General features: G+C 69.2%; 46 protein-coding genes. 14 read left to right on the top strand and 32 right to left on the bottom strand.

Annotated features, from left to right (window positions below; genetic code table 11):
* Positions 1 to 164 precede the first annotated feature (164 nt).
* Positions 165 to 743, top strand: coding sequence for an LOG family protein (locus BM430_RS28180; RefSeq protein WP_093570547.1), 579 nt, complete (start codon positions 165 to 167; stop codon positions 741 to 743).
* 328 nt (positions 744 to 1,071) lie between these two features.
* Here BM430_RS28180 and BM430_RS28175 read toward each other — a convergent pair whose 3' ends face one another.
* Complete coding sequence (locus BM430_RS28175) at positions 1,072 to 1,485, bottom strand: hypothetical protein (protein ID WP_093570546.1); 414 nt, start codon at positions 1,483 to 1,485, stop codon at positions 1,072 to 1,074.
* 97 nt (positions 1,486 to 1,582) lie between these two features.
* Entirely contained in the window at positions 1,583 to 2,497 is a 915-nt protein-coding gene (locus tag BM430_RS28170; RefSeq protein ID WP_093570545.1) for a hypothetical protein, read from the bottom strand.
* A gap of 428 nt (positions 2,498 to 2,925) precedes the next feature.
* On the opposite strand from BM430_RS28170, the gene BM430_RS28165 reads away from it, so the two are divergent.
* The 3 genes from BM430_RS28165 (at position 2,926) to BM430_RS28155 (ending at position 7,051) form a co-directional block, all read left to right on the top strand.
* A complete protein-coding gene (locus BM430_RS28165) occupies positions 2,926 to 3,960 on the top strand; it encodes an aspartate-semialdehyde dehydrogenase (protein WP_093570544.1) in 1,035 nt (344 codons plus the stop codon).
* A gap of 166 nt (positions 3,961 to 4,126) precedes the next feature.
* Complete coding sequence (locus BM430_RS28160; RefSeq protein WP_093570543.1) at positions 4,127 to 5,449, top strand: SLC13 family permease; 1,323 nt, start codon at positions 4,127 to 4,129, stop codon at positions 5,447 to 5,449.
* Positions 5,450 to 5,521: 72 nt separating this feature from the next.
* Positions 5,522 to 7,051, top strand: coding sequence for an L-piperidine-6-carboxylate dehydrogenase (locus tag BM430_RS28155; protein WP_093570542.1), 1,530 nt, complete (start codon positions 5,522 to 5,524; stop codon positions 7,049 to 7,051).
* A 36-nt stretch (positions 7,052 to 7,087) separates the two neighbouring features.
* Here the strand turns inward: BM430_RS28155 and BM430_RS28150 are convergent, their stop codons facing one another.
* Both BM430_RS28150 and BM430_RS28145 read right to left on the bottom strand, forming a co-directional pair.
* On the bottom strand, positions 7,088 to 8,392 hold the full coding sequence (locus tag BM430_RS28150) for a hypothetical protein (protein ID WP_093570541.1): 1,305 nt from the start codon (positions 8,390 to 8,392) through the stop codon (positions 7,088 to 7,090).
* Positions 8,393 to 8,633: 241 nt separating this feature from the next.
* The gene (locus BM430_RS28145) at positions 8,634 to 9,803 is read right to left on the bottom strand and encodes a M20 aminoacylase family protein (RefSeq protein ID WP_093570540.1); all 1,170 of its coding nucleotides are present in this window, start codon (positions 9,801 to 9,803) and stop codon (positions 8,634 to 8,636) included.
* Between the two features lie 290 nt (positions 9,804 to 10,093).
* On the opposite strand from BM430_RS28145, the gene BM430_RS28140 reads away from it, so the two are divergent.
* From BM430_RS28140 to BM430_RS28120, 5 genes are all read left to right on the top strand, one after another.
* Complete coding sequence (locus BM430_RS28140) at positions 10,094 to 11,701, top strand: ABC transporter substrate-binding protein (protein ID WP_093570539.1); 1,608 nt, start codon at positions 10,094 to 10,096, stop codon at positions 11,699 to 11,701.
* Between the two features lie 270 nt (positions 11,702 to 11,971).
* Complete coding sequence (locus BM430_RS28135; protein ID WP_093570538.1) at positions 11,972 to 12,952, top strand: ABC transporter permease; 981 nt, start codon at positions 11,972 to 11,974, stop codon at positions 12,950 to 12,952.
* 15 nt (positions 12,953 to 12,967) lie between these two features.
* Complete coding sequence (locus BM430_RS28130) at positions 12,968 to 13,927, top strand: ABC transporter permease (protein WP_093570537.1); 960 nt, start codon at positions 12,968 to 12,970, stop codon at positions 13,925 to 13,927.
* Between the two features lie 5 nt (positions 13,928 to 13,932).
* The gene (locus BM430_RS28125) at positions 13,933 to 14,916 is read left to right on the top strand and encodes an ABC transporter ATP-binding protein (protein WP_093570552.1); all 984 of its coding nucleotides are present in this window, start codon (positions 13,933 to 13,935) and stop codon (positions 14,914 to 14,916) included.
* Complete coding sequence (locus BM430_RS28120) at positions 14,913 to 15,959, top strand: ABC transporter ATP-binding protein (RefSeq protein ID WP_093570536.1); 1,047 nt, start codon at positions 14,913 to 14,915, stop codon at positions 15,957 to 15,959. The genes BM430_RS28125 and BM430_RS28120 overlap by 4 nt, the downstream gene beginning before the upstream one ends.
* 71 nt (positions 15,960 to 16,030) lie before the next feature.
* Here BM430_RS28120 and BM430_RS34275 read toward each other — a convergent pair whose 3' ends face one another.
* The 5 genes from BM430_RS34275 to BM430_RS28100 form a co-directional block, all read right to left on the bottom strand.
* Positions 16,031 to 17,233 carry a hypothetical protein gene (locus tag BM430_RS34275; RefSeq protein WP_143132148.1) on the bottom strand — a complete coding sequence of 401 codons (1,203 nt, stop codon included), beginning with the start codon at positions 17,231 to 17,233 and terminating at the stop codon, positions 16,031 to 16,033.
* Positions 17,211 to 17,954: an ATP-binding protein gene (locus BM430_RS28115; RefSeq protein ID WP_177303193.1), complete on the bottom strand. Its 744-nt coding sequence runs from the start codon at positions 17,952 to 17,954 to the stop codon at positions 17,211 to 17,213. The genes BM430_RS34275 and BM430_RS28115 overlap by 23 nt, the downstream gene beginning before the upstream one ends.
* Positions 17,955 to 18,275: 321 nt before the next feature.
* Positions 18,276 to 19,181 (bottom strand): carbohydrate ABC transporter permease, encoded by a 906-nt coding sequence (locus BM430_RS28110; RefSeq protein ID WP_244539692.1) that lies wholly within the window; start codon positions 19,179 to 19,181, stop codon positions 18,276 to 18,278.
* Positions 19,178 to 20,047 (bottom strand): carbohydrate ABC transporter permease, encoded by an 870-nt coding sequence (locus BM430_RS28105; protein WP_093570534.1) that lies wholly within the window; start codon positions 20,045 to 20,047, stop codon positions 19,178 to 19,180. The genes BM430_RS28110 and BM430_RS28105 overlap by 4 nt, the downstream gene beginning before the upstream one ends.
* A gap of 360 nt (positions 20,048 to 20,407) precedes the next feature.
* On the bottom strand, positions 20,408 to 21,787 hold the full coding sequence (locus BM430_RS28100; RefSeq protein ID WP_093570533.1) for an ABC transporter substrate-binding protein: 1,380 nt from the start codon (positions 21,785 to 21,787) through the stop codon (positions 20,408 to 20,410).
* Positions 21,788 to 22,103: 316 nt separating this feature from the next.
* Between BM430_RS28100 and BM430_RS28095 the strand changes: the two genes are divergently transcribed.
* A complete protein-coding gene (locus BM430_RS28095; RefSeq protein ID WP_093570532.1) occupies positions 22,104 to 23,192 on the top strand; it encodes a mandelate racemase/muconate lactonizing enzyme family protein in 1,089 nt (362 codons plus the stop codon).
* A gap of 39 nt (positions 23,193 to 23,231) precedes the next feature.
* On the opposite strand, the gene BM430_RS28090 is transcribed toward BM430_RS28095, so the two are convergent.
* The gene (locus tag BM430_RS28090; protein ID WP_093570531.1) at positions 23,232 to 24,383 is read right to left on the bottom strand and encodes an alpha-hydroxy acid oxidase; all 1,152 of its coding nucleotides are present in this window, start codon (positions 24,381 to 24,383) and stop codon (positions 23,232 to 23,234) included.
* 279 nt (positions 24,384 to 24,662) lie between these two features.
* Between BM430_RS28090 and BM430_RS28085 the strand changes: the two genes are divergently transcribed.
* Complete coding sequence (locus BM430_RS28085; protein WP_093570530.1) at positions 24,663 to 25,457, top strand: FCD domain-containing protein; 795 nt, start codon at positions 24,663 to 24,665, stop codon at positions 25,455 to 25,457.
* Positions 25,458 to 25,700: 243 nt separating this feature from the next.
* On the opposite strand, the gene BM430_RS28080 is transcribed toward BM430_RS28085, so the two are convergent.
* Positions 25,701 to 28,112 carry a heavy metal translocating P-type ATPase gene (locus BM430_RS28080; protein WP_093570529.1) on the bottom strand — a complete coding sequence of 804 codons (2,412 nt, stop codon included), beginning with the start codon at positions 28,110 to 28,112 and terminating at the stop codon, positions 25,701 to 25,703.
* Positions 28,113 to 28,482: 370 nt separating this feature from the next.
* On the opposite strand from BM430_RS28080, the gene BM430_RS28075 reads away from it, so the two are divergent.
* Positions 28,483 to 29,121, top strand: coding sequence for a DUF1007 family protein (locus BM430_RS28075; protein WP_093570528.1), 639 nt, complete (start codon positions 28,483 to 28,485; stop codon positions 29,119 to 29,121).
* On the opposite strand, the gene BM430_RS28070 is transcribed toward BM430_RS28075, so the two are convergent.
* The 11 genes from BM430_RS28070 to BM430_RS28020 form a co-directional block, all read right to left on the bottom strand.
* The gene (locus BM430_RS28070) at positions 29,088 to 30,446 is read right to left on the bottom strand and encodes an ATP-binding protein (protein ID WP_093570550.1); all 1,359 of its coding nucleotides are present in this window, start codon (positions 30,444 to 30,446) and stop codon (positions 29,088 to 29,090) included. The two genes, BM430_RS28075 and BM430_RS28070, sit on opposite strands and share 34 nt — an antisense overlap.
* Positions 30,447 to 30,489: 43 nt before the next feature.
* On the bottom strand, positions 30,490 to 31,638 hold the full coding sequence (locus tag BM430_RS28065) for a lysylphosphatidylglycerol synthase domain-containing protein (RefSeq protein ID WP_093570527.1): 1,149 nt from the start codon (positions 31,636 to 31,638) through the stop codon (positions 30,490 to 30,492).
* 168 nt (positions 31,639 to 31,806) lie between these two features.
* Positions 31,807 to 32,436, bottom strand: coding sequence for a uracil-DNA glycosylase (locus BM430_RS28060; protein ID WP_093570526.1), 630 nt, complete (start codon positions 32,434 to 32,436; stop codon positions 31,807 to 31,809).
* Positions 32,433 to 33,182, bottom strand: a complete 750-nt coding sequence (locus BM430_RS28055; RefSeq protein WP_093570525.1) for a PIG-L deacetylase family protein — start codon at positions 33,180 to 33,182, stop codon at positions 32,433 to 32,435. The genes BM430_RS28060 and BM430_RS28055 overlap by 4 nt, the downstream gene beginning before the upstream one ends.
* Before the next feature lie 311 nt (positions 33,183 to 33,493).
* Entirely contained in the window at positions 33,494 to 34,729 is a 1,236-nt protein-coding gene (locus tag BM430_RS28050; RefSeq protein WP_093570549.1) for a glycosyltransferase family 4 protein, read from the bottom strand.
* Positions 34,726 to 35,550 carry a sugar phosphate isomerase/epimerase family protein gene (locus tag BM430_RS28045; RefSeq protein ID WP_093570524.1) on the bottom strand — a complete coding sequence of 275 codons (825 nt, stop codon included), beginning with the start codon at positions 35,548 to 35,550 and terminating at the stop codon, positions 34,726 to 34,728. Before BM430_RS28045 ends, BM430_RS28050 begins: the two co-directional genes overlap by 4 nt.
* A complete protein-coding gene (locus tag BM430_RS28040) occupies positions 35,547 to 37,103 on the bottom strand; it encodes a YcaO-like family protein (protein ID WP_244539691.1) in 1,557 nt (518 codons plus the stop codon). Before BM430_RS28040 ends, BM430_RS28045 begins: the two co-directional genes overlap by 4 nt.
* 24 nt (positions 37,104 to 37,127) lie before the next feature.
* Complete coding sequence (locus BM430_RS28035) at positions 37,128 to 38,171, bottom strand: Gfo/Idh/MocA family protein (protein WP_093570522.1); 1,044 nt, start codon at positions 38,169 to 38,171, stop codon at positions 37,128 to 37,130.
* Entirely contained in the window at positions 38,171 to 39,343 is a 1,173-nt protein-coding gene (locus tag BM430_RS28030) for a class I SAM-dependent methyltransferase (RefSeq protein WP_093570521.1), read from the bottom strand. The genes BM430_RS28035 and BM430_RS28030 overlap by 1 nt, the downstream gene beginning before the upstream one ends.
* A gap of 109 nt (positions 39,344 to 39,452) precedes the next feature.
* Positions 39,453 to 40,394, bottom strand: coding sequence for an HD domain-containing protein (locus tag BM430_RS28025; protein WP_093570520.1), 942 nt, complete (start codon positions 40,392 to 40,394; stop codon positions 39,453 to 39,455).
* 2 nt (positions 40,395 to 40,396) lie between these two features.
* Positions 40,397 to 41,587 carry an inositol-3-phosphate synthase gene (locus BM430_RS28020; protein WP_093570519.1) on the bottom strand — a complete coding sequence of 397 codons (1,191 nt, stop codon included), beginning with the start codon at positions 41,585 to 41,587 and terminating at the stop codon, positions 40,397 to 40,399.
* Between the two features lie 340 nt (positions 41,588 to 41,927).
* Between BM430_RS28020 and BM430_RS34880 the strand changes: the two genes are divergently transcribed.
* Positions 41,928 to 43,244 (top strand): transglycosylase SLT domain-containing protein, encoded by a 1,317-nt coding sequence (locus BM430_RS34880; protein WP_177303192.1) that lies wholly within the window; start codon positions 41,928 to 41,930, stop codon positions 43,242 to 43,244.
* Positions 43,245 to 43,371: 127 nt separating this feature from the next.
* Here BM430_RS34880 and BM430_RS28010 read toward each other — a convergent pair whose 3' ends face one another.
* From BM430_RS28010 to BM430_RS28000, 3 genes are all read right to left on the bottom strand, one after another.
* The gene (locus BM430_RS28010) at positions 43,372 to 44,304 is read right to left on the bottom strand and encodes a cation diffusion facilitator family transporter (protein ID WP_093570518.1); all 933 of its coding nucleotides are present in this window, start codon (positions 44,302 to 44,304) and stop codon (positions 43,372 to 43,374) included.
* A gap of 238 nt (positions 44,305 to 44,542) precedes the next feature.
* Entirely contained in the window at positions 44,543 to 46,078 is a 1,536-nt protein-coding gene (locus BM430_RS28005) for a DHA2 family efflux MFS transporter permease subunit (RefSeq protein ID WP_093570548.1), read from the bottom strand.
* Between the two features lie 135 nt (positions 46,079 to 46,213).
* Positions 46,214 to 47,524: an HlyD family secretion protein gene (locus BM430_RS28000; RefSeq protein ID WP_093570517.1), complete on the bottom strand. Its 1,311-nt coding sequence runs from the start codon at positions 47,522 to 47,524 to the stop codon at positions 46,214 to 46,216.
* A 347-nt stretch (positions 47,525 to 47,871) separates the two neighbouring features.
* On the opposite strand from BM430_RS28000, the gene BM430_RS27995 reads away from it, so the two are divergent.
* Positions 47,872 to 48,441 (top strand): HdeD family acid-resistance protein, encoded by a 570-nt coding sequence (locus BM430_RS27995; RefSeq protein WP_244539693.1) that lies wholly within the window; start codon positions 47,872 to 47,874, stop codon positions 48,439 to 48,441.
* A gap of 213 nt (positions 48,442 to 48,654) precedes the next feature.
* Here BM430_RS27995 and BM430_RS27990 read toward each other — a convergent pair whose 3' ends face one another.
* From BM430_RS27990 to BM430_RS27960, 7 genes are all read right to left on the bottom strand, one after another.
* On the bottom strand, positions 48,655 to 50,790 hold the full coding sequence (locus tag BM430_RS27990) for a S9 family peptidase (protein WP_093570515.1): 2,136 nt from the start codon (positions 50,788 to 50,790) through the stop codon (positions 48,655 to 48,657).
* A gap of 68 nt (positions 50,791 to 50,858) precedes the next feature.
* Complete coding sequence (locus tag BM430_RS27985; RefSeq protein ID WP_093570514.1) at positions 50,859 to 51,287, bottom strand: SufE family protein; 429 nt, start codon at positions 51,285 to 51,287, stop codon at positions 50,859 to 50,861.
* Between the two features lie 70 nt (positions 51,288 to 51,357).
* Positions 51,358 to 52,350: a sensor histidine kinase gene (locus BM430_RS27980; RefSeq protein WP_093570513.1), complete on the bottom strand. Its 993-nt coding sequence runs from the start codon at positions 52,348 to 52,350 to the stop codon at positions 51,358 to 51,360.
* Between the two features lie 107 nt (positions 52,351 to 52,457).
* Positions 52,458 to 52,847, bottom strand: a complete 390-nt coding sequence (locus BM430_RS27975) for a DoxX family protein (RefSeq protein WP_093570512.1) — start codon at positions 52,845 to 52,847, stop codon at positions 52,458 to 52,460.
* A 63-nt stretch (positions 52,848 to 52,910) separates the two neighbouring features.
* Positions 52,911 to 53,780, bottom strand: coding sequence for a S1 family peptidase (locus BM430_RS27970; protein WP_093570511.1), 870 nt, complete (start codon positions 53,778 to 53,780; stop codon positions 52,911 to 52,913).
* A 119-nt stretch (positions 53,781 to 53,899) separates the two neighbouring features.
* Positions 53,900 to 54,652, bottom strand: coding sequence for a S1 family peptidase (locus tag BM430_RS27965; RefSeq protein ID WP_093570510.1), 753 nt, complete (start codon positions 54,650 to 54,652; stop codon positions 53,900 to 53,902).
* A 175-nt stretch (positions 54,653 to 54,827) separates the two neighbouring features.
* Positions 54,828 to 55,594 (bottom strand): IS5 family transposase gene (locus tag BM430_RS27960; RefSeq protein ID WP_093569542.1). Its coding sequence is split into 2 segments (ribosomal slippage): positions 54,828 to 55,246 and positions 55,246 to 55,594, totalling 768 coding nucleotides; the frame shifts between segments, so codons are not numbered across the junction.
* Between the last annotated feature and the right edge of the window lie 79 nt (positions 55,595 to 55,673).

Genomic DNA, 55,673 nt, shown 5'->3' with positions numbered 1-55,673 from the left:
GAGGCCGGATACATGACTGCTCCTGAACCGACTGGCTCAAACCGATGCTCACAAACCCTTGCGAAACGGGGGCCGTCCATACATGACGCGGAGGGGTCAGGAAGGCAGGCGCGAATTCGGATCGCCTCTACGATCGAACAGGCCGCGAGGCCGGGAGAACCACCATGCGCCTGTGCGTGTTCTGCGGCTCCAGCGACGGGGCCCGTCCGCTCTACCGCGAGGCGGCGACCGCGCTCGGGCGTCACTTCGCCGAGGCCGGGATCGAGCTGGTCTATGGCGGCGGCAAGGTCGGGCTGATGGGAGCGGTCGCCGACGGCGCGCTCGCCGCCGGCGGCCGGGTGACCGGGATCATCCCGAAATCCCTCGTCGAAAAGGAGACTGCGCATCTCGGGCTGACCGAGCAGCACGTCGTCGCCTCGATGCACGAGCGCAAGGCCATGATGGCCGACCTCGCCGACGGCTTCGTGGCGCTGCCCGGCGGCTTGGGCACCTTCGAGGAGATGTTCGAGGTCTGGACCTGGGGGCAGCTCGGCTATCACGCAAAGCCGCTCGCGGTGTTCAATGCCGGCGGCTTCTACGATGGCTTGCTCGGCTTCCTCGATTCCGTCGTGGCCGAGGGCTTCGTGCGCGCGCCGCACCGGGCGATGCTGATCGTCGGCACCGAGCCGGCGGACCTCGTGGCGCGGATTCGGGCGTATGAGCCGCCGCGCGTGATCAAGTGGGTCAAGGCGGAGGAGCGGTAGGGGCCAAGGAGAGGCTAGATCAGCGCGGGCTTCGCCCGACAGACGGTGCCAAATGCCCTGCGGCGAATCGAATGATCGCCTGCTTCGACACCCCCTCCACGTCATCCCGGGGCTCGACGAAGTCGAGAACCCGGGATCCATAACCGCCAACGGTCCAGAACCCGGCTCGACGCCCTCCGCTTCATCTTGAACCGTCAGCGGTTATGGATCCCGGGTTCCGCTACGCGGCCCCGGGATGACACGGAGGGTGAAACCAGCGAGAGAGTACCCCCCGAACGGAAACGGTCCCCTTCCGGGGCCCGTCGCACATCCGTCTATGCGCGTCGGCTCAGTACCCGTAGCGCGCCCGCGACAGCGGCGAGGTCGGGTCGAGGTAGTCGATCGCCGACAGGTCGACCGTGACGGCGCTGCGCCGTGCGCCGATGAACGGACCGTTGGTGATCGGGTCGGGCAGGATGCCGGCGCCGCCGAAGCGCTCGCGGTTGGCGATGTAGGGCGGCGAGTTCAGGTAGGACGCGGTGATGAAGTGCGGGTTGGTGGCCGGGTTGCCGGTCGCGCCCGAATTGGCCTCGACCACGTTGCCGGCGTCGAGCCAGCTGCGCGGGCGCACGCGGATCGCGAGGCCCTGGCCGTCCCGGGAGCTGCGGATGACGTAGCTATCCTGCGCCTGCGAGGCGGCGGTGCCGGCGCCCAGGGCCGCGAGGGAGAGGAGCCCGGTCAGGGCGAGAGTCTGGAAGCGCATGACGCACCTTTGATGAACATCGCCAGGGTAGCGCCGCACTCGTTAAGAAACGACGCCGTTGTGGAAAGAGACGTGCGAGCGCGGCCGAGGTTCCCGCTCACGGCAAAGCTGGTCGCGAATGCCGCACTCTCGCCGCATTCGTTCGAACCGTCCTGCGGGGCGCCGGCACCGCGGCGGTGGTGGCGGGATCCTCCGGCGGGCAGGCCGCCATCCGGGCTTGCGCCAGCATCGCGGCGACCGGCGCGGCGAGCTGAGCCCCCGGCAGGGCGCCGAGCCGGTCGACCGTGCAGGCGACCGCCTGCGGCTCGGGCAATTGTCCGAGCGGCGCGCAGAGCCAGCCCTCGATCCGCAGGGCGGCGTTGAGGCGGAACGCCGTGCAGGCGCGCCGGCCCTCCGCATTGACCAGGGTCGCGTCGACGGTGTCGAGCGCGCCGAACCGCGTCGCGAGCTGACCGCGCTCGCCGGTGCGCGCCACCGAGAGGCCGCCGGCCTCCGCGGCCCGGCGCGCCAGGGTGACGAACAGGCTCCCCTCCCCGTCCGGCTCCGCCGTCTCGATCGCGACGAGGCGCAGGAACGGCGCCTCCTGCACCGCGAAGGCGCCGGCGGTCAGCGTGTCCTCCCGCAGGCCGGTCATCGTCCGGGCACGGCCGGTCGCCTCGCCGAGGCGGTAGCGGTCGGCCGCCACCTCGGTCCAGACGGGCGGAGCCACCGCGGGGGCGGCGTAGCGAGGCACGAAGGCGACCTGATCACGAAGCGGCGGGTCGGCGAGGCGCCGCTCGCTCGCGAGCACGCTCAGGAGCGCGATCACCGCCGCGGCACCGAAAGTCCGCCCGGCGACGCGCCGGCGCCAGGACCGGCGCGGGGTCGCGCGGGGCAAGGGCCGCGGCACCAGCGGCTCGACCGGGCCAAGATCCCGGCCAAGATCCCGGCCAAGATCCCACGAAAAATCCCGCCTGAGGGCGTCAGCCGCCTGCGCCAGGGCAGCGTCGTCGAAGTCCGGCCTGTGCCGCACGGGGTCGCTCCTCCGGTCGCGCGTGGACGTCGTCCCCGGAGTCGCATCGCATTTTAGCGATTTCGTTGATCCGCGCCGACTTGTCCCCGGGTGGGCCGGGTCAGGGTGAACGAGGCGCTAACGAATGACGGGACGCGAAATCTGTCGCCGGCGCCCCAATCCGGCCCTTGACAGAGCGGCAGGTTCGGGCTGTTGCTTCCCGCGCTCGCGCACCCCATCTCGGGTGTCGCCATTTCCGAGGACTGACCGCGCCATGCGGCCTGTGTCGACCACGACGAAACGCAAAGCCACGACGGCGATTACCGCCGCCGGCTGAAGCCTCGCGTCGTCCTCGGATCCCTCCCCGTCCGTGGCGGGCGGAGGCCGGGCTCCTGAGAGCCCGCCTGAGATCGTCCGGGGAGGGTCAAGTCCGAACTGGAGCGATTGAGATGGGTTACAAGGTTGCCGTCGTCGGAGCCACCGGCAATGTGGGCCGCGAGATGCTCGACATCCTGGCCGAGCGCGCCTTCCCGGCCGACACCGTGGTGGCGCTCGCCTCCCGCCGCAGCCTCGGCCAGGAGGTCTCCTTCGGCGACAAGACCCTGAAGGTCCAGGCCCTCGACCAGTACGACTTCTCGGACACCGACATCTGCCTGATGTCGGCCGGCGGCGAGACCTCGAAGGAGTGGTCGCCCCGCATCGGCCAGCAGGGTTGCGTCGTCATCGATAACTCGTCGGCCTTCCGCTACGATTCCGACGTGCCGCTGATCGTGCCCGAGGTGAATGCCGACGCCGTCGCGGGCTTCACCAAGAAGAACATCATCGCCAACCCGAACTGCTCGACCGCGCAGCTCGTCGTGGCCCTGAAGCCCCTGCACGAGGCCGCCACCATCAAGCGCGTCGTCGTCGCGACCTACCAGTCGGTCTCCGGCGCCGGCAAGGACGCGATGGACGAGCTGTTCAACCAGACCCGCGCGGTGTTCACCGCCGGCGAGGTCAAGGTGCAGAAGTTTCCTAAGCGCATCGCCTTCAATGTCATCCCGCACATCGACGTCTTCATGGAGGACGGCTCCACCAAGGAAGAGTGGAAGATGGTGGCCGAGACGAAGAAGATGCTCGACCCCAAGATCAAGCTGACGGCGACCTGCGTGCGCGTGCCGGTGTTCATCGGCCACTCGGAGGCGGTGAACGTCGAGTTCGAGCGCCCGCTCTCGGCCGAGGAAGCGACCCAGATCCTGCGCTCGGCGCCCGGCATCCTGGTCGACGACAAGCGCGAGCCCGGCGGCTACATCACCCCCCACGAGGCGGCGGGCGAGGACGCGACCTACATCTCGCGCATCCGCGAGGACATCACGGTCGAGAACGGCCTGTCGTTCTGGTGCGTGTCGGACAACCTGCGCAAGGGCGCGGCGCTGAACACGGTCCAGATCGCCGAGGTGCTGGTCAACCGCAAGCTGATCTCGCCGAAGCAGAAGGCGGCGTGAGGGCCCGAGCCCTCCCCTAGGGGAGTGCCGCGCTCCACTTGAGGAGAGCCGGGCTCGTCGAGTGGAGCCTTCGTCCGGCGCGAAGCCCGCCTCGCGAAGCCGCGTCTTTTCTCGAACGCGTCCAATCTGAAAATCTTCCCCTGCGAGATCAAGGGGAGGATCCACGATGACCATGACGTTGGCGGGCGGCCTCGCGCTGCCCGCCCTGCTGGCGGCCGCGACGATCGGGCTATGGGCCTTCGCCCTCCTGCCCGAATTCCTCACCGCCCTGCTGTTCTTCGCCGCCGCCACCACGTTGCGGCTCGCGCCGCCCGAGGTGGTCTTCTCCGGCTTTTCCTCCTCGGCGTTCTGGCTGGTGCTGAGCGGCTTCGTCATCGGGACGGCGATCCGCAAGGTCGGCCTCGCCGACCGGGTCGCCGGCCTCGCCGCGCCGCACCTCGCCGGCTCCTGGCCTGCGCTCGTCGCCGGCACGGTCGGGCTCACCTACGCGCTGGCCTTCGTCATGCCCTCCAACATGGGCCGCATCGCCGTGCTGATGCCGGTGGTGATGGCGCTGGCCGACCGGGCCGGGCTGGCCACGCAAGGGGACGGCAAGGAAGGACGCGGCCGGGCCGGCCTTGCCCTGGCGGTGGGCTTCGGCACGTTCCAGCTCTCGGCCAGCATCCTGCCGGCCAACGTGCCGAACCTCGTCATGGCCGGCGCCGCCGAGAGCGCCTACGGGATCCACCTCTCCTACCTGCCCTACCTCGCCCTGCACGCGCCGGTGCTGGGGCTGCTGAAGGGCGCGGTGCTCGCCGGCTGCATCATCCGGCTCTTCGCCCCCGGTCCCCTCGTGCCCGCCACGGCCGGCCCGGCGCCCGGCCCGATGAGCGCGGCGGAGAAGCGGCTGGCGATCCTCCTCGTCGCCACCCTGGCCCTGTGGATGACCGATTCCGTGCACGGCGTCCCGGCGGCCTGGATCGGCCTCGCCTCCGCCTGCCTGTGCCTCATGCCGCGGGTCGGCTTCCTGACCGGCGACGAGTTCGCCACCGGGGTCAACGTCCGCACCTGCCTCACCATCGCCGGCATCCTGGGCTTTGCCGCCTTCGTCACCCGCACCGGCCTCGGCGACCAGGTCGGCGAGGCGGTGCTCCCGTGGCTGCCCCTCGATCCGGCGCGGCCGGCCGCGAGCTTCGCGGGGCTCGTCGGCCTGACCACCCTGCTCAACTTCGTCGTGACGGCGAACGGGATCCCGGCCCTGTTCACGCCCCTCGCCCGCCTGCTGGCCGAGGGCAGCGGCCTCTCCCTCGCCACGGTGCTGATGGTGCAGGTGATCGGCTACGCGACCCCGCTCCTGCCCTACCAAGCCTCGCCGATCGTCGTGGCGATGGGGATGGGCCGCGTGCCGGCCCGGGACGGCGCCCTCCTCTGCCTCGCCGTCGCCGCCGTCACCTTCGTCGTGCTGGTGCCCCTCGATTACCTCTGGTTCCGCGCCCTCGGCCGGCTGTGAGCGCGGCTTGCCCTGCGGGCGGCGCTGTCGCAGTGTCCGCGCCGATTTGGAGTTCCGCCGGAGCACGCCCGCATGGCCCCCACCATCCTGTCCGTCCGCGACGACACCCTGGCGGTGCTGGAGCGCCTCGGCGTCCCGGCCGCGGCCTTCGCGGAGGACGGGCTCCCGGCGCGCTCGCCGATCGACGGCGGCGTGGTGGCGACCTTGCGCCAGACCACGGCCGAGGAGGCCGAGGCGGCGCTGGCGGGCGCGGCCCGAGCCTTCCTCGCCTGGCGCCGGGTTCCGGGCCCGCGCCGGGGCGAGCTGGTGCGGCTGCTGGCCGAGGAACTGCGCGCCCACAAGGACGATCTCGGCCGTCTGGTGACGCTCGAGGCGGGAAAAATCCTCTCGGAGGGCCTCGGCGAGGTCCAGGAGATGATCGACATCTGCGACTTCGCCGTCGGCCTGTCGCGGCAATTGCACGGGCTCACCATCGCCACCGAGCGGCCGGACCACCGGATGATGGAGGTCTGGCACCCGCTCGGGGTGTGCGGCGTCATCACGGCGTTCAACTTCCCCGTCGCGGTGTGGTCGTGGAATGCGGCTTTGGCGCTGGTCTGCGGCGATCCGGTGATCTGGAAGCCGTCGGAGAAAACCCCGCTCACCGCGCTCGCCGTCCACGCACTGGCCACGAAGGCGGTGAAGCGCTTCGGCGCGGACGCCCCCGAGGGTCTGCTCGGGCTCCTGATCGGCGGCCGGGAGCTCGGCGAGCGCCTGGTCGAGGACGAGCGGGTGGCGCTCGTCTCCGCCACCGGCTCGACCGCGATGGGCCGGCAGGTGGCGCCGAAGCTCGCCGCCCGCTTCGCCCGGGCGATCCTGGAGCTCGGCGGCAACAACGCCGCTATCGTGGCGCCGTCGGCCGATCTCGACCTGAGCTTACGCGCCATCGCCTTCGCGGCGATGGGCACCGCCGGCCAGCGCTGCACCACCCTGCGGCGGCTGTTCGTGCACGACTCGGTCTACGACACGCTCGTGCCACGGCTGAAGGCGGCCTACGGCTCGGTGCGGATCGGCGATCCGCGCGACCCCGCCACCCTGATCGGCCCGCTGATCGACGGCGCTGCCGCCGACGGCATGGCGCGCGCCCTCGACGAGGCCCGCGCCATCGGCGGCACCGTCCATGGCGGCGAGCGCCTGCGCGACATCCGCGGCGAGGCCGCGGCCTACGTCCGCCCGGCCCTCGTCGAGATGCCCGAGCAGGCCGGCCCGATGCGCCGCGAGACCTTCGCGCCGATCCTCTACGTGACCCGCTACAGCGAGCTGGAGGAAGCGATCCACGCCCAGAACGCGGTCGCGGCCGGCCTCTCCTCCTCGATCTTCACGAAAGACCTCTCGGAGGCCGAGATCTTCCTGTCGGCCTCGGGCTCGGATTGCGGCATCGCCAACGTCAATATCGGCCCGTCCGGCGCCGAGATCGGCGGGGCCTTCGGCGGCGAGAAGGAGACCGGCGGCGGCCGCGAGGCGGGCTCGGATTCCTGGAAGGCCTACATGCGGCGGGCCACCAACACGATCAATTACGGCAAGACCCTGCCGCTGGCGCAGGGGGTGACGTTCGAGGTGTAGCGCGCGAGGTGTAGCGCATTCGAGCGCGCCGCCGCCTCACCAGGACGAGAGGGCGGCGCGTTTCCAGGTATTGGCGGCGACGCAGGTGTAGACGAAGTCGGTGTCGTGCGCCCAGTCGCCGGTCTGGCAAGGGGCCTTGGACGAGGCCGGCGTCGCGAGGGGCGAGTTCAGGCGTGCGGCGGTGAGGATGCCGGCCGGGTTGACGCTCCAGGCTACACCCTCAACCTGGAACTCGCTGTAACGGCCCTCGATCTTCAAGCCGACCGCCTTCTGGCCGGCCGAGCGGAACGCCACCGGGGCGCCGCCGTAGCTGTTGAACGAGATCGCGCTTCCGCTGCCGTCAGTGAAGGCTGAACCGGCATGCGTCCCGAGATTGGCGATGCCGTTGTGGCTGCCGGTATTGTCGAGGATGGTGTTGTCCGAGGCGAGGGTCGCGCAGCATAGGGTCATCGCGTTGACGAGCGAGGCCGCATCGGTTGGCTGGGTGTACTGCCCTACGGCGATCGCGGCTGAGGCCCGGTGGGGCCCGCCGGTGAAGATCTGCAGCGCGGTCGCGTTCGGCCCGGCCGGGCCGAACGCGTAATCGCCCCAGTAGTTGTTCATGTCGAGTTCCAGGGTGAATGCGGTTTTCTTGTTGCCACCTTGTGCGATCTGGTGCGCAAAGGCCCCCGTCCAGGCTCCCCCGGCGTCGGCGTCCTGGTAGGTCATGACGGTAAGGTTCGCCTTGCCGCCATTGCCGGGGGCGTAGTTGGGCTCGTAGCGCCATGTGACGCCGCCGTCGACGATCGCCGACCCCGTTCCCAGCGGGCCCGTCCCGCTCGTGGCGGTCGTGCCGTAATATGTTTTGGCGCCGGACCGCTCCTTGACCCTGTACATCTTGCCGTCGTCGTTGAGGCAGGCGCCGCCCTCGGGGTAGAAGCGCCGGCGGGCACATGCGGTCGGAAACCCGGCCTTGGCAACCATGTTGAGCAGCGTGCCGTACTCGCCCTTGTTACTGTCGCCGCGCGCCGTAAAGTAGCGCACGCTCTGCGCCCGGGTGAGATCCTGTGCCATTCCGTGGAAAGGCCCCAGCGCCGGCTCGGCCTGGAGGCTCGCGGTCGGGCTCGTATAGGTGCCGTTCGCCGGTGGGGCAGTGATGAGATCGAGCGGGGACGGCGCGGCAACGGGGCCCGGGTCGATCACCTGCACGACGCCCCGAGCCACAATCGGCCCGCCGACATCGAGCCGCTCGAGACTGCCCGCGGCCGGTCGCTCCGCCCTGGAATCATCCAGGGCGTATGCCGGCACGAGCGGCGATCCGAGCGCGGCGGATAAGGCGAGCAACGGCGGCAGGCGTGACATCGGGACCCTCGAGCTCTCACGGCGGCACCAGGTGTCTCTCACAAAACTCCCGACCACCATCGTCACTCGCCGTGGCGACGTCAGCGCGGCGGGAGTTTTGCGAGATGCACCAAGGCAATCGTGCCTGCGCTATATGATGCCGCGCGAGCCCGTGGCGAGCGGAGACGGCCGCGAAGCGCCGCGGCCGGAGGTCGTGTCCGGCCTCGAGCCTACGAACCTCGCGCCGACGGCGCGATCCCGTTCACGCCGCCGGCATCGCCCGCTCGATCACCCGGGCGAACAGCGACACGCCGTAGGGCGCCGCCTCGTCGTTGAAGTCGTAGGCCGGGTGGTGCAGGCCGGCGCCGGGGCCGGTGCCGAGGAAGATGTAGGCGCCGGGGCGCGCGTTCAGCATGTACGAAAAGTCCTCCGCGCCCATCATCGGCTGGACCGCGCGCTCGACCGCGCCCTCACCCGAGACCTCCGCGGCGATGTCGGCCATGAACATCGCCTTCGCCGGATCATTGGCGGTCACCGGATAGCCGCGGCCGTAATCGACGGTGGCGGTGGCGCCGAAGGCGGCGGCGACGTTCGAGGCCACTTGGGCGATGCGCGCCTCGCAGGTGTCGCGGACGCTCTCGGACAGCGTGCGCACGGTGCCGTTGAGGATCGCGAATTCCGGGATCACGTTGAAGGCGTCGCCGGCCTTCACCTGCGTGATCGAGATCACCGCCGATTGCACCGGGTCGATGGTGCGGGACGCGATCGATTGCAGGGCGGTGACGATGTGGGAGGCGACCAGCACCGGGTCGATGCACTCGTGGGGCGCGGCCGCGTGGCCGCCCTTGCCGTCGACCCGGATGGTGATCCGGTCGGCCGCCGCCATGATCGCGCCGGGGCGGATCGCGAAGCTGCCGAGCGGCAGCCCCGGCTTGTTGTGCAGGCCGTAGACCTCCTGGATGCCGAAGCGCTCCATCAGGCCCTCCTTCAGCATCACGTCGGCGCCGCCGCCGCCCTCCTCCGCCGGCTGGAAGATGACGATCGCCGTGCCGTCGAAGTTGCGGGTCTCGGCCAGGTACTTGGCCGCGCCGAGCAGCATCGCGGTGTGGCCGTCATGGCCGCAGGCATGCATCTTCCCCGGCACGGTCGAGCGGTGGGGCACGCCGCTCGTCTCCTCGATCGGCAGGGCGTCCATGTCGGCGCGCAGGCCGATCACCTTGCCCGAGCCGGTGTTCTTGCCGCGGATGACGCCGACGACGCCGGTTTGGCCCAACCCCGTCACCACCTCGTCGCAGCCGAAGGCCCGCAGCCGCTCGGCCACCAGGCCGGAGGTGCGGTCGAGGGCGAACAGCAGCTCGGGATGCTGGTGGAAGTCGCGGCGCCAGGCCGTGATCTCGTCAGCGAGGGCGGCGACGCGGTTGATGACGGGCATGTGACAATACGCTCATATCGAGGCGGGAACTTGCGCGCAGGATGCAACAGGCAGAGAGGCGCCCGGTCAACTCCTTTCCACGGCTCGCGAATGTCGCGGACCCGCACGGGGCGCATGGCCCGTGGCCGGTTGGCCCGGGACTTGTTAGGGCTGCGCGATCGCCTCGCCTCCCTCCCGTCGCCTGGCGGGATGGGACGGGATGGTGCATCATTTTTCATCATTCCGGCGTCGCCTGCGGCGCCGGAAGGCTCTAGTAAGAGCCTCGTTCCCCCCGCGGAGTGTGCCCGTCGATGTCGTTCTTGAAGTCCCGTCCGCTGCTGGCCTGCCTCGCCGCCGCCACCGCCCTCGTGGGCTTGAGCGCTGCGCCGGCCTTGGCCGCCAACACGTTCCGGTTCGCCTTCCAGGGCGACCTCAAGTCCCTCGACCCGTACACCCTGAAGGAGACGTTCACGATCTCGGCGCACGGCGCGGTCTACGAGTCGCTCGTCACCCGCGACAAGGACCTGAAGCTGGTGCCCGGCCTCGCCGAGTCCTGGGAGACCCCGGAGCCGACCCGCTACCGCTTCAAGCTGCGCAAGAACGTCAAGTTCCACGACGGCTCGCCCTTCACCGCCGACGACGTGATCTTCTCCGCCGAGCGCGTGCGGGCGCCGGGCTCGAACTTCCAGACCAACGTCCCGGCGGATGCCACCTTCGTGAAGGTGGACGACCACACCGTCGACATGGTGCTGAAGAACCCGAACCCCATCGCCCTGTATCAGTTCGGCGGCTGGTACATCATGTCGAAGGCCTGGGCCGAGAAGCACGACGCCCTGAAGCCCACCCCGGTCTCGGCCTCGACCCCGAGCTACGCGGCTTTGCACGAGAACGGCACCGGCCCGTTCACCATTACCGAGCACCAGCCCGGCGTGCGCACGGTGTTCAAGAAGTTCGACGGCTACTGGGGCAAGGTCGAGTCGAACATCGACGAGGCGATCTTCACCACGATCGGCAACGACGCCACCCGCGTCGCCGCGCTCCTCTCCGGCGAGGTCGACTGGGTCGATCCGGTCCCGCTCCAGGACCAGAGCCGGGTGAGCTCCAGCGCCAACGCCGTGGTGGTCAACGCGCCCGAGCTGCGCACGATCTATCTCGGCATGGACCAGACCAGCGACGAGCTGCGCGGCTCCAACGTCAAGGGCAAGAACCCGTTCAAGGACGTGCGGGTGCGTGAGGCGTTCTTCCGCGCCATCGACGAGGACGCCATCGTCAAGCGCGTCATGCGCGGCCAGGCCACCCCGGCGGCCCTGCTGATCGCCCCGCCGCTCTTCCCCCTCGCCAACGAGTTCAAGCGCCCGGCCTACGACCCGAACAAGGCGAAGGCGCTGCTCACGGAAGCCGGCTATCCCAACGGCTTCGAGGTGCCGCTCGACTGCCCGAACGACCGCTACGTCAACGACGAGGCGATCTGCCAGGCCATCACCTCGATGCTCGCCCGCGTCGGCGTCAAGGTGAACCTGATCGCCCAGCCCAAGGCGAAGTACTTCGCCAAGATCCTCAAGCCCGCCTTCGACACCTCGTTCTACATGCTCGGCTGGACGCCGTCGTCGATGGACTCGCACAACATCCTGTACGAGATCACCGGCTGCCGGACCGACAAGTCCTCGCCGCGCGGCACCACCAACCTCGGGAACTACTGCAACCCGAAGGTGGATGCCCTCGCCGACAAGATCGAGCGCGAGACCGACCAGGAGGCCCGCAACCTGATGATCAAGCAGGCCTACGAGATCGTCATGAATGATTTCGGCTACATCCCGCTCCACCAGCAGGCGCTGGCCTGGGGCGTGTCGAAGAAGGTCAAGCTGGTGCCCCGCGCCGACAACCAGATGATGCTGTACTGGGTGTCGAAGGAGCAGTGAGGCGCCTCACCCACCATTCCGGGTGAAAGGACAAGCGCGGGTCTCCCCTCTCCCGTGTGGGAGAGGGGCCGGGGGTGAGGGTGACACGCTTCAGTGCGAAGCTCTGAGCGTGGTGCTGGCAGCGGCACGGTTCGCGTCTTCTGCGGAACCGTAGCACCCTCACCCCTACCCCTCTCCCACACGGGAGAGGGGATCCCGCGCTTCATTCATCATAATCAAAAGCCCGAGGCCCCACCCTCGGACCACACCAGAACCCAAGAAAAACACCCCATGCTCGCCTTCATTCTCCGCCGCCTGCTGCAATCCGTCGGGGTGCTGCTGGCGGTCGGGCTGATCGCCTTCGCGATGTTCCGCTTCGCCGGCGATCCGGTGAACCAGCTCGTGGCGCCCGATACGCCCTATGCCGAGCGGCTGCAGATCCGCCAGAGCCTCGGCCTCGACGACCCGGTGCTGGTGCAGTTCGCCCGCTACGCCGGCAACGCCGTGCGCGGCCAGTTCGGCAACTCGTACCAGTTCCGCCAGCCGGTCTCGACGCTGCTCGCCGAGCGCATGCCCGCGACCCTCGAACTCGCGCTCTGCGCCACCCTGTTCGCGCTCACCGCCGGCATCCTGATGGGGGTGTATTCGGCGCTCCACCGCCACAGCGCCCTCGCCAAGCTCCTCCAGGCCATCTCCCTCGTCGGCGTCTCGCTGCCGACCTTCCTGATCGGCATCCTGCTCATCTTCCTGTTCTCGGTGACGCTCGGCTGGCTGCCGTCCTACGGCCGCGGCGACACGGTGCGGCTCGGCTGGTGGACCACCGGCTTCCTGACCGTGTCGGGCTGGAAGGCGCTGATCCTGCCCTCGATCACCCTCGGGCTGTTCCAGATGACGCTGATCATGCGCCTCGTCCGGGCCGAGATGCTGGAGGTTTTGCGCACCGACTACATCCGCTTCGCGCGGGCGCGCGGCCTCACCACCCGGTCGATCCATTTCGGCCACGCGCTGAAGAACACCCTGGTCCCGGTCATCACGGTGGCGGGCCTCCAGCTCGGCTCGATCATCGCCTTCTCGATCATCACCGAGACGGTCTTTCAGTGGCCCGGCATGGGCCTGCTCTTCGTGCAGGCGGTGCAGAACGTCGACGTGCCGATCATGGCCGCCTACCTGCTGCTCGTCGCCCTCATCTTCGTGACGATCAACCTCGTGGTCGATCTCCTCTACACCATCGTCGATCCGCGCCTGCGCCTCTCGGTGCGGCGGGCGGCCTGAGGATTCTTTTGTAACATGGCCTCCCCCGCCCCCGCGCCGGTTCTGGCTTCTGCCGGAGCCCCGCCCTCGCGCCTCGCGCGCTTCCTCGATTCCGATCTCTTCGCCAACTTCAAGCGCTCGAAGCTCGCCATAGTGGCCTTCGTCGCCACCGTGCTGTTCATCGCGCTGGCACTGCTCGCCCCCCTGATCTCGCCGCAGAACCCCTACGACCCGGCGCAGCTCGAGCTGATGAACGCCAACCTGCCGCCGCTCTGGTACGCCGACGGCCAGGCGCCGTTCCTGATCGGCACCGACGACCAGGGCCGCGACGTGCTCTCGGCGGTGTTCTACGGCATGCGCCTGTCGCTCCTCGTCGGCGTGCTCGGCGTGCTCTTGTCGGGCTTCATCGGCATCGGCCTCGGGCTGATCGCCGGCTATGCCGGCGGCTGGGTCGACACCATCATCATGCGCGTCGCCGACGTGCAGCTGACCTTCCCGGCGATCCTGATCGCGCTGATCGTCGACGGCGTCGCCAAGGCGGTGGCCGGCGGCCACATGGATGCGGAGGCGCAGATCGCCCTCATCGTCGTGGCGATCGGCCTGTCGTTCTGGGTCCAGTATGCCCGCACCGTGCGCGGCTCGGTGATGGTCGAGAAGAACAAGGACTACGTCCAGGCCGGCCGGCTCATCGGCCTGTCGGCGCCGGTGATCCTCACCCGCCACATCCTGCCGAACGTCACCGGCCCGGTCTTCGTCATCGCCACCATCAACCTCGCGCTCGCCATCATCACCGAGGCGACGCTCTCCTTCCTCGGCACCGGCCTGCCGGAGACGATGCCCTCGCTCGGCACGCTGATCCGCACCGGCAACCGCTTCCTGTTCTCGGGCGAGTGGTGGATCGTCGCCTTTCCGGGCCTGGCGCTGGCCGGCTTGGTGCTGGCGATCAACCTGCTCGGCGACTGGCTGCGCGACGCCCTGAACCCCAAGCTCCAGTGACCACCATGACCCAACCCGTCCTCTCGGTGCGCGACCTGCGGGTCGAGTTCGCCACCCGCCGCGGCGTGCTGACCGCGCTCGACGGCGTCTCCTTCGAGATCAACCGCGGCGAGGTGCTCGGCGTCGTCGGCGAGTCCGGCGCCGGCAAGTCGGTGACCGGCTCGGCGGTGATCGGCCTGATCGACCCGCCCGGCCGCATCGCCGGCGGCGAGATTCTCCTGAACGGCGAGCGCATCGACAATCTCTCGCCGGAGGCGATGCGGAAGGTGCGCGGCAAGCGCATCGGCATGATCTTCCAGGACCCGCTGACCAGCCTCAACCCGCTCTACCGGGTCGGCCGGCAGATCGAGGAGACGATCCGCACCCACACCGACCTCTCGGCCAGGGCCGCCCGCCAGCGCGCGATCGACCTTCTGGCCGAGGTCGGCATCCCGGCGCCGGAGCGGCGCATCGACGGCTTCCCGCACGAATTCTCCGGCGGCATGCGCCAGCGCGTCGTGATCGCGCTGGCGCTCGCCGCCGAGCCGGAGCTGATCATCGCCGACGAGCCGACCACGGCGCTCGACGTCTCGGTCCAGGCCCAGATCATCACGCTCCTGAAGCGCCTCGGGCGCGACCACGGCACCGCCGTGATGCTGATCACCCACGACATGGGGGTGATCGCCGAGGCCGCCGACCGGGTGGCGGTGATGTATGCCGGCCGCGTCGCCGAGATCGGCCCGGTGGCCGCCGTGGTGGGCGATCCGCTCCACCCCTACGCCCAGGGCCTGATGGGGGCGATCCCGTCCCTGTCGCACGAATCCGATCGCCTCGCCCAGATCCCCGGCGCGATGCCGCGGCTCTCGGCGATCCCGCCCGGCTGCGCCTTCAACCCGCGCTGCCCGAAGGTGTTTGCCCGCTGCACGGTCGACCGGCCCGAGCCCCTGACGGTCGGCTCGCATCGGGTCGCCTGCCACCTCTACGACGCGTCCGGACAGGCCGCCGCATGAAGCCCCACATCGCCTTAAAGCCCGTGATCACTCCTCAGCCCGACTACGTCCAGGTCCGCGACCTGCGCCGCCTGTTCGACGTCTCCCGCCCCTGGCTCAACCGGGTGATCGAGCGCCAGCCGCGCCAGTTCCTGCGCGCCGTCGACCACGTCTCGTTCTCGGTCGCCAAGGGCGAGACGCTCGCGATCGTCGGCGAATCCGGCTCCGGCAAGTCGACCGTCGCCCGCATGGTGGTCGGCCTGATGCCGCCCTCCGACGGCGAGGTAACGATCGCCGGCATCTCGATGACCGACCCGCGCCAGGCCGCCGAGCGGCGGCAGCTGCGGCGTCGCATCCAGATGATTTTTCAAGACCCCTACGCCTCGATGAACCCGCGCTGGCGGGTCGACCGGATCATCGCCGAGCCGATCCGCGCCTTCGGGCTCCTTACCGGCGAGCGGGAGATCCAGGCCCGCGTGGGCGAGCTGCTGACCCTGGTCGGCCTGCACCCGGACGACGGCAAGCGCTACCCCCACGCCTTCTCGGGCGGCCAGCGCCAGCGCATCGCCATCGCGCGGGCCCTCGCCTCGGAGGCCGAGTTCCTGGTCGCCGACGAGCCGACCTCGGCCCTCGACGTCTCGGTCCAGGCCCAGATCCTGAACCTGATGCGCGACCTCCAGGACCGGCTCGGCCTGACCTACCTGTTCATCAGCCACAACCTCGCCGTGGTGCGCCACATGGCGAACCGCATCGGCGTGATGTATCTCGGCCGCATCGTCGAGATCGGCGGCGGCCGCGAGCTCTTCACCGCCCCGAAGCACCCCTACACCCGCATGCTCCTCGACGCGGTCCCCGACCTTACGCATGTCGGACGGCAGCGCGTGCCGGTGCAGGGCGAGATCCCGAACCCGATCAACCCGCCGTCAGGGTGCACCTTCCACCCGCGCTGCCCGTTCGCGAATGACCGGTGCAAGGCGGAGGTGCCGGTGTTCCGGGATGGGGTGGCGTGTCATGCGGTGGAGGAGGGGCGGTTGATGCCGGGGGGTGTGGCGGCGGTGGCTTAATTGTCGGGCGTGCGGCGGTCTCAACAGGCCACGCACGCCCATCATATTCATTGAAATACAATATATAAAATCTATTCTTCTAGCAATAATTCTCTCTGCCTTTCCATTTCCGCATGTGGGTCTTGCAAATATCGCACCAAATCATGAAGTATGATAGCTTCAAAAGCGTATAATCCAGATACCGAATGTGTAAAGGAATGTGTTGTTCCATGTATCTTCCTATGATGCACCGTATCTTCGTCCAAAAGACTTGTAACATCAAACATTTCTCGCCATTTCTTACCTATATTCCATGCTACGGCAAGCCCTATGTCATTTACATTTTTTACGCCTGATTGCAATTCCTCAACCAACCCGTCTAAGTTATATTTGTATTCGAGAACTTTTACTTTGCTCACGTATGGTTCATCGCCCGATAAATGATTTGAATCGATGCCGAGCGGATTAATATCATTTCGAACGAATTTTTCAAATGGAGGGTCCATTCTTATTCTATAGAGTCCATCGTATTGATTGTATTGACTACTTGCAATGAGCTGTACACCACGTATGACACCTGAAGAAAGCATCTGATTAAACAAAGCCACCACATCTTGTTCAACTAGCGGTTCGGATCGAATTGGCAATTCCTCCGTTGGAAGAAACAGTCCTGGCCCAGAAATAATCAGACTACATTTCTTTTCATGCTCTTCTTGCATCTTGATCCATTGATCAACTTTTATCTCATCATTAAAAATAGAGGCGACCCCAGGCTTTCGTAGTAGATTGTAGCGCTTGCGAAAAGCGGTCACTGCAGAAACCGATACTTTTTCAGCCAAATGCACGAACTCCGGCTGAAAACCTTTGCGACCCAAATCGGGCTCCGCTTCTTCAAAATGAATTATAACATGCGCTAAGTTTTGAAACCCGACATTATTTGTCATGGGGATAGTTAATGACATACCCTGCGGCATGTGTCGGGTAGCTAGCTGAAGCCCACCTCTGAGAACACGAGACCCCTTTCTCAATTCTAGGTTTTTATCGTTTAAAGCATCCCAAAGATCCGTTGAGAATGCCATATAAATATATATTGATAATCCAGATTTTTCAGCCAAATCACGTTCTGACACGTCTAACTGCAGTCTTATCGGACAAAGACTATTATCTTTGCCTAAAAGCTCTTCTGCTGACCACCTACCCCACAGTCCGTTAAGGCCTTTGAATTTCGGCGGGACTTTTGTTAAATCAGATCTTTGGGCAAATCTTCTATTTTCATCTTTCATAAGTTCGATCATATTTCCACGGCGCACTAGATCCATCAATATATAAGCCGCCAAGAGGCGTAAATATCCGCAACAACGCCAGCCATTGCGTTGCGGAAACAGCTTGATACCAAGAAAGATTTTTCGGCCGTATATTTGCGCCATTGAGCATGACAGCTACGGCAGTACCTCGATCTAAGTCTGAAAACTGCCCATCGATCTGCAAAGCTGGCACAATTTTCGGCCTCGCAATCGTACCTAATCTATCTTCAATCCAATTTCGTCCGTTTTCGAACTTTCCTGAAAATACACCCTCTGGTTGACGGCTGCTGACATGCAAACTGTTAAATCCATAACCTAAATATGTTGCCCCGACTCCCTTGCTGCCCCTGGTTGATTGTCCATTTTTGAATGAAAAACTTGGACTTAGAAACTGTCTAAATTGCTCCAAACTCATTCCGCAACCGTTGTCGGTCACGCGAACTTCGTGTTTTCCGAGGTCTATTTCGATCCAAATACGAGGAGCATATCCTGCCTCATCTTCTTCGAGTCTCCTCTCCACAGCATCTAGAGCATTCTGTATCAGCTCTGAAAACAGGTCATAATAACCAGTATAACTACGGAGAATGTTGGCAATCTCCCTCTTTTTTGCGGCAATGACGAGTCCTAAATCGATCCCCGCGGAAGGCTCGAGCGGATCCCATGCCTCAACAAAGCCCGCATGCGACATTTTGATCAAGGCTCCAGTATGCACCGAATCGCCATAATTCCTACATTTTATCCTAGCCGTTCTACCCACTGATGTCGAATCGACATTTTTCATATTTCATTGCAGCAGCGTTAAATAAAATGACGCTCAGCAACAGCGACTTTTCTATATTGCCAAAATCAGCAGATATTAGAAATTTACGATGCTATCTGTAAGGAATCGCGCTCGAATAAAATCTTTACAATGTAGCTCATGCTATAAATTACCGAAAATAGATATTATGGGCAATATACAAAATAAAATGCCGATCATGAACTTTTCTGTCCATGATCAGCTCAAGATTATTATATGATCACACAACAGTGGTCAGCTCTTCACAGCCCCCGCCGTCAATCCACCCACCATATACCGCTTGAACACATAATAGATCGCGGCTGGCGGCATCGCGTAGATCAACCCGGTGGTCATCAGCAGCTCCCACGGTGAGTCATCCGCCGCCAGGAAGCTTCCCAAGGCCACCGGCAGGGTCACGTCGGTGTCGCGGGAGAGGAGCAGGAAGGCGAACAGGTACTCGTTCCAGGCGAGCAGCAGCGCGTAGACGCCGATCGCGACCAGCGACGGGACCATCAGCGGCAGGTAGACGAAGCGGAAGAGCTGGGGCGGCGAGGCGCCGTCCATGATCGCGGCTTCGTCGAGTTCCACCGGCAGCTTGTCGGAGGCCTGCTTCAGCACCCAGATCGCGTAGGGGCTGGCGATCGTCACCATCGCGAGGATCAGCGCCCACTTGCTGTTCAGCAGCCCGTAGGCGCCCATCGTCTTGTACATCGGCACGGCCAGGAACGCGGCCGGGATGAAGTAGGTGAACAGCGCCATGTTCATCACGGTCCGGCCGCCCTTCACCTTCAGGCGGCTGATCGCGAAGGCCGCCGCGGTGGCGACGAACAGCGTCAGCACGCCGGTCGCGAAGGCGATGACCGCCGAGTTCCAGAATTGCTGCCAGAAATTCGACAGGAAGTAGTGCTGCTGCCCGAAGACGATCTTGAAGTTCTGCAGCGTCGGGTGGGCCGGAAACAGCGCCCCCGACATCGCGTCCTGCTTCGGCGAGATCGCGAACAGGACGAGGTGGTAGATCGGGATCACGGTCCAGAGCAGGACCGGGATGCCGATGAGGAGGAGCTTCGCCTCCGTGCCGGCCGCGCGCAGCCAGTTGGTGCGGGCGGCGGAGCGCTCCTCGGCGGACGGAGCGGCGCGGGCTGTCAGGGTCGTGCTCATTTCGAGAGCCTCTTCATCAGCACGTAGACCAGCGGCAGCACGAAGGGCATCGCGCAGACCACCGCCGCCATCGAGGCGTCGACCTGATCGAGGCGCAGGTACCGGATGCCGAGGGTCGCGAGCACGTGGGTGAGGTCGGCGGGACCGCCGCCGGTGAGCAGGTAGACCGAGTTGAAGTCGCCCAGCGTCCAGATCATCGACAGGATGGTGCAGGTCACGTAGAGCGTCCGCATCGACGGCCATGTGACGTGCAAAAACTTCTGCCACTTGGTGGCGCCGTCGACCGAGGCCGCCTCGTACATGTCGGCCGAGATGGCGAGCCGGCCGGCGAGCAGGATCAGCGTCCAGAACGGCAGCGACTTCCAGATATGGACGCCGATGGCGAGGGTCAGCGCCAGCCACGGGTCGTTGAGCCAGTTCGGGCCGTCCTCGCCGGTGAAGCGGAAGATCAGCGAGTTCACCACGCCCCATTCGGGGTTGAGCATGAACCGGACCGACAGGATCGTCGGGATCGACGGCACCGCCCAGGGCAGGATGAACAGCACCGACAGCCAGCGGATCCACTTCCGCTCGTTGGTGAAGAAGCCCGACAAGAGGAGCGCGATCGCCATCTTCACGTTGATGCCGACGATCAGGAACACCAGCGTGTTGACGACCGCGCGGGCGAAGATTGGGTCCTCCGCCAGATGCACGTAGCTCGCGGGGCTGCGGGCGAGCCACAGGCCGTAGCCGATCGGGTAGATGACGAAGAACAGAAAGATGAGCAGGTAGGGCGCGATCAGGATCAGCCCCCAGGCCTGCCAGGAGGTCAGGCGGAAGGGCTGAGCCGCGGCGACCGGTGCTGACTCAGCGACCGTTGCGGACATGGACTGGCTCCCTGACGAGGCCGGGGTGGGGGTTGCGTGAAAACCGAGAGCGGGCCCCGGCCACATCGTGACCGGACCCCGCTCGGGATGGGGTGGAGCGAGGCATGGATGCCTCTCCTTGTATTCCGCGGGGCTGTCCGAAGACGTTCCGTTGCAGGATGAAGCGCGGGATCCCCTCTCCCGTGTGGGAGAGGGGTAGGGGTGAGGGTGCTACGCTTCCGCAGAAAACTCGGACCGTCGAGCTGCCAGCACGACACTCAGAGCTTCACACTGAAGCGTGTCACCCTCACCCCCGGCCCCTCTCCCACTCGGGAGAGGGGGGACTTGCGCCTCATCCTTCCCCGGACAGCCGTGTCTTCGTTACTGCCCGGCGATCTGCTTGATGCGGGCCAGCATCTCGTCCGCCGCCTTCTCGACCGGGATCTTCTCGCTCACCACCCGGTTCATCGCTTTGGCGAACACGTTCTCGTTGTTGACCAGCGTGAACTTGTAGTTCTTCACGTAGTCGAACGGCTCGGTACCGGACTTGAACTGGTTGTAGACCGCCTTGCGGTGCTTGTCGGCCTGCCAGAACGGGCTCTCGATCGACGCTTTCGTGACCGGGAACCAGCGGCCGATCGCGCCCTCGACGTAGGGACGGAGGTTGTCCTCCTCCATGATGAACTTCACGAACTCCTTGGCCGCCGCCTTGTTCTTGGCGCCCGAGAAGACCACGCCCTGCTTGACGTCGGCGCGGTAGGTCATCGGCTTGCCGTCCGGCCGGGCCGGGAACGGCGCGGTGATGATCGTCTCCTCGTAGGCCTTCTTCGAGGCCTCGCGCTGCTCGGGCGTGTTGTTCGGGTTGACGCTGTCCTCGTACCACTTCGCGGCGATCGAGATGGTGAAGTTGTGCGTCATCACCGTGGTGCGGTTGTGGAAGGCGACGTTGTTGTCGGGGTCCTTCCAGGTCGTGGCCGAGGGCGGCACGCAGCCCTTGACGTAGGGGTCGGTGTAGTCCTTCAGCGCCTTGACCACGCCCTCGCGGGTCTTCGGGTCGTCGACGGTCAGCTTGCCGTCCTTGTCGACGAGCTTGGCGTCGTAGGCGTCCATGAAGGCGTAGAAGGACTGGAAGCTGTCGGTCGATTCCACGCCCATCGGCGCGCCGATGCCGTAGGTGCGGGTGCCCGAGGCCTTGCGATAGCCGGGCTGGACCTTGTCGCACCAGAACGCCCAGTAATCCGACCATTGGCCCGGGATGTCGGACTGCTTGAAGCCGGCCTTCTCCAGCATGTCGCCCCAGATCTCGGTGTGGAGCGTCTGGCGCTTGAGCGGGAAGCCGTAATAGGCCTTCTTGTTGGTCTGCCCGTTCATGAGCAGCACGTGCTCGACCGTCTGCGGCGCGAAGCGCCCCATCATCGGCTGGAGGATGTCGGTGAGATCCTCGAGCTTGCCCTCATAAGCCCACTTGCCGGCGGCCTGGTTGTTGTAGGTGTCGGAATAGCCGACATCGGGCGGCGAGCCGGAATCGAGCGCCGCCACGGTCTTCGGGATCATGTCCTGGATCGCGTATTGCGACAGCTCGACCTTGATCCCGGTCTTCTGCTCGAACTTCTTGATCGTCGCCCAGAGCGACTCGTCCTCGGACCGGTAGAAGCCCTTGCTGAACCAGACGGTGAGCGTCTTGTTGTCCTGCGCCACGGCCGGCAGCGCTGCCATTATCAGGCCGCCCAGCGACAACGCTCCCGCGATCACCCGCTTCATCGAACCGTTCCTCCCCTGCGCCCCGTTGGTCGGGCGGTCTCCCGGCATATCAGCACGGGACGGCGCCTGAAGCAATTCGGCGACAATCAACACATGGTATGAGTCAAGCGAGATCATATTGTGCGCCACGGGGCCAGCCTCTGACAGCCGGCGCGCAAATCGAAAAAATCATCTCATAATAATCACGTCCTCGTCTTCAACATCACTCCGCGTTCCTGTCTTGACCATCCACCGGTTGGATCCCATACAGGGCGCGCGACGAGACACGAACGTGTCGATAAGCGGCCGACGAGCCGTGACAAAAGGGAGGAGCGCCATGCCCCGCGTCGTTTCGCTGGAGGCCGGCTACTACCGCGTGACGCTGGCCGTGACCCTCAGCGACAGCATGCACGGCGACATGCCGGCCTTCGAGCTCAACACCGTGCGCTTACGCGACGCGGACGGCGCGGAGGGCATCGGCTACACCTATACCTGCGGCCGCAACGGTGCGGCGATCGACGCGATCCTGCGGCGCGACATCCCTGAGCAGATCGTCGGGCAGGAGGCCGACCGGATCGAGCAGCTGTGGCAGCGGATCTGGTGGGGCCAGCATTACGGCGGCCGCGGCGGCGCGGCGGTGCTGGCGCAGTCCGCGATCGACATGGCGCTGTGGGACTTGAAGGCGAAGCGCCTCGGCCAGCCGCTCTGGACCCTGCTCGGCGGCCACGATCCCAAGGTGCCGGTCTACGCCGGCGGCATCGACCTTCAGCTTCCGCTCGATCAATTGCTCCGCCAGACCGACGACAACCTGAGGAAGGGCTTTCGCGCGATCAAGATGAAGGTCGGGCGCCCGCGCCTCTCCGAGGATGTCGAGCGGGTGCGGGCGATGCGCGAGCATCTCGGCGACGGCTTTCCCCTGATGGTCGACGCCAACATGCGCTGGAGCGCCGACGAGGCGATCCGGGCGGCCCGCGCCCTCCAGCCCTTCGAGCCGTACTGGCTGGAGGAGCCGGTCATTCCCGACGACGTCGCCGGCCAGGCTCGCGTCGTGCGCGAGGGCGGATTGCCGATCGCCGCGGGCGAGAACCTGCGCTCATTGTGGGACTTCAAGCAGCTGATCGCTTCGGGCGGCGTCACCTATCCGGAGCCGGACGTGACGAATTGCGGCGGCGTGACCCCGTTCATGAAGATCGCCCACCTGGCGGAGGCCTTCAACCTGCCGGTCACCTCGCACGGGGCGCACGACGTGACGGTGCACCTGCTCGCAGCCGCCCCCAACCGCTCCTACCTGGAGGCGCACGGCTTCGGGCTCGACGCCTACATCGCCGAGCCGCTGGCGATCACGGAGGGCTTCGCGGTGGCGCCGGACCGGCCGGGCCACGGCATCGCCTTCGACTGGAAGGGGCTCGACGCCATCCGCGCCTGACGAATTCGCGCCGCGGGCTGGCAGGCCCGCGGCGTCGGATCACCCGCGGGTGAAGCGCAGGCTCTCGCGGCTGAGCTGGTCGATCGCGGTACAACCCATCAGCTTCATGTCGCGCTCGATCTCGGCCCGCATCAGCCCGAGCGCCCGCTCGACGCCGGGCCGGCCGGCGGCCGCGAGGGGGAAGAGGTAGTAGCGGCCTAAGCCCACCGCCTTGGCGCCGAGCGCCAGCGCCTTGAGCACGTGGGTGCCGCGCTGCACCCCACCGTCCATGATCACGTCGATCTTGTCGCCGACGGCGTCGACGATCTCGGCGAGCTGGTCGAAGGCGGAGCGCGAGCCGTCGAGCTGGCGCCCGCCGTGGTTCGACAGCACGATGCCGGTGCAGCCGATCGCGACCGCGCGCTTGGCATCCTCCACCGACATCACGCCCTTGAGGCAGAACTGGCCGCCCCAGTCGCGCACCATCGCGGCGACGTCGTCCCAGGTCATGGCCGGGTCGAGCATCTCGGTGAAGTAGCGGCTGATCGAGAGGGCGCCGCCATCCATGGCGATGTGGTTCTCGAGCTGCGGCAGGCGGAAGCGCTCGTGGGTGACGTAGTTGATGCCCCAGGCGGGCTTCAGGGCGAACTGCGCCATGCCGGCGAGGGTCAGCCGGAAGGGAATCGCGAAGCCGGTGCGCTTGTCGCGCTCGCGGTTGCCGCCGGTGATGCTGTCGACGGTCAGCATCATCACCTCGATGCCGGCCTGCTTGGCGCGGGCCATCATCTCGCGGTTCAGGCCGCGGTCCTTGTGGAAGTAGAACTGGTAGACCTGCGGCCCGCTGCTGATCCGGCGCGCCTCCTCCAGGCTGACCGTACCGAGGGAGGAGACGCCGAACATCGTGCCGAACTGGCCCGCCGCCGCCGCCACCGCCCGCTCGCCGTCGTGGTGGAACAGCCGCTGCAGGGCGGTGGGCGAGCAATAGATCGGGAGCGCGAGGCGCTGGCCCATCACCGTCACCGACAGGTCGACCTCGCTGACGCCGCGCAGGACGCTGGGAACGAGGTCGCAGGCCTCGAAGGCGGCGGTGTTGCGACGGAGCGTGGTCTCGTCGTCGGCGCCGCCGTCGATGTAGTCGAAGATCGGGCCGGGCAGGCGGCGTTTCGCCATGCGGCGGAAATCGTGGAAGCTATGGCAGTCGGTGAGGCGCATCGGGGCTCTCGGATCGGGGCTTATGTCCCGCGGGCGCGGGGGCGGACGGTGGGCTGGGGGCGGACGGCCCCTGATCGGCATGGCAATCGGTGCACCGGCGCGGTGACGGGTGGTGCAGGGTCGGGCGGGCCGCTCCCGCTCTGTCGGGCCACGGGATTTCGATCTTCGCTCTAGGAGGCGGAGGTGTGGTAAAATAATTTTACCGCGACGGTCAATTGGAAAACGCGTTTGCCCGCATTACAGTCCGGCCTACGGCGCGGATGGGGAGGAATGCGCGGGATGGAGCAGGATCCGATCAAGGGCGGCAGTGTCGCCGAGGGCACGGCCCGCCACCTCAAGGACCTAATCCTCGAAGGCTCGCTCAGCCCCGGCGACCTGCTGCTGCCGGAGCGCGACCTGGCGCAGCGCCTGAACGTCTCGCGCCCCACCCTGCGGCAGGGCATGAAGATCCTGGAGGAGGAGGGTCTGCTCGTCGCCTCAGGGAACGGGCGCGCGGTGGCGCCCCTCGGCCGCGAGATCACCGACCCGCTGATCGCCCTCATCGCCTCCCATGCCGAAGTGGTGGACGATTACCTCGAGTTCCGCGCGACGACGGAGCGGATGGCGGCGCGGCTCGCCGCCGCCCGGGCGAACGCCGTCGACCGCGACCGGCTCACCGCCTGCATGGCGCGGATCGACCGCGCCCATGAGGAGGGCGTGCACCAGGAGGAGGCCGAGGCCGACGTCGACCTCCACGTCGCGGTCTACGAGGCGAGCCACAACCTCGTGGTTCTGCACACGATGCGGGCCCTGTCGGGGATGCTGCGCCAAGGGGTGATCGAGAACCGCGAGAAGCTCTTTGCCCGCCCGGAAACCCGCGACCGCCTGCGCACCCAGCACCGGGCGATCTACGACAGCGTGATGGCGGGCGACGTCGAGGCGGCGGGCGAGTCCGCCGAGGAGCATATCCACTACACCCATCAGGCGCTCACCGAGATCAAGGCGGCGGAGGCCCGGCTCCAGGTGTCGTTGCGGCGGTTGAACGGGGGGAGCGTCGCGGTGCGGCGAAAGGCGGTGGGGGCCGAGGAGCGGTGAGCTTCAGGACCGGACGACAGACGACGTCTGTCGATCTGGCAATCGATCAATCTCCCTCTGGGTCATCCCGGGGCTCGACGAAGTCGAGAACCCGGGATCCATAACCGCTGAGGCTGCAAGACCAAGCGGATCGCGTTCCGCTTCGTCCTCAAGCGTCAGCGGTTATGGATCCCGGGTTCCGCTTTCGCGGCCCCGGGATGACATCGAGGGTCTGAATTCGGTCAATCGACTCTGAACAGACTCTCACGCCCGCCGCAGCCGCAGGGCGTTGCCGAGGACGAACACGCTCGACAGAGCCATCGCGCCCGCCGCCAGCACCGGCGACAGGGAGGGCCCGCCGAGCGCCCGCAGGCCCCCCGCCGCCACCGGGATCAGCGCCACGTTGTAGGCGAAGGCCCAGAACAGGTTCTGGCGGATGTTGCGCATCACCGCCCGCGACAGCCTCAAACCCTCGGCGACGGTGGCGGGATCGCCCGCCATCAGCACCACGTCGGCGCTCTCCACGGCCACGTCGGTGCCGGTGCCGAGCGCCAGGCCGACATCGGCTTCGGCGAGCGCCGGGGCGTCGTTGATGCCGTCGCCGACGAAGGCGACCGGGCCGTGCCCCTCGCGCAGGGCCCGGACGGCGTCGCGCTTGTCCTGGGGCAGCACCTCGGCGAGCACGGTGGCGATGCCGAGGGTCCGGGCAACGCCCTCGGCGGTGCCCCTCGCGTCGCCGGTGACCAGCGCCACCGCGAGGCCCTGGCCTTTGAGCGACCGCACGGCCTCGGCGGCCCCGGGCTTGATCGGGTCCGACACCGCCATCACGGCCGCCGGCACGCCGTCGAGGGCGACGTAGAGCGGCGAGCGGCCTTGGGCCTTCAGGTGCTCGGCGTGGGGCGCCAGCCCCGAGAGGTCGAGGCCGGTGAGGTGGCGGGCATTGCCGACCGCGACCGCACGGTCGCCGACCCGGCCGGCGATGCCGTGGCCCGGCACCGCCGCGACCTCGCTCACCGGCGGCAGATTCAAGCCCTTCGCCGCGGCGGCGGCCACGATCGCGCGGGCGACCGGATGCTCGGAGCGGGATTCGAGGGCGGCGGCGGCGGCCAGCACGTCGTCGGCGTCGAAGCCGGGGGCGGGGATCAGATCGGTGAGGTGTGGTCGGCCCTCGGTCAGGGTGCCGGTCTTGTCGAAGGCGACGACGCGCACGCCTTCCAGGGCCTGGAGCGCCTGCCCGCTGCGGAACAGGATGCCGCGCTCCGCCGCCCGGCCGGTGCCGACCATGATCGAGGTCGGGGTGGCGAGGCCCATGGCGCAGGGGCAGGCGATGATCAGCACCGCGACGGCGTGGACCAGGGCCTCGCCGAGGGCGGGGGCCGGCGCCAAGGCGAGCCAGGCCAGGAACGTGGCGAGGGAGAGGGCCAGCACCGCCGGGACGAAGCGGGCGGTGACCCGGTCGGCGAGGGCCTGGATCGGGAGCTTCGCGCCCTGCGCCGCCTCGACCATGCGGACGATCTGGGCGAGCGCCGTGTCGGCCCCGACCCGCTCGACCGCGATCGTGAGCGCGCCGGTGCCGTTGACGGTGCCGCCGGTGACGGGATCGCCCGGCCCCTTGGCCACCGGCACCGGCTCGCCGGTGAGCATGCTCTCGTCGATGCGCGAGCGGCCCTCGACCACCCGGCCGTCCGCCGGCAGGCGCTCGCCGGGGCGGACGCGGACGCGGTCGCCGACCGCGAGCTCGGCCGCCGGCACCTCGGTCTCGACGCCGTCGCGCAGGCGCACAGCGATCTTCGGCGCGAGGCCGACGAGGCGGGCGACCGCCGCCCCGGTGCGGCCCCGCGCCCGCGCCTCCAGGCTGCGGCCGAGGAGGATCAGGGTGACGATGAGGACCGAGGCCTCGAAATAGACGTGCGCCGCCCCCGCCGGCAGGAGGCCGGGGGCCAGCGTCGCGACGAGGGAGAACAGGTAGGCGGCGCCGGCGCCGAGCGCCACCAGCGCGTTCATGTCCGGATGGCCGCGCACCAGACCGGGCAGGCCGCGGGCGAAGAAGCGCCGGCCGGGCCCGACGAGGACGAGGGTGGCGAACACAGCCTGGATGCCGGCGCTCCAGGCGCCTGGGAGTAGGCCGTGGCCGGCGAGGTGGCCCCCCATGTCGAGCACCACCACGGGGAGCGAGAGCAGGGCGGCGAGGATCAGGTCGCGGGTCAGCGCCTCGGCCTCGCGAGGTTGTTCGGGGGCCGCCATCTCCGCCGGCACCGGGCGGGGCTCGTAGCCGGCGTCCCGCACGGCGGCTTCGAGCGTGTCGAACGGCACGAGGCCGGCGGGGTGGCGCACGGTGACCCGGCCGGTGGCGAGGTTGGCGCTCGCCTCGCGCACGCCGGGCACGGCTTTCAGCACCCGCTCGACGCGGCCGGTGCAGGACGCGCAGGTCATGCCCTCGACGGCGAGTTCGCTCACCGCCTCCGGCACGGCGTAGCCGGCGCCCTCGACCGCCTCGGTGAGCGCCGCCGGGTCGTTGTCGGGGGCGAGGTCGAGGGTGGCGCGGCCGGTGGCGAGGTTGACGGCGACCGCCCGCACGCCCGGCACGCGGCTCAGCACCCGTTCGACCCGGCCGGTGCAGGAGGCGCAGGTCATGCCCTCGACGGGCAGGGTGAGGCGGCGGGCGGGTGCGGTCATGGTGCGGTCTCCCGCAGTGGAATGTGGGGTCGGCCGCGGCGGAACGACATGGCGAAGATCGCCGTCGGCCATTGCGCCCCGAACATGGTTTCGCCGCGCTCAAGCCCCAGAGCGCGACGGGCTGCCTCGGGAAACCCCCGGGACACGATCGAGCGCGGGATCCCCTCTCCCGTGTGGGAGAGGGGTAGGGGTGAGGGTGGCGCGCTTCAGGATAGATCTGAACCGTCACGCTGCCAGCACCACGCTCAGCGCTTTACACGGAAGCGCGCCACCCTCACCCCCGGCCCCTCTCCCACACGGGAGAGGGGGGATCCCGCGCTTCATCCTGTTCTCGAAAGGTCTCGCGGGCACGGCGAAGCGGGAGCGGGCGATGATCGGGCGGGTTGTGGCGGCGGTGGCGATGCTGTGCGGCGGGGCGGGGGCGGCGCTGGCGCATCCGCATGTCTGGGTGCAGGCCCGGGCCGAGCTGGTGCTCGACCCGAAGCGCAACCTCGTGGCGGTCCGCGAATCCTGGACCTTCGATCCGGAATATTCCGCCTTCGCGGTGCTGAACCTCGATTCGAAGCGCGACGGCGTGCCCGATCAGCCCAAGCTCGACGCGATGGCGGCCGAGCGCCTGGAGGCGATGGCCGAGACCGCGTATTTCACGCAAGGAAAGCTCAACGGGCGCCCCCTGGCGCTGAAGGGCGGGCCCGCCCCGAAGGCGAGCTTCTCCGGCGGGCGGCTCACCATCGACTTCACCCTGGTGCCGCAAGGGCCCGCCGGCCCGGTGCGCAATCTGGTGATGAGCTTCGACGATCCGGATTTCTACGTCGCCTTCGGCTTCCCGCCCGGCGAGGCCGTCCGGCTGTCGGGCGGATCGGATTGCGTGCTCAAGTTCACCCGGCCGCCCCAGCAGGCGAAGGAGGGTGAGCAGCTGATCCCCGACGGCGAGGCCACCGGCACGCCGGGCGCCGCGGCGGCGGCCGCCGTCGACTATACCGGGCGCCTGCTCGTCGCCTGCCCCTGATCGGGGCCCGCCTCCCTCCGGATCTCGCCATGCGCCGGAAGCTGAGCAGGAAGCAGGGCGGGGATCACGGCGCGGAAGGTCGCCCCCTCCCCCGGCGTGCTCTCGATCACCAGCCGGCCGCGATGACGGTTGAGGATGTGCTTGACGATGGCGAGGCCCAGGCCCGTGCCGCCCTGCTGGCGGCTCGACGCGGCGTCGACCCGGTAGAACCGCTCGGTCAGGCGCGGCAGGTGCTCGGGGGCGATGCCCGGGCCCTCGTCGCGCACCGCGATCTCGACCTGCGGCGGCCGTCCGTCCTCCGCCGGCAGGGTCGCGAGCCGCAACTCGACCCGGCCGCCCTCGCCGCCGTACTTGACGGCGTTCTCGACCAGGTTCTCGATCACCCGCAGGATCTCGTCCCGGTCGCCCAGCACGCGGTGCGGCCCCGGCGCGGCGTCGAGCGCGATGGCGACGCCGCGCTCGCGGGCGATCAGCCCGAGCGCGTCGGCGATCTGGCGCGCGAGCGGAGCGACATCGACGGCTTGCGTCGGCGGCACGTGGGCGCGCAGCTCGATGCGCGAGAGCGACAGGAGGTCGTCGATCAGCCGGGTCATGCGCAGGGCCTGGACCCGCATGATGCCGAGGAAACGCTCGCGCGCCTTGGCGTCGTCCCGGGCCGGGCCCTGCAGGGTCTCGATGAAGCCGAGCAGCGAGGCGAGCGGCGTGCGCAGCTCGTGGCTGGCATTGGCGACGAAATCGACCCGCATCGTCTCCAGGCGTTGGGCGGAGGTGAGGTCGCGCAGGAACAGGACCAGGTTCGGACCGGCCCGCCCGGCCTCGCCGCCCTGCATGGCGCCGATCTGGACCTCGAAGGTGCGCTCGGTCGGCACCCGGGGCGAGTAGACCGTCTTCAGGGACTCGCCGGTGCGCAACACCGTCTCGATGCCGTCGAGCACGTCGGGGTCGCGAAGCGCGAAGGAGAGCGGGTGGCGGGGCCGCAAGGACGGCAGGAGCGCCCGGGCGGCGGCGTTCGATTCGATCACCAGGGCGCGGCGGTCGATCAGGATGACGGGATCGGGAATGTTGGCGAGCAAAGCCTCGGCGAGGCCGTGGCGGCCCCGGCCCGGGCTAGCCTCGGCGCGCGCCACCGGCTCGCCCCGGCGCGGCGCGGCCGCGAGGCCGCCGGCCAGCAACGCGAGGAGGCCGGCGAGCCCGGTGCCGAGGTCGAGCCCGTGGTGCCAGGCATGGATGGCGAAGAACACCAGCACGGCGACGAGCGCCCCCCGCCAGGCCGCCCGCCGGGCGGAGGTGAGGGCGCCGGAGGCGCCGGGCAGGAACGGCGGCATCGTCGGATCGTCGGGCGGCGCGTCGTCGAGCGAGCCGGCGGCGTCAGGGCGTCGGGTCGCTCTCGGCATCATCGTCGGGCGCCTCCCGCGGGGTGAGGCGCGCCCGCTTGGCGATCTCATAGGCGCCGAGCGCCGCGAGCGCCACCACGAACGGGATCAGGTAGTAGCAGACCCGGAACAGCAGCAGCGCGCCGAGGACCGATTCCCGCGGCAGGCCGGAGAGGGCGAGCAGCACCGTGGCCTCGAACACCCCGAGCCCGCCCGGCGCGTGGCTGGCGATGCCGAGCATCGCGGCCAGCACATAGATCGCCACGAAGGCCTCGAAGCTCACGCCGTGGCCGGCCGGCAGCAGCACGTAGAGCACGCCGGCCGCCGCGCAGACGTCGCCGGCGCCGACCAGCATCTGGCTCAAGGACAGCTTGAGGCCCGGCAGTTCCAGGCGCCATCCCCGCACCTTGACGCTGCGGCGCTTGACCGAGACCCAGGCGAGATAGGCGACCACCGCGGCCAGCGTCGCGAGGCCGAGCCCCTGGTTGAACAGGACGCTCGTATAGGTGAGGTGCGAGAGCGGCTCGGCCTCGCGGATCAGGCTGATGCCGAGCACCGCCCCCATGCCGAGCCAGAAGGTGAAGCCGGCGACGATGGTGAGCGCCGCGATGCGCCCGGGGCTCAGGCCCTGGCCCGAATAGATCCAGTAGCGCACCGTGCCGGCGGTGAGCAGCGGGAAGCCGAGGTTGAAGCTCACCGCGTAGCTGGTGAAGGAGGCGAGCGCGGTGGTGCGGTAGGGCACCTTCAGCTTGAGCTGGCGCAGGGCCAGGGCGTCGTAGCAGGTGAGGAACAGGTAGCTCACCACCACGAGCGCGATGGCCACCCCGATCTGGTTCGGCGTCGCCGCCAGGAAGGCGGTGCGCAGCTCGGCCCAGGTGACGGTGGAGACGAGCTTGCCCAGCACCCCGAGGGAGATGACGAACAGCACCACGCTGGCGAGCGTGCCGATCCAGGCGTAGCGGCGCCGGTGGCGGGCCTGGCGCGCGGCAAGTGGGTCCTGCTGAGGGTCCTGCTGCGGGTCTTGAGGCGCGGGTTCGCGGCCCGGATCCTGTCCGGCGGGGTCCTCGTCGCGCGGCGTCCCGGCGCCGCCGTCGCGCAGGGGCTTGGCCTGCGCGAGGTTGTTGTCCTGCGTGGCGAAATTCATCGCGTCGGCGTCAGACCCCGCTGGTCGCCGGCGCGAGCCCGCGGCCGATCGCGGCCAGGCTCGCGCACATGGGTGCCCGGCGGCACTCCGACCGAGCCCCGCTCGCATGAGGGGCCATGTAGGCCCTCTGCCGGCGAATGACCAGACGGACCATGCGGCACTCCGCCATCAGCCGGCGAGTCCGAGGTGGCGGGCCGCCTCGGCGAGGCCGGCACTGATGCGCTGGGCAACCAGGGGGCTGGTGCAGACATAGGTCGGGCTCGGATGCGGGATCGCCACCACCGGCAGGCCGGGACGCAGATCGGAGAGATCGGGCGCGAGCGTCTGGGAGACCCGGCCGGACAGGACGACGACCGCGAGGTCCGGCATCAGGGCGACGAGCGGCGGCAGGTAGGCCCGGGCCGCCCGGATCTCCCCGGTCCGCGGCGCCCGGTTGCGGGCGCCGGGGGCGTGGATCACCCACGGCACGGCGTTCCAGATCAGGGTGTCGCCGCGGGGGATGCCGGCCTGCCTTAAGAACCGGAACAGGTTGGCGGCGGTGCCGGTCGGGTTGTCGCGGGAGACGAAGGCGGTGCGGCCGGTCGCCGGGCCGGGCGTTTCGAGCAGCAGCAGCAGGCGGGCCTTCACGCCGCCGTCGAGGGGATCGGCCTCGGGCACCGGCCGGTCCTGCTCGGCCCGGATCCGCTCAGCGAGGCGGCGCAGGGGAGCGAGGTGGGGGCTCGCCGCGACGAGGGCGTGGCGCGAAGCGACGGCACCGGGATCGGCCAGACTCTTCGGAACGGCCGGCCCGTCGCTCACGCGAGGGTGAGCCCGTCCGGCACGGCGCCGGCGAGGCGGAAATGCTCGCGGGCGCCCTCCGCGTCCAATCGCTCGGCGAGGCCGTCGGGACCGCCGAACTGGAAGCCGATCTGGCTCGCATAGGCAGCACAGGCCGCGTGCTTGGCCGCCTCCTCGTCCGGAGACAGGCGCACGGTGATCGCGGGGAGGCTCGCGAAGGTGTCGCGGAAGGGCTCCTTCGGGTCGGGATGGCGCACGGTGTAGGGAAAGTCGCGCCACCACAGGACCGGGCAGGCCGGGGCGAGGGCGATGAGCGCGCGGACCAGCTGGACGTGGTCGACGTGGCCGCCCACCCCTTGGGGGGCGAGCAGCAGGTCGGGCGCGGCCTCGTCCATCAGGCGGGCGAGGACCGGGGCGAGGTCGTCGGCGAGCGGATCGTCGGGCCGGGTCCCGGCGAAGAGCTCGGGCGCCGAGGCGTAGCCGCGATGCGGCGCCTCCCGGAGCGCGACGTGGACCGGCGGGTTGATCCCGAGGGCGTCGGCGGCCGCCCGGTCCTCGTCGCGGCGCAACGCCATGTAGTCGACCTCCGGCCCGAGCCCCTTGTCGAGCTGGCAGGCCAGCGCGAAGCCGGCCGGATCGGGGACGCTTGCGGTGAGCAGCGTCACCATCACCACCCGCCAGCCCCCGTGCGCGAGCTGCGCCAGGGTGCCGCCGCAGGAGAAGGCGGCGTCGTCGAGATGAGGCGAGAGGGCGAGGGCTGTGGGCATCGACTCACTTAATCTAAAGCAACCAGTAGAGCGCAGGTTTCCCCCTCCCCCCTCTGCGGGGGAGGGTGGCCCCCGCGTCAGCGGGGGTCGGGAGAGGGGACGCCGCTTCCGGAGAAGTCGCAACCGTCATGAAGGGCGCCACATCCTGCGCCGTCGCGGTCCTCTCTCCCGCCCCACTCCGTGGGGCACCCTCCCCCGCAGAGGGGGGAGGGGAAACCCGCGCATTCCTTTCCCCGAACAGCCCTTCGCTCGCGGGGAGAGAGATGAGCGCGACCCGGGCGTAAACACCATCAGGTCGCGCTCCCGGTGCCTCACAACAGGTGCGGCTCCGCCCGGAAGCGGCAGCCCGGGTCGTGCGGCAGGTCCGGATCGAAGCCTAAGTCCGGCCGTTCGTCCTTCACCGCGGCGTAGACCTCCATGATCTGCCGCCCCACCGCCTGCCAGGAATAGACCCGCCGGCACTCCTCCAGGGCCGCCGCCGCCAAGCGGGCGCGCAAGGGGCGATCGGTGATGATCCGGTGGAGGGCGTCCGCCAAGGCCGGCACGTCGCCGGGCTGAACCATCAGCCCGTTCTCCTCGTCGCGCAGGCAGTCGGAGACGCCGACCGAATGGGTCGAGACCACCGCCTGCCCCGCCGCCATCGCCTCCAGGATCGTGTTGGAGAACCCTTCCGCGTAGGTGGGCGAGACGAACACGTCGCCCATTGCGTAGAGGCCCGGCACCGCGTCGTACTCGGCGTAGCCGGTGAAGCGGACGTCCGCCTCCGAGAAGCCGAGATCGGCGGCAAGCGCGCGGGCCGGCTCCACGTCGGGGCCGATGCCGGAGATGATCGCCGAAAACGGCGTGCCGCGCAGGCGCAGCAGGCTTAAACTATCGAGGAAGTCGAGCACGCCTTTCCGGCGGTCGACCCGGCCGTGATAGAACAGCCGCACCGGATCGGCGGCGTCGCCCGGCGTCCATCCTTCAGGCGGGCGGAAGCGCGCGGTGTCGACGGCGCCCGGCACGATGGTGAAGCGATCGAGATCGCTGCCGAGCCGGTCGCAGACCTCGGCCACGAAGGAGCGCCCACCGATCAGCAGCGCGTTGGCGTGGGCGAGCACACGCACCATGGCGAGGCGGTGGGTCTCGCAGCACGAACCGACCCAGTGGCCGTCGCCGCCCTGGATCGAGACGACGTTCGGCACGCCCAGGCGTTGCGAGGCGATCAGCGTGGCGAAGCCCGTGGGATAGCCGTACTGCGCGTGCAGCACGTCGAAGGGCTTTCGCGCGTGCTCGGCCGCGATCGTCTCGACCATCGTGGCGATGTCGCGCTCGAAATCGCCGCTCTCCTGCTCGCCGATCTGTTCGAGGCCGACCACCCGCACGCCGGGCACCGGCGGCGGCGGGCCGCCGCCATAGACCTTGGTGCCGAAGGCGTCGCCCCGGTACTGGCTCACCATCGTCACGTCGTGGCCGGCGCCGGCGAGCTCGCGCAGCAGGTTCTGGGCGTAGACGCTCATGCCCGAGATCGCCGGGAAGTAGCGGCGGCTGACGAAACAGATCCTCATCGGCGGCACTCCCGGAGGTAGCGGAGCGAATCCGGGATCATCCGGTCGGCCCGGTGGCTCTCGCGGGACAGCTCGACGCAGACGAGTTTTTGGAAGTCGATCGCCTCCAGCGCGTCGAGCACGCCCGGCACGTCCATGTCGCCCTCGCCGAAGGGCAGGTGGATGTGAATCCCCCGCGCCATGTCCTCGATCGCCACCGTGCCGAGCCGGTCGGCGAAGTCCTTGACCGCTGCGGTGGGCTCGCGCTCCTGCGTCACCAGGCAGTGGCCGGTATCCAGCGCCAAGTGGAGACCGTGCACGTCGAGGGCGGCGTAATCGTCCAGCGTCTCGACCAGCATGCCGGGCTCGGGCTCGAGCGCCGCCACGACCCGGCGCTCGGTCGCGTAGGCGACGACCTGGTCGAGACCGTCCCGCAGCCAGGTCCGGGCCTCCGCCGGATCGATTCCGGGTTTCGGGACGCCGGCCCAGAACGACACCGCCTCCGAGCCGAGGATCGCCGCGATGTCGACCGCCCGGTGCAGGAACGCGACCCGGCGGGCGCGGCCGGCGGGATCGGCCGTCACCAGGGTCGGCTCGTGCTTGGCGCGCGGGTCGAGGAGGAAGCGGGCGCCGGTCTCGATCACCGAGCCGAGCCCCAAGCCGTAGAGCCGGCCGCGCACCCGCTCGGCGGCCTGCGCCCAGTCCTCGGCGAAGGGGTCGAGGTGGTGGATGTCGAGGGTCAGCGCGACGCCGTCATAGCCCGCATCGGCGATGAGGCTCAGCGCGTCGTCGAGGCGGTGGTTGGCCGCCCCGTTGGTGTTGTAGGCGAAGCGGAGTGTCATGCCGCCCTCCCCCGGCGCTCCAGCCGGAACGGCGCGTGGTGCGATTCCGGCTCGCGGTAGAGCGGATAGAGCGGGCCGACGATCGCGTCGGCCAGCGCCACGTCGAACAGCGGCTGGCCGCCGAAGCGCTCCAGCGCCTCGGGCGTCAGGCGCACCGGCCGCAAAGATTCGCTCGCCTCCCCGAAGCGGATCAGCGGGTGGTCGCGCTCGATGAGCTTTCGCGTGTTGCGCTCGCCGATGCGGTAGTAGCTCATGGTCTCGACCTCGAGACCCGGCACGATCGCCTTGACGATGCCGACACCGCCGCCGGGCGGCGAGGCATCGACGTACAGAACGTCGAACCCTTCCGCCTCGAGCCGCTCCCGGGCGATGCGCCCGCGATCCTGGCCCGTGGGTGCGGCCTGCGTCGGCAGGTCGGTGAAGCGCTTGGTGGAGCGCTCGGAATAGACGGTCTGCGCGAGGAAGCCCCGCAGGGTCTCGGCCGGCTTGTCGATCCAGTCGAGCATCGCGGCGAGCGCCCTCCCCTCCTCCAGGTCGAGGCTCGGCAAAGCCGTCTCGATGAAGGCGTCGACGTAGCCCGGCGGGGTGATCGAGCGGGCGAGATCCAGGGGGCCGTGGCCGAAGGTCTTGCGCACCCGGGCGGCCTGGAATTCCAGGATCGCCTTGCGCAGAGCCCGCTCGCGGTCGGGGTCGCAGGCCTCGCCGCAGGCCGAGAGGGCGATCGGCGCGGGCGCCCGGGAGGCGTCCAGGTCGTAGCCGACGCAGTAGACGTTGGTGAAGCCGAACTGGTCGGTGGCGAATTTCGGCATCGCGCGGATGCCCAGGGCCTCCAGCCGGTCGAGCATTCCCCTCGTCTCGGGGCCCAAGCCTTCTGACACGTCGAGCATCACGCCCTGGTCGAGGGCGCGGAACAGGAGGCCGTTGCCGTCGCGCTGCAGGAGTTCGAGCAGGCCGTGCCCGAGGGCGAACTCCACGTCCGGACCGGCGCCGAGCCCGTTGGTGATGAGGTTGGTGAAGGGCTGGTAGCCCGGCGACAGCTCGAAATAGTCGGTCGCCGCGAGGTCGAGCGGCATCAGCACCGTCTCGCCGGTCCGCGCCCGCACCGTGCCGGTCCATTCGAGCACGGTGTCGCGGTCCACGGGGCTGCCCGCCGGCAGGCCGAGGGTGAGCGGATCGGCGACGGAATTCGCGCCGAACACCCGCACGAGGTCGTGGTAGCTGCCGCGCTCCTTCTTGCGCGGGATCAGCGCCAGGCTCGGCATCAGATTCTCGGCGATCTCGGCCACCGAGCCGATGATCGCCTCGTCGTCGGTGGCGCCGTAGCCGATGCCGCTCGGCATCGCGCCGACGAAGTACGGATCGTCCAGGAACAGCGACACGAACCAGCACGGCACCCCGGTCCGGTCGAGGGGCGCCAGGGGAAAGCCGACGATCCGGCCCGGCGGCAGCACGTCGAGATAGGCTAAGGCCGCATCCGGCAGGCGCTCGGGCAGCCCTTCGATGACGCGGCTCGAGCCGTACGAGTAGGGGCGGGGTGCGGCGGGTCTGTCCACGAGCGGTGACACTCCTCGGGGCCGTCAGGCGGCCGGCGCGGCGGGGGATGGGGCAGGCAAATGCGAGGGAGAGGCGGCGTAGGCGCGGGCGAGCAGCCGCATCGTGTGCAGGTCGCGCGCGGCCGACCAGGCGTCGCGCCCGCCGGGATCGCGAAGTGAGCGCCCGAAGGCCCGCACCTGCTCCAGGAACGGCGAGGCCGTGGTGTCGAAGGCGAGCGGAACCGTCTCGCCGGTCTTGCCGTCGGTGAAGGTGACGCTCCCGCCCGCCTCCTGGCCCATCGTGTTCTGCGCGACCAGCAGGCCCCTGGTGCCCACGATCTCCAGGCGCCGGCGCGGCAGCGCGTCAGGGCAATTGTAGGCGACGTGCAGGCTCGCCAGCACACCCGAGCCGGTCCGGCCGATGAGGAGCGCGCCGTCGTCGACGGCGTAGTCCTGCGCCCTCGCCTGGGTCAGCGCGGTGACGTCGAGGATCGGCTCATCGAGGAGGAAGTCGGTCAGGTCGAGGCCGTGGGGGGCGAGGTCCATCAGCGCGCCGCCGCCGGCCTGGGCCTGGTCGATGCGCCAGTTCTGCTGTCCGGGAATCGCCGTCCAGCCGCGGTCGAGCCAGCAGGCATAGACGATGCGCACGCCGGTGACGGTGCCGACGCGCCCGGCGCGGATCTCGTCGCGGAGCAGGCGGTGGGCCGGGTGGTGGCGCTGGTCGAAGGCGGTGCCGTAGAGCGCGCCGGTGCGTGCCACCGAAGCCGCCATCGCCTCGGCGTCGGCGAGTGAGGCGGCCATCGGCTTCTCGCACAGGATCGCCTTGCCGGCTTCGGCCAGCGCCTCGACGGCGCCGCGATGGAGGTGGTTGGGCGTCGCGACGTAGACCGCCTCGACCTCCGGCTCGGCCAGCAGCCCGGCGAGGTCGGCGTGCCCCCGCGCGCCAAGGGCCAGCGCGGCCTCCCGCGCCTCCGCACCGGGGTCGCAGATGGCGACGAGGCGGTGCCCGGCGGCCCGGATCGCCGGCGCCATGAAGTCCCGGGCGACCCAGCCGAACCCGACGATGCCCCAGCCGATCGACTCCGACATCACCACCGCTCCGGCAGGTCGACGAACTCGCGGATGCGGGCGCGTTGGATGGTCTCAGGTGTCGCCTCCAGGGTCTCGGGCCCCTCGGACTGCATCGGGTAGGTGGCGCGGGCGGCGTATTCGTCGCGGTAGCGCTCGGACGGCCAGGCGATCGCGTACCCCCCAGCCGGATCGGGCGCGTAGAGCGGGTTGAGCCGCAACAGCGCACCCTCCCGCGGCAGGGTGAGGCCATCGACGAGGGGCCGGGGCGCCGGGCGCATCCCGGGGCCGCAGACGACCGAGAAGGCTTCGACATGGTCGAGGGCGGCCGGCTCGGCCGGGACAGGGGCGCGGGCCTCCACCAGCGCCCGGGTCAGCTCGTCGTCGTCGTAGACGAGCCCGTCGGGAAACAGCTCCGCGATCTCGGCCGCGGAGACCGCGTGGCCGGACGAGAAGCCGGGCCGGGCGCTGTTGTGGACGTGGCTCAGCGCCAGCCATCCCTCCTCGCCGGCGGTCCTGCGCAGGGCTTCGAGGATGCGGGCCTTCTCGGGGAGGAAATAGAATGCGTCGTGGCACATCACGAGATCGACGGGCGCCTGGTCGATCGGCCAGTGTGGGCCGGCGGCGTCGAAGCAGACGAGGAACGGCCGCTGCCCGGCGACCCAGTGGCGGGCGACCCAGAGCTTGGCGAAGACCACGTCTCCGCCCGACACCCGCACCCCCCGCCCCTGCAACTCGCGCAGGTAATGGCCGATGCCGCAGGCGAGCTCGAAGGCGCAAAGCGGCTTGTTCCAGTGCGCCTCCAGCAGGGCGAGGCCGGCGAGGTAGGTCGGGTCGGTCCAGCGATGGACGAAGTAGTCGCCGACCCGGCCCCAGCCGAGCCGGGCGCAGGCCTCGCGCAAGTTGACGTATTTCATCTCGCGCACGAGGTCGCGCAGGACCGCCGGATCGGCCTTCGGGCCGGTCCACCAATCGTCCTGGTCGGCGAGGAGGAGTTCGAGGGCGTGGCCGGGCGCGCCCTTGTCGAGATGGCCCAGCACTTCGCCGATCAAGCCGTCGCGGCCGACCCGCAGGTAGGGAATGCCGTCGACCACCGGCCAGCGCGGGCCGCGCTTGCCCTCGCGCAGGGAGTGGGGCGTGTCGTGGTGCAGCGCCTCGCCGGTGACCGGCGAGAGGAGCCCGAACGGGATCACGGATGCGTTTCCTCGCGGCGCCCACCCGAGAGCAGGCTCTGACGTGAGATAGAGCGCGGGCGCGGACGCCCAAGGAGGTGCGGACACCCGAGGACGTCCGGCCCGATCCTCACGGCAACTGCATGTCGGCGAGCACCCGATCGTGAAAATCCTTGACCGGGCCGTCATGGACCAGCGCCATCTCGCCCAGCACCGTGTCCATGGTGAGCGAGGCCGCCCGCAGGTGCTGGGCGATCTGCAGCACCCGGTCGATCACGTCGGCGGCGTGGAAGGCGCGGCCCTCGGCCGTGCGATCATCCGCCAGGATTTTTCGCGCTGAGGCGACTACGTCCCGCAACGGCGCATCCAGCTCGGCGAGCGCCCGCTCGCTCAATCCGGCGATCACCGCATCGAGGTGGTCGCCGAGCAGGATCTCGCCGGTGAAGCCGGCATCCGGCATCAGCGCGTTGTGCAGGTGGTGGGCCAGCGCCGCCACGAACACCGTCGTCGGGTCGGCGCCGTAGAACGGGCTCAGGGCCACGCCGTAGACCGCCACCACGAGGCAATGCTCGGCGTGGTTCTCCGGCGGCTCGAGCAGGATGCGCGGCTTGCCCGGGCAGGTGACGCCGGCGCGCGGCTGGTCGGCCTGGAGCAGCGCGAAATGCGGCAGGGGACCGGGCGTCCAGTCCCGCGGCGCGGCGAGGCAGGCGCGCAGACGCCCGGCGAGGGCCGGATCGAGCGGGCCCGCCACCTCGTCGAAGCCCCGCACCAGCACGGCGGAGGCTTGGGTCTGCGAGAGGCCGGCGAGGCTGAGAAAAGCGGCGTCGAGGTCGCCGAGGCGGGAAGCGGCGAGCGCCTTGGCGGTGATGTCGAGGGCGAGCGCCTCCGGGTCGGCCCCGCCCGTCAGCGCCGACCAGGCCTGGAGGAAGAGCCGCTCGGCGATCGAGCCGTCGCGCCCGGCGGACCGGACGCGCTTGATGTCGTTGAGCTCGACGAGGAGCTCGCGCTGGGAGAGCGGGGCCTGAGCCCCGCCCGCCGCAACCTGGTTGATGGGAGCTTGACTGTCGGCCATCCTCAGTGGACGCCGAGCCAGTCGAGCAGCATGCGCTCCTGCGCGCCGAAGGCGTGCTCGGGGCCGTGGCCGTTCTTGACCATCGGCGCCTTGAAGAACAGCGACAGCTGCTCCTGCACGCCGCCGTCGCCGCGCTTCTTGGCGAGGTCGAGGACGCGGGCGATCTCGATCACCAGGGGAGCGGCCAGGATCGAGTCCTTGCACAGGAAGTTGATCTTGATCTGCATCCGCTGGCCGAGGAAGCCGGTGACGTCGATGTTGTCCCAGGCCTCCTTGTCGTCGCCGCGCGGGCGGTAGTAGTGGATGTGGACCAGGTGATCCTCGACGGGATAGCCGAGGATCGAATCCAGCACCGTGCCCTTGGTGTTGAGCTTGGACTGGAGCGAGTCCTTGTCGTTCAGCGCCAGGCCGTCGCGGTTGCCGAGGATGTTGGTCGAGAACCAGCCGTCGACGTGGAGCGCCCGCGACTTGAGCGCCGGGGCCAGCACCGTCTTCATCATCGTCTGGCCGGTCTTGCCGTCCTTGCCGGCGACCGGGACGTTCATCTGCTTGGCGAGATCGACGAGCGCCGGCACGTCGGCGGCGACCGACGGGGTGAAGTTGGCGTAGGGGATGCCGTTCTTGATCGCCGCATAGGCGTAGAGCATCGCCGGGCTGATCGCCTCGTCGCTCGAATCGAGCCCGCGCTCGAAGGCGGCGGCGGAGTTCAGCGTCGGGTCGTCGAGGTCGGGCCAGCGCTCGGTCGAGGCAAGGTTGACGACCACCACGTCGTCGACGCCCGATTCCTCGCGGAAGCGCTTGAGGTCGTCGGCGATGCAATCGACCGCCTCGCGGTGGTCCTTGGCGACGATGCGGTTGCCGCCGTCGATGTTCTTGCAGAACTTGGCGCTGCCGACCGCCGGCCACGGCTTCATGCCCTTGAGGACCTGGGCGCCGTTCTCGATATCCTGCTTGGTGAGCACGCCGTGGCCGGCCGCCGCGGCGCCGAGGTCGTCGCCGTTGAGGTCCCAGCCGCCGAAGACGAGATCCTTGTACCCGACCATTCCGGCCACCGCGTGGCCCGCAAGGGGCAGACCGTCGAGACGATTCGAACCGGACTTGATCATCTCGATGCCGGCGATGGCGGTGGTGGCGACAGCCCCACCCATGCCGACGAAAGCGACGCCAACGCGCCGACCGGGCTGCATGCTCATCGGTAGGGTTTGTCCTCTTCATGGCCCGCGGACCCCGGGCGGGGCGCCGGGGCAATCGTTCGCCCACTCCGCGTGGCGACTGGAAATGCCCAGGGGAGTATTTGGTTCCGACGCATGCGCGATTTTTTTGCGCCCACGCGGTCGGCAGGAGCGCCCGACGTGGCCTTCGGCGACGTCTCGTTAACCATCCGGAGGGAACCGGTGCCGCAAAATGGCCTCAGGGCTCGCCGCGGCCTCGTCCCATTCTGGACACACCGGACGGCCAGAGGTGCCGGCGAGCGAAGCACGAAACACGGCGCGGCCCCAGGACCGGACCCGCGCCAAGGACAAAAGGTTGGAGATGGGGGTTTACCCGGAGCCGGCGCCCTGCGCCGACGACGCTGGCCGACTCGTGCCCGAGACGGGCACCGACACCATCCGCTGGCTCGATGCCCGCGAAGGCCACCATTCCGGAGCGCGCGGCCGGGCCCTGTCCCTGGCCGCCTCGCTGAGCCGCAAGGCCGCTGCAGCGCTCGCCGTCGGCGTCGCCTTCGCGGCCTGCCTGCCGCAGGACGCCGTCGCCCCGGCGGCGGAAGCGCATGACCGGATCGATTTCTCCGCCCCCCGGCCCGCCGCGGCATCCCGCGGCCTGATGCCGGACTGGCCCGGCCCGGCCCTCGCCGAGGAGACCCCGAGCACGACGGCCCTGATCCGCGACGACCTCGAACGCCTGCGCGAAGAGATGCGGGCGACGCTGGAGATGCGGACCGAGGCGCGCCCGAGCGACGACAAGTCCGCGGGCGACGACGCACCCGGCGCCCTGGCCGCCCCGCCCCGGGAGGACGCGCCCCTTCGGGAGGCTGCCCTGTCCGGGGAGGCTGCCCTGTCCCGGGAGGCTTCCCCGTCCGTCGAGATCGACTTGCCGGAGGTCATGGCCCTCCCGGAAGTGACCCAGGACGGCCTGGTGGTCTTCGGCGACAAGAAGGTGCCGCAGGCCCTGGTCGCGACGATCGTGCGGGCCGCCCGCGAGACCGAGACCGATCCGGTCTACCTGATGGCGCTGGCCGACAAGGAATCGAGCTTCCAGCCGAGCGTCCGGGCCGCGACCTCGACGGCGGAGGGACTGTTCCAGTTCCTCACCGGCACGTGGCTCGAACTCCTGCGCAGCTTCGGCGCCAAGCACGGATACTCGGCGGAAGCCGAGCTGATCGAGAAGCGCGGCGGCACGCTGGTGGTCCTCAAGGAGGCCGACCGGCGCCGGGTCCTGGCCCTGCGGCGCGACCCCTACGCGGCGAGCCTGATGGCCGGCGAGATGATGAAGCGCGACCGCAGCCGCGTCGAGCAGCGCCTCGGGCGCGACCTCACGACGACGGAATGCTACTTCGCCCATTTCCTGGGTGCCGCGAGCGCCGGCAAGTTCATGGAATTGACGGCGGAGAAGCCGCACCAGCCGGCCCAGGCCTCGTTTCGCGCGGCGGCCAAGGCCAATCGCAGCCTCTTCTTCCGCCGCGAGGGCCGGAAGACGCGCAGCCTGACCGTCGCCGAGGTCTATGACCGGCTCGACGGCATGATCGATCAGCGCCTCGGCCTGTATCAGCCGGTCGCGGCTTTCGCCGAGCAGATCGACGTCCGGCGCCCGAGCGATGCCCCGCCCGCGGCCCTGAGCCAACTGCCTTGATTCCCTCCCCGGGCCTCATTGTGAGCGAAGCGGCCAGGGGCACGGCGCACGGGAAGGACGGCCCGGCGCCTCGGGACACTGCGATAACCCGGGATGTGGCGGCCGGTTCCGGCCCGTTCGGGATTTTTTAACCGACGTTCCGAGCCGCCTCGTGCTCCCGCGCCGGCAGCTGGAAATACAGGTGGGCGACCCCCGGCAGCCCGCGGCGGATCGCATCGCGCAGATCGGCGGTGGCGCGGCGCAGGTCCTCGCCGGAGAGGTCCGGGGCGAGGTCGAGGGTGACGGCGAGCAGCACCGTGCCGGGGCCGAGCTGCAGGCTGCGCATCCGCTCGATCCGCACCACCCGGGGATCGGCCGCGAGGATCTCGCTCGCCTGCGCGATCACCCGCGGCGAGGCGCTCTCGCCGGTCAGCAGGCTGCGGGTCTCGCGAAACAGCACGCCCGCAGTGGCGATGAGCAGGCAGCCGATCGCCACCGAGGCGACGCCGTCGCCCTGCGGCCAGCCGAGGAAGCCGCTGGCGACCACGCCGACGAGGGCGAGGCCCAGGCCGATCAGCGCCGCCCCGTCCTCCAGGATGATCGCGAAGGTGCTCGGATCCTTGCTGCGGGTCACCGCCGTCCAGAGCGATTCCCGGGCGAAGCGCGCCCGCATCTCGCGGCGCGCGGTGCGGAACGACAGCCCCTCGAAGACGCCCGACAGCACGATCACCCCGACATTGACCCAGGGCGCCGTCGTCGGCTCGGGATGGTGCAGCTTCTCGACGCCCTCGTAGACCGCATAGGCGCCGCCGAGGGTGAAGATCAGCAGCGCGACGACGAAGGACCAGAAGTACAGCTCCAGCCCGTGCCCGAAATTATGGCTGTCGTCGGCCGGGCGGGCGGCGCGCCGCATCCCGTAGAGCAGCAGGCCCTGGTTGCCGGTATCGACGAAGGAATGGACGGCTTCCGTGAACATCGCCCCCGACCCGGTATAGGAGGCGGCCGCGAGCTTGGTGACCGCGATGGCGAGGTTGCCGGCGAGCGCGGCGTAGACGACGAGCTTCGATCCCGATGGGGCCAAGGTGTTCGTATCCTGGATCTGTAAGCTTCGAGCCGGCGCTGTTGGCACCCTCAGTGTCATCCCGGGGCTCGCCGAAGGCGAGAACCCGGGATCCATAACCGCCGACAGGGCAGAATGGTGCGACCGATGCTCCGCCTCATTCTCGGACGTCGGCGGTTATGGATCCCGGGTTCCGCTTTCGCGGCCCCGGGATGACGTACAGGGTCGTCGGAACCGTGGTGGGGAGACGGACCCGCCCTCAATGCCCCCCGGCCGGCGCCGCTCCGCCCCGCTTCACGGTCTTGAGGATCATCGCGAGCGGCACCGCGCAGGCCGAGACCAGGGCGAGCGCCCAGAACACGTCGATATAGGCGAGGAAGGCGGACTGGGTCTGGACCTGCTGGCCGATCCAGGCGACGGCCTGGTTCTGCGCGTCGACCGTGCTGGCGCCGCGGGTGGAGAAGAACTGCGTCGCGGCGCGCAAGGTCTCCTGGTAGGCCGGCTCCGTGGGGACGACGTGCTCGACGAGCCGGCTGGTGTGGAATTGCTGGCGATAGGCCAGGATGTTCTGGGCGAGGGACACCCCCATCGAGCCGCCGACGTTGCGCGCGACGTTGATCAGCGCCGAGGCCTGGTCGGTCTGGTCCTTGGTGATCCCCTCGTAGGAGGCGGCGGTGATCGACAGGAAGATCATCGGCAGGCCGATGCCGATATAGACGCGCGACCAGACGAAGAAGCCGAAGTTGAGGTCGCCGTAGAGGTTGGTGAGATCAACCATCGCGAAGGCGATGATGGTGGCGCCGGTGGCGATGAGGTATTTCGGCTGGACGTATCCGGAGACGCGGCCGATCACGAACATCATCAGGCAGGTGACGACGCCGCCGGGCGACAGGGCGAGGCCGGCCCAGGTGGCGGTGTAGCCGAAATAGTCCTGAAGGAGCTGCGGCAGGAACTGCGTGGTCGCGATCAGGATGGCGCCGGTGGCGAGCATCACCAGGAAGCAGGAGCCGAACTGGCGCTGGCCGAGCAGGCGCAGGTCGATGACCGGGTTCTTGTGCTTCAATTCCCACGGGATCATCGCCACGAAGGACAGGACCGTCAGGCAGGCGAAGACGATGATCAGGGTCGAGCCGAACCAGTCCTTGCGCTGGCCCTCGTCGAGGACGACCTCGAGCGAGCCCAGGAAGGTCGCCACCAGGACGAAGCCGACGATGTCGAAGCGCACGCCCTCGCGGCGCAGGCGCTTCCGCTCCTCGATCGCCGATTTCGGGTCCTGCACCAGCCACCAGATCAGGAACAACGCGATGGCGCCGACCGGCGCGTTGATGAGGAAGCACCAGTGCCAGGAATACTGGTCGGAGAGCCAGCCGCCCAGCGTCGGCCCGACCACGGGGGCCACCACGATGGCGACGCCGTAGAGGGCGAAGGCCTGGCCGCGCTTCTCCGGCGGGAAGGAATCCGCCAGGATCGATTGCGCCAGCGGCGCCATCCCGCCGCCGCCGAGGCCCTGGAGCACCCGGAAGAACAGCAGCGATTCGAGGCTCCAGGCGAAGCCGCACAGGATCGACGACACCGTGAAGAGCGCGATCGCCGCCATGAAGAACGCCTTGCGGCCGTAGCGCTTGGCGAGGAAGCTCGAGGCGGTGAGCACGATCGCGTTGGCGACGAGGTAGCTCGTCACCACCCAGGCCGCCTCGTCGGGGCCGACCGCGAGGCCGCCCGAGATGTAGCGCAAAGCCACGTTGGCGATCGTGGTGTCGAGCACCTCCATGAAGGTGGCGATCGCCACCACCATGGCGATGATCCACGGGTTGTGGTCGCCGGCGGCGCTGTCGGCGGGGTTCTGACCGCTCACAGCATGATCTCCTGAGCAGATTTCGCAAAAGTGGCCGCCGGTTTTGCGGCGAGAATCTGCGACAAAAGAACAATCTTAGCGGACGCGCACCGTCGGCACGATCGACATGCCGGGGCCGATCGAGACGTCCTGCGGCCAGTTCTCGACCGTGATCTTCACCGGCACGCGCTGCACCACCTTGACGTAGTTGCCGGTGGCGTTCTCGGCCGGCAGCAGGCTGAAGGCGGTGCCCGAGCCCGGCTGCACCGAGGCGACCTTGCCGGTGATCTTGTGGTCCGGATAGGCGTCGATCTCGACATCGACCGACTGGCCGGGCCGCATGTCGGTGATCTGGGTCTCCTTGAAGTTCGCCGTGACCCAGATGTCGTCGGGCACGAACATGCTGAGGGCCTGGCCGGCCTGGGCGAACTGCCCGACGGCGCCTGTGAGGCGCACCACCCGGCCTCCTTGAGCGGTCGTCACGGTCGTGTAGGCGAGGTTCAGCCGGGCCTGCGCCTCCTGGGCGCGCGCCTGGGCGAGGCTCGCCTCGGCGCCGGCCTTCTGGGCCTGCAGCGAGCCGATCTGGCGCTGCGCCACCGTCACGGCGGCGCTCGTGCGGTCGACATTCGCCTGCTGCTGCTGCAGGTTCGAGGTCGATTGCTGCGATTGCTGCACCGAGCCGGCGCCGCGCTGGGCGAGATCCTGGTAGCGGGCGGCGTCCTGCTTGGCGAATTGCAGCGCGGCCTTTGCCTGCTCGACCTGGGCCTTGGCCTCCTGGATGCTGCCCTGTTGCGCCTGGATCTGCGCCTCGAAGCCCTGGATCTGGGCCTGGGCCGACTGGACCTGCGCGCGCGCCTGCTGGAGCGCCACCTCGTAGTCGCGGGTGTCGATCTGGAACAGCACCGCGCCGGCCTCGACGTGCTGGTTGTCGGTCACCGGCACGGCGGTCACGTAGCCCGACACCTTCGGCGAGACCGCGAACTGGCGCGCATCGACGAAGGCGTCGTCGGTGCTCTCGTAGGGATGGACGAAGGTGAGCCAGTACCAGTAGCCGCCGGCCGCCGCCAGCAGCAGCACGACCGCGCCGAGGACGAACCAGAGCGGATGACGCTTGATCAGGCCCGGCTTCTTCTGCTTGCCGTCGTCCTCCTGGTCGTCGGAGTCCTTGCCGTCGGAGTCCTTGGCCTTGCCCTCGGCCTCGTCCTGCGGCGTGTGCTCGCGCAGGGCGCGGGTGTTCTCCCGCAGGGCGCGCGTATTCTCGTCGCGCGCCGAGTCCTGCCCCGAAGAATCTTGCCCCGCAGACTCTTGTCTCAGCGAGTCTCGTCTCGTCGGGTCTTGCCGCGCCACGACGGGCGCCGGCGCGTCCCGCCCGACTGGGGCCTCCGCCCGCGACTGATCGTCCAGCATGTCGTGAATTCCGCGCGACGGTCCGACCGGACCGGGCAAGGCGCCCGCCTCGGCCTGGAAGACGCCGGGGCGACGGCACGAGTTCCGCAGTGCGGCAAAAAACTCTGCGGCTGACCGGGATGAAACCCGGCCCCGCGTCGTCCGTGGGACTCGGCTCATCGACGATCCAGGGAACGGCTACGCTCGGCGGACGTTGAGCCATGAAGAGCGGGGCCTTTCGCGACAGCCCACTGCGCGTCGTCCCGGAGGATGCTGCCATGAGTACTGGTACGCCGTTGCCCAATACCAATCCGGCCGGTTCGTCCCCCTACGGCTCCCCGCCCGATCCGCTCGCGCGTCTCACCGCGATGAGCGCGGTGCTCGCCCGCAACTGGTGGCTGATCGCGTTGCGGGGCGCCTTCGCGATCCTGTTCGGGATCGTGGCGCTGATCGCGCCCGGCGCCACGCTGCTGACCCTGGTGATCTTCTTCTCGGCCTACATGCTGGTCGACGGCATCGCCGAGATCGTGGCGGCGGTGCGGGCGGCGGAACGGCACGAGCGCTGGGGCTACCTGCTCGCCGCCGGCCTCCTCAACATCCTGGTCGGCGTGCTCGCCTTCCTGATGCCGGGCAGCACGCTCGTCGCCTTCATCTACCTCATCGCCGCCTGGGCGCTGGTAACCGGCGGCCTGATGATCGCCGCGGCGTTCCGGCTCCACCTCGATCATGGCCGCTGGTGGCTGGCGATCGGCGGGGTACTCTCGGTGCTGTTCGCGGTGGCGCTGATCGCCAGCCCGGTCCTGTCGCTCCTGGTCCTGACTTACTGGATGGGCGGCTACGCCATCGCCTTCGGGGTGTTCATGCTGATCCTCGCCTTCCGGCCGCGCAGCCGGTTCGTCGGGACGGGCGCGCCGGGCGGGACGATGCGGACGGTGTGATGCGACGCCAAAACCCTCCCCCCTCTGCGGGGGAGGGTGGTCCCTGCGTCAGCAGGGGCCGGGAGAGGGGCAGCGCGACGCTGATTCAGGAAGCGCCCTTCAGGACGGTTCAGGTCTATTCGGAAGCGTGGTCCCCTCTCCCGCCCCGCGCACGAGTGCTTCGCACTCGCAGCGGGGCACCCTCCCCCGCAGAGGGGGGAGGGTTCAGGAACGCTACGCCGCCTCCGCTCCCACCGCCGCCAGCGCGAAGGCGTAGATCAGCGCCACCTCCTCCAGCCGGTCGAACCGACCCGCCGCCCCGCCGTGGCCGGCCTCCATGTTGGTGCGCAGGAGCACCGGCCCGCCCCCGGTCATCGTGGCGCGCAGGCGCGCGACCCACTTCGCCGGCTCCCAGTAGGTCACCCGCGGGTCGGTGAGGCCGCCGAGCGCCAGGATCGCCGGGTAGGCCTTCGCCGCGACGTTGTCGTAGGGCGAGTAGGACAGGATGGTCTCGAAGGCCTGGAAGTCGGCGCCCGGGTTGCCCCATTCGGGCCATTCCGGCGGGGTGAGCGGCAGGTCGCCGTCGAGCATGGTGTTGAGCACGTCGACGAAGGGCACGTCGGCGACGATGCCGGCGAAGAGCTCCGGCGCGAGGTTCGCCACCGCCCCCATCAGCATGCCGCCGGCGCTGCCGCCATGGGCGACGATGCGGCCGGCGCCGGTGTAGCGCGCCTCGATCAGCGCGCGCGCGCAGGCGACGAAATCCGTGAAGGTGTTGGGCTTCTTCTCGCGCTTGCCGTCGAGGTACCAGCGCCAACCCTTCTCGGTGCCGCCGCGGACATGCGCGATGGCGTAGACGAAGCCGCGGTCGACCAGTGAGAGCGGGTTGGTGCGGAAGGCCGCCGACATCAGCGAGCCGTAGGAGCCGTAGCCGTAGAGGAGGAGCGGCGCGGTGCCGTCGAGCGGCGTATCGCGCCGGTGCAGCAGCGAGACCGGCACCTGCTCCCCGTCCGGCGCGGTCGCGAACAGGCGCCTTGTGACGTAGGAAGCCGGGTCGTGGCCGCTCGGCACGTCCTGGCGCTTGCGCAAGGTCCGCTCGCGGGTCGTCGCGTGGTAGTCGTAGGTCTCCGCCGGCGTCGTCATCGACGAGTAGGTGAAGCGGATGAGATCCGTGTCGAAGGCGTGGCCCGGCGAGAGGCCGAGGGAATAGGCCTCCTCCGCGAAGGCGACCGTGTGCTCGGCGCCGCTCTCGGCGTCGCGCACGATCAGGCGCGGCCGGGCATTCTCCAGTTCGAGCCGTACGAGGTGGCGGGCGAGCACGTGCTGGAACCGGATCATCACGCCGGCCCGGTGCGGGATCAGGTCGCGCCAGTGGGCCCGGCCCGGACGGTCGAGCGGCGCCACCGCGATCTTGAAGTCCTCGGCGCCGTCGGCGTTGGTGAGGACGAACAATTCGTCGCCCCGGTGCTCGACCGAGTAGATCAGCTTGTGCTCCCGCGGCGCCACGACGCGCAGGGGCGCGAAGGGCGTGGCACGCTCCGCGAGGTGGACCTCGGAGGTCTCGTGGTCGTTCGCCGTCACCACCAGGTAGGCGCCGGACTGGGTCTCGCCGATGCCGACGAAGAAGCCCGCGTCGCCCTCCTCGTAGATCGTGTCGTCGTCGCTCTGCGGCGTGCCGAGGCGGTGCAGCATCACGGTCGCGGGGCGATGGTTCTCGTCGACCGCGACATACCAGAACGCCTTGCCGTCGGCGCTCCACACCACGTCGCCGGTGGTGGCGAGCACCTGGTCCTCGCGGTCCGTCCCCGTCGCGAGGTCGCGGACCCGGATGGTGTAGAGTTCGGAGCCCTTGGTGTCGGCGCTCCAGGCGACCAGCGCGTGGTCGTCGGAATGCGTCGCGCCCTCCAGGCTGAAGAAGGCGTGCCCCTCCCCTTCCCGGTCGCCGTCGATCAGGATCTCCTCACCCTCGCCCGCGAGATCCCCGACGAGGCCGGGGGCGACGCGATCGGCCGGGCGGCGGCAGACCAGCGGGTGCTGCCCGCCCTCGCGGTAGCGGGTGTAGTAGGCGAAGGGACCGTCGAGGTCCGGCACGCTGCCGTCATCCTCGCGGATGCGCCCGCGCATCTCGGCGACCAGGGTCTCGCGCAGGGCCTTCGTGCCGGCGAGCGCGGCGTCCGAATAGGCGTTCTCGGCGGTCAGGAGGTCGCGGATCTCCGCCGGCAGGGCGGTGGGGTCCTTCAGCACGTCCTTCCAGTTCTCCGCCTTGAGCCAGGCATAGGGGTCGGTCACCGCGCGGCCGTGGACCGTGACGGTGACGGGCCGGACGGGCGCCGTCGGCGCGGCGGCGGGCGGGCTCAGGCGAAGGGTCATGCGGCTCCCCGGGAGGTGGCGGTCGAGGCACCGATGTGCCGTCCCGGGGCCGCCGCCGCAAGGGTGGCCTAGGCCGCGGCCGCGACACCCTCGGCATCGGCGCGGATGCGGTCCATCATCGCCCGGGCGCCGTTCGAGCGTTGCGCCGTCAGGTGCTCGGAGAGGCCGAGCTTCTGGAACAGCCCGAGGGCGTCGGCCCGGGCGGCATCGGTGGCGGTCCGGCCGTCGAAGAACGCGATCAGCACCGCGACCACGCCCTTGGTGATGTGGGCGTCGCTGTCGCCGAGGAAGTGCAGCCGCGGCTCCGGGCCGGAGCGGTCGACAAGCGTCTCGAGCCAGACCTGGCTGACGCAGCCGCGCACCCGGTTGGCCTCGTTGTGGGCCTCCTCGGGCAGGGGCGGCAGCTTGCGGCCGAGTTCCATCAGGTAGTGATGGCGGTCGTCCCACTCGTCCAGGAACTCGAAGTTGGAGACGATCTCGTCGATGGGCGGCAGCATGGGACCCGGGGGAATCGTGGGAGAATCGAGACCCGGCATATAGGCGGGCGGGGGCCCACCCGCCACCGCCTCAGGCCGGCAGCGTCAGTTCGAGCGGCGATTCCGGGGTGCCGGTGCCCGAGACCGCGATCTCGGCCTGGCCCGCATAGGCCGCGATCAGGCGGGGACCGATCCGCGGCACGCCCGCCGGCGGCTCGCCGGCGACGCCGCCGGAGGTGATCCGCACCCGCACCGGATCGGTGTCCGAGCCCGCCGGCACCTCGACCCGGGTGACGCAAGCGGCCGCCTCGTCAGTGCCGTCGAGGCATTCGGCGACGATCTCGGCCACGATCATGCCGAGCGCGTTGACCCGGCGCGGCTCCAGGAGCGCCGTGCGTCCGGCCTCGACCGTCACCGTGATGCGCCCGGCCCGGCGCAACTGCCCTAGTCCTTCCGCGAGGCGCGTCAGGTACTCGGCGAGGTCGACGCTGGCGATCTGCGGCGCCTCGTGCAGGTGCTGCTGCACCAGGGCGATCGCCCGCACCCGCTGGCCGAGTGCGTCGAAGGCCGGGCGGCAGGGCGCCGCCGCGGCGCGGCCGTAGAGCCCGATCAGGCTCACCGTGACCTGCAGGTTGTTGCGCACCCGGTGGTAGATTTCGGCCAGCAGCGCCTCCTGCTCGGCCATCGCCCGGGCGGCGTGCTCCTCGGCCTCCTTGCGCTCGGTGATGTCAAAGCAGGAGCCGGCGAAGCCCGTGAAGGCGTCGCCCTCGTGCAGCGGGTAGGCGTGGCCGTGGATCCACCGGAACGCGCCGTCGTGGCGGCGTAAGCGGTACTCGGCGCTGTGCGGCCGGCGCTTGGCGTAGGCCGCCGCGAGACCGGCCTCGTGCGCGTCCCGGTCTTGCGGGTGCAGGCCGTCCTTCCAGCCGTGGCCGAGCTCGTCCTCGACCGCGCGGCCGCGAAACGCCGTCCAGCACGGGTTGACGTAGATAAGGCGCGCCTCTGGGTCGGCGCGCCAGATCATCAGCCCCGCGCCCTCGGCGAAGCTGCGGAACGCCGCGTCCGGCAATGTCGTGTCCGCGGCCATGCCCCTCAACCACTCCTCGACGGCGCCGATCGCGCGCCTTCAGGGGCGGTCAACGTACCGGGCGCGGCGCCGTTCCGGCGCGACGGCCGGACAAAAAAGTCCCGTGCTCAGCGCCGGTTGAGGGCGAAGCGGCCGGGACCGGCGGCGGCGATCATCAGGAGGCCGCCGACGATCGACAGGTTCTTCATCGCCTGGATCTGGTTCATGCGGAACGCATCGCCCGACATCGTCCAGAAGTTGTGGAAAAACACGATCGTCGCGAGGGTGAAGACGGCGAGCAGCACGGACGCCGCGCGCGCGTAGAAGCCCAGCGCGATCAGGAGGCCGAGGCCGAGCTCGGCCGCGATGGTGAGCCAGGCCAGCACCTCCGGGTAGGGCAGGCCCTTGCTCGAGACCGCGGCCACGACGCCGGCCGGGTTCATCAGCTTCTGGGCGCCGGAGACGCAGAACAGCACGACGACGAGGAGGCGGGCGAGGCTGAAGACGGCTTGGCTCATCGGGACTCTCCGGATTGGTCGGAGCCCGTTGGAGAGCGTGGCCGTGGAACAGTCAAGCTTCCGTTAGCGCCCCCCGGTCCAGTCCGCCCGGTTGGGACGAGTGCCCACCGGCATCGCCTCGCCGGGCTCGAAGCGGGCGAGCTCGGCGGCGCGGGCGTTGATCCAGCTCGCATGCTGGCCGATCGGCGTCACGGCGGTGAAGCCGCCGCAGGCGGTGCGGACCCGGCCCTGCTGGGCGGCGCCGCTCGACCAGCTCACCACGCCGACGAGCTGGTAGCCGCCGGGAGCAGCCCGCAGGATCGGCCCGCCGGAATCGCCGAGGCAGGCGCCGGCGCCGGCGGTCTCGGCCAGGGTTGAGCGGTCGGCCACCACCGTCACGGTGTTGGCGACCTGCAGCTCGCCGAGCGAGACGAGGCGGGCCTGGCGCAGCACCCGGGCGCTGCCGCGCCGGTTCTCCGCCACCACGCCGTAGCCGGCGATGGCCACATTGTCGCCCTGCGGGATCTCGCCGCCGTAGCGGGTGTCGAGGGGCCGGAAATCAGGGCCAAGGCGCTCGCTGAGCTTCAGGATGGCGAGGTCGGTGCCGGGCTGGGTCTCGGGCGTGGTGCCGGGCACGAAATCCGGGTGCATCGCCGCCGCGATCGCCCGCAGGCGGCGCTGGCGGAAGTTGCGGTCGACGACCACGATCCAGTAGCCAGCCTTGCGCATCACGCAATGGGCCGCGGTGAGGACGAGGTCGGGGCCGATGAGCGAGCCGGAGCACATCTCGCCGGTGGTGCTCTCGATCCGAACTACCGAGCCGCGCAGGCCGTCGGGATCGCGGGTCACCTCGCCCCGGACCACGGCGCCAGCGGCGCCGCTCCACAGGCCGAGGGGCGCGGCCACCGCGAGGGCGGCCAAGGTGGGACGGAGGCGGGACGGAGAGACGCGCATGGGACCACCCTAGAAGCGTGCGGCCACGCTCGACAAGTGAAGTCTCGCGCGAAGGGTGTGGTTCCGCACCGGCACCGGCCCGCCGCGGGAACGAAGCCGTGAGCGGGGCGGGATCCGCGTCACTCCCAGCGCGCCTCGACCCCCCAGGCGCCAGTCGTGCGGGCGATCCACGCCCGCTGCGGCCCGACCAGCACACCCTGCGAGACGCCGCCGCACGAGGACTTGCCCGGTCCCTTGCCGGCCCCGCTCGACCAGGTGGTCACCGCGAGCACGCCTCCGCCCGCCGTCACGATCGGCCCGCCCGAATCGCCCTCGCAGGCGCCCGACGCCGCCGGTCCCTTCAGCCAGGCGAGGATGCGGCTCGGGCCGTAGGGCTCGACCAGCGGCAGGGTCGCGGTGCGGAAGGTGCCGGTGCTGCGGTGGTCCCCCGGTCGGGCGACGCCGTAGCCGCCGAGGGTCAGCGGCGTGCCGGCGGCGACCGGCGCCTCGGTCAGGCTCGCCGGAACGAAGCGGGCCGGCAGGGCCGTCTCGGTGCGCAGGAGCGCGAGATCGATCGAGCGCCGCCGCCCGGCGATGGCCCCCGCATCGTAACCCGGATGAAGCACCCGGGCGGCGATTCCGAGCATGACCGGCGCTCCTGATTCATCGCGAAAATGCACCCGGTGCTCGACGCCGGGGGCGGCGCAATGGGCGGCGGTGAGCACCACGTCGCGGGCGAGCACGATGCCGGTGCAGACCCCGCCGCGGGAGGACAGCACCATCACGCTGGAGCGGGCGAGGGGCGCGTCGGGGGCGTCGGTGCCGCCGACGACGGCGTGGGCGGGGGTGGCGAGGAGGAGGGCGGCGAGGAACGGGAGATGCAGGCGGATCACGGCGCTCTCGGTTCGGCGGGGCCGGAAAGCCCCTGCCCTGCCCGATTGCGCGTGGGAGGTCCAGGGCGGTGACGGGAATGATGCGGACTATTTTTCACGAGCTAAAATCTTGCATAAAACGTTGTCGCATGCATAGATGACGCCTCTAATGATCTAGGCCGTAGTGAGGAATTAACTATCTGAGCCAGATGGCGATGGCCGCGAGCTTGACGAAGCCCATGTAGTTGGCAAGCAATTTGTCATAGCGCGTGGCCACCCGCCGAAATTGCTTCAGCTTGTTGAAGAAGCGCTCGATCTGGTTGCGCTCCTTGTACACATCGCGATCAAATTCACGTGCGACTTTGCGGTTGCGGCGCGGTGGGATTACCGCCGTCGCGCCGCTCGCACTCACGACCTCAACCAAGCGGTCCGCATCATAACCTTTGTCGGCGATCACGGATCCAGGCTCGAAGCCGTCAAGCAACGCACAACCGCGTGTCACGTCGTGTTCCTGGCCAGGGCCGCCCATCAGCCGGACAGGCAAGCCAAGACCATCCGTGGCCGTATGGATCTTCGTCGTCAGACCACCGCGTGACCGACCCAAGCCCTGGGCATCCGCCCCCCTTTAATCTTGCGCGCTCCCGCAGCCTGACTGTGCGCTCGCACAATCGTCGCGTCCAGCATCAGCCAGTCCAGATCAGCCTCCTGGGCCAGGACATCCAGCATCTCGTCCAAGACACCACGGGCAATCCAGTCGTAATAGCGCCGCTTGACCGTGTCGGGTTTGCCAAGCCGCTCCGGAAGATCCTTCCAGCGGCCACCCGACCGGGCCATCCAGAGCAGCGCATCAAGAAAACGCCGATTGTCGGCGCGGCGTCCGCGTGTTCCTTTCCGGCCGCCAGGAACCAGCACCTTCAGGCGCTCCCATTGCTCGTCGGTCAGGGCATCGGGATCTTGCGACATGGCTGGAACTCCTCCGGCCACAATCAGCAACCGCAACCTTGCGCCAGGCTGGTGTTCATTAATTCCTCACTACAGCCTA

This window comes from Methylobacterium sp. 174MFSha1.1 (genome assembly GCF_900116815.1).
Taxonomy (GTDB): domain Bacteria; phylum Pseudomonadota; class Alphaproteobacteria; order Rhizobiales; family Beijerinckiaceae; genus Methylobacterium.
The sequence above is the reverse complement of the archived record's forward strand: the minus strand, read 5'-3'. Positions and strand labels throughout refer to the sequence as shown.

What these genes read in the sequence shown, in the direction of transcription:
- BM430_RS28080 (WP_093570529.1), bottom strand. Translation starts at nt 28,112, where the DNA reads ATGACCGCACCCGCCCGCCGCCTCACCCTGCCCGTCGAGGGCATGACC.
- BM430_RS28160 (WP_093570543.1), top strand. Translation starts at nt 4,127, where the DNA reads ATGACCATGACGTTGGCGGGCGGCCTCGCGCTGCCCGCCCTGCTGGCG.
- BM430_RS28120 (WP_093570536.1), top strand. Translation starts at nt 14,913, where the DNA reads ATGAAGCCCCACATCGCCTTAAAGCCCGTGATCACTCCTCAGCCCGAC.
- BM430_RS28125 (WP_093570552.1), top strand. Translation starts at nt 13,933, where the DNA reads ATGACCCAACCCGTCCTCTCGGTGCGCGACCTGCGGGTCGAGTTCGCC.
- BM430_RS28020 (WP_093570519.1), bottom strand. Translation starts at nt 41,587, where the DNA reads ATGAGCATGCAGCCCGGTCGGCGCGTTGGCGTCGCTTTCGTCGGCATG.
- BM430_RS28145 (WP_093570540.1), bottom strand. Translation starts at nt 9,803, where the DNA reads ATGCCCGTCATCAACCGCGTCGCCGCCCTCGCTGACGAGATCACGGCC.
- BM430_RS28035 (WP_093570522.1), bottom strand. Translation starts at nt 38,171, where the DNA reads ATGTCGGAGTCGATCGGCTGGGGCATCGTCGGGTTCGGCTGGGTCGCC.
- BM430_RS28025 (WP_093570520.1), bottom strand. Translation starts at nt 40,394, where the DNA reads ATGGCCGACAGTCAAGCTCCCATCAACCAGGTTGCGGCGGGCGGGGCT.
- BM430_RS28175 (WP_093570546.1), bottom strand. Translation starts at nt 1,485, where the DNA reads ATGCGCTTCCAGACTCTCGCCCTGACCGGGCTCCTCTCCCTCGCGGCC.
- BM430_RS28065 (WP_093570527.1), bottom strand. Translation starts at nt 31,638, where the DNA reads ATGAATTTCGCCACGCAGGACAACAACCTCGCGCAGGCCAAGCCCCTG.
- BM430_RS34275 (WP_143132148.1), bottom strand. Translation starts at nt 17,233, where the DNA reads ATGATCGAACTTATGAAAGATGAAAATAGAAGATTTGCCCAAAGATCT.
- BM430_RS27995 (WP_244539693.1), top strand. Translation starts at nt 47,872, where the DNA reads ATGAGCGCGGTGCTCGCCCGCAACTGGTGGCTGATCGCGTTGCGGGGC.
- BM430_RS28085 (WP_093570530.1), top strand. Translation starts at nt 24,663, where the DNA reads ATGGAGCAGGATCCGATCAAGGGCGGCAGTGTCGCCGAGGGCACGGCC.
- BM430_RS28155 (WP_093570542.1), top strand. Translation starts at nt 5,522, where the DNA reads ATGGCCCCCACCATCCTGTCCGTCCGCGACGACACCCTGGCGGTGCTG.
- BM430_RS28000 (WP_093570517.1), bottom strand. Translation starts at nt 47,524, where the DNA reads ATGCTGGACGATCAGTCGCGGGCGGAGGCCCCAGTCGGGCGGGACGCG.
- BM430_RS27975 (WP_093570512.1), bottom strand. Translation starts at nt 52,847, where the DNA reads ATGAGCCAAGCCGTCTTCAGCCTCGCCCGCCTCCTCGTCGTCGTGCTG.
- BM430_RS27980 (WP_093570513.1), bottom strand. Translation starts at nt 52,350, where the DNA reads ATGGCCGCGGACACGACATTGCCGGACGCGGCGTTCCGCAGCTTCGCC.
- BM430_RS28150 (WP_093570541.1), bottom strand. Translation starts at nt 8,392, where the DNA reads ATGTCACGCCTGCCGCCGTTGCTCGCCTTATCCGCCGCGCTCGGATCG.
- BM430_RS27990 (WP_093570515.1), bottom strand. Translation starts at nt 50,790, where the DNA reads ATGACCCTTCGCCTGAGCCCGCCCGCCGCCGCGCCGACGGCGCCCGTC.
- BM430_RS28180 (WP_093570547.1), top strand. Translation starts at nt 165, where the DNA reads ATGCGCCTGTGCGTGTTCTGCGGCTCCAGCGACGGGGCCCGTCCGCTC.
- BM430_RS28165 (WP_093570544.1), top strand. Translation starts at nt 2,926, where the DNA reads ATGGGTTACAAGGTTGCCGTCGTCGGAGCCACCGGCAATGTGGGCCGC.
- BM430_RS28140 (WP_093570539.1), top strand. Translation starts at nt 10,094, where the DNA reads ATGTCGTTCTTGAAGTCCCGTCCGCTGCTGGCCTGCCTCGCCGCCGCC.
- BM430_RS28005 (WP_093570548.1), bottom strand. Translation starts at nt 46,078, where the DNA reads ATGGTGGTGGCGATCGCCACCTTCATGGAGGTGCTCGACACCACGATC.
- BM430_RS28070 (WP_093570550.1), bottom strand. Translation starts at nt 30,446, where the DNA reads ATGCCGCCGTTCCTGCCCGGCGCCTCCGGCGCCCTCACCTCCGCCCGG.
- BM430_RS27985 (WP_093570514.1), bottom strand. Translation starts at nt 51,287, where the DNA reads ATGCTGCCGCCCATCGACGAGATCGTCTCCAACTTCGAGTTCCTGGAC.
- BM430_RS28055 (WP_093570525.1), bottom strand. Translation starts at nt 33,182, where the DNA reads ATGCCCACAGCCCTCGCCCTCTCGCCTCATCTCGACGACGCCGCCTTC.
- BM430_RS27970 (WP_093570511.1), bottom strand. Translation starts at nt 53,780, where the DNA reads ATGCGCGTCTCTCCGTCCCGCCTCCGTCCCACCTTGGCCGCCCTCGCG.
- BM430_RS28095 (WP_093570532.1), top strand. Translation starts at nt 22,104, where the DNA reads ATGCCCCGCGTCGTTTCGCTGGAGGCCGGCTACTACCGCGTGACGCTG.
- BM430_RS28130 (WP_093570537.1), top strand. Translation starts at nt 12,968, where the DNA reads ATGGCCTCCCCCGCCCCCGCGCCGGTTCTGGCTTCTGCCGGAGCCCCG.
- BM430_RS28045 (WP_093570524.1), bottom strand. Translation starts at nt 35,550, where the DNA reads ATGACACTCCGCTTCGCCTACAACACCAACGGGGCGGCCAACCACCGC.
- BM430_RS34880 (WP_177303192.1), top strand. Translation starts at nt 41,928, where the DNA reads ATGGGGGTTTACCCGGAGCCGGCGCCCTGCGCCGACGACGCTGGCCGA.
- BM430_RS28050 (WP_093570549.1), bottom strand. Translation starts at nt 34,729, where the DNA reads ATGAGGATCTGTTTCGTCAGCCGCCGCTACTTCCCGGCGATCTCGGGC.
- BM430_RS28110 (WP_244539692.1), bottom strand. Translation starts at nt 19,181, where the DNA reads ATGAGCACGACCCTGACAGCCCGCGCCGCTCCGTCCGCCGAGGAGCGC.
- BM430_RS28090 (WP_093570531.1), bottom strand. Translation starts at nt 24,383, where the DNA reads ATGCGCCTCACCGACTGCCATAGCTTCCACGATTTCCGCCGCATGGCG.
- BM430_RS28135 (WP_093570538.1), top strand. Translation starts at nt 11,972, where the DNA reads ATGCTCGCCTTCATTCTCCGCCGCCTGCTGCAATCCGTCGGGGTGCTG.
- BM430_RS28105 (WP_093570534.1), bottom strand. Translation starts at nt 20,047, where the DNA reads ATGTCCGCAACGGTCGCTGAGTCAGCACCGGTCGCCGCGGCTCAGCCC.
- BM430_RS28100 (WP_093570533.1), bottom strand. Translation starts at nt 21,787, where the DNA reads ATGAAGCGGGTGATCGCGGGAGCGTTGTCGCTGGGCGGCCTGATAATG.
- BM430_RS28075 (WP_093570528.1), top strand. Translation starts at nt 28,483, where the DNA reads ATGATCGGGCGGGTTGTGGCGGCGGTGGCGATGCTGTGCGGCGGGGCG.